Source organism: Streptomyces sp. CRN 30 (genome assembly GCF_034105845.1).
This window is the reverse complement of the sequence record NZ_JAVRHI010000492.1, coordinates 1-50,739: the sequence shown is the minus strand read 5'-3', so window position 1 is coordinate 50,739 and position 50,739 is coordinate 1. Positions and strand designations below refer to the sequence as shown.

37 protein-coding genes are annotated in these 50,739 nt (G+C 75.2%); 22 read left to right on the top strand and 15 right to left on the bottom strand.

What is annotated here, in order from left to right; genetic code table 11:
• Window positions 1-316: 316 nt before the first annotated feature.
• From UW392_RS56275 to UW392_RS56230, 10 genes are all read right to left on the bottom strand, one after another.
• The gene (locus UW392_RS56275; RefSeq protein ID WP_320783249.1) at window positions 317-1,537 is read right to left on the bottom strand and encodes a beta-ketoacyl-[acyl-carrier-protein] synthase family protein; all 1,221 of its coding nucleotides are present in this window, start codon (window positions 1,535-1,537) and stop codon (window positions 317-319) included.
• A complete protein-coding gene (locus UW392_RS56270; RefSeq protein WP_320783248.1) occupies window positions 1,537-1,767 on the bottom strand; it encodes an acyl carrier protein in 231 nt (76 codons plus the stop codon). Before UW392_RS56270 ends, UW392_RS56275 begins: the two co-directional genes overlap by 1 nt.
• A 79-nt stretch (window positions 1,768-1,846) precedes the next feature.
• On the bottom strand, window positions 1,847-2,875 hold the full coding sequence (locus UW392_RS56265; RefSeq protein ID WP_320783247.1) for a beta-ketoacyl-ACP synthase III: 1,029 nt from the start codon (window positions 2,873-2,875) through the stop codon (window positions 1,847-1,849).
• Complete coding sequence (locus tag UW392_RS56260; protein ID WP_320783246.1) at window positions 2,872-3,861, bottom strand: VlmB-like protein; 990 nt, start codon at window positions 3,859-3,861, stop codon at window positions 2,872-2,874. The genes UW392_RS56265 and UW392_RS56260 overlap by 4 nt, the downstream gene beginning before the upstream one ends.
• Window positions 3,858-4,448 carry a flavin reductase family protein gene (locus UW392_RS56255; RefSeq protein WP_320783245.1) on the bottom strand — a complete coding sequence of 197 codons (591 nt, stop codon included), beginning with the start codon at window positions 4,446-4,448 and terminating at the stop codon, window positions 3,858-3,860. Before UW392_RS56255 ends, UW392_RS56260 begins: the two co-directional genes overlap by 4 nt.
• Window positions 4,445-4,981 carry a hypothetical protein gene (locus tag UW392_RS56250; protein WP_320783244.1) on the bottom strand — a complete coding sequence of 179 codons (537 nt, stop codon included), beginning with the start codon at window positions 4,979-4,981 and terminating at the stop codon, window positions 4,445-4,447. Before UW392_RS56250 ends, UW392_RS56255 begins: the two co-directional genes overlap by 4 nt.
• Before the next feature lie 26 nt (window positions 4,982-5,007).
• Entirely contained in the window at window positions 5,008-5,496 is a 489-nt protein-coding gene (locus UW392_RS56245) for an SRPBCC family protein (protein ID WP_320783243.1), read from the bottom strand.
• Window positions 5,497-5,498: 2 nt separating this feature from the next.
• Entirely contained in the window at window positions 5,499-6,797 is a 1,299-nt protein-coding gene (locus UW392_RS56240; RefSeq protein ID WP_320783242.1) for an aspartate aminotransferase family protein, read from the bottom strand.
• A gap of 57 nt (window positions 6,798-6,854) precedes the next feature.
• Complete coding sequence (locus UW392_RS56235) at window positions 6,855-7,994, bottom strand: acyl-CoA dehydrogenase family protein (RefSeq protein WP_320783241.1); 1,140 nt, start codon at window positions 7,992-7,994, stop codon at window positions 6,855-6,857.
• 62 nt (window positions 7,995-8,056) lie between these two features.
• A complete protein-coding gene (locus UW392_RS56230; protein WP_320783240.1) occupies window positions 8,057-9,652 on the bottom strand; it encodes an aldehyde dehydrogenase family protein in 1,596 nt (531 codons plus the stop codon).
• A 260-nt stretch (window positions 9,653-9,912) separates the two neighbouring features.
• Here UW392_RS56230 and UW392_RS56225 point away from each other — a divergent pair, with 260 nt between their 5' ends.
• The 7 genes from UW392_RS56225 to UW392_RS56195 all read left to right on the top strand — a co-directional run bounded on the left by UW392_RS56225 (window position 9,913) and on the right by UW392_RS56195 (window position 18,085).
• A complete protein-coding gene (locus tag UW392_RS56225; protein ID WP_320783239.1) occupies window positions 9,913-10,914 on the top strand; it encodes a diacylglycerol/lipid kinase family protein in 1,002 nt (333 codons plus the stop codon).
• 206 nt (window positions 10,915-11,120) lie between these two features.
• Window positions 11,121-12,590 carry an MmgE/PrpD family protein gene (locus UW392_RS56220; RefSeq protein ID WP_320783238.1) on the top strand — a complete coding sequence of 490 codons (1,470 nt, stop codon included), beginning with the start codon at window positions 11,121-11,123 and terminating at the stop codon, window positions 12,588-12,590.
• A 123-nt stretch (window positions 12,591-12,713) separates the two neighbouring features.
• A complete protein-coding gene (locus UW392_RS56215) occupies window positions 12,714-12,935 on the top strand; it encodes a ferredoxin (RefSeq protein WP_320783237.1) in 222 nt (73 codons plus the stop codon).
• 68 nt (window positions 12,936-13,003) lie between these two features.
• Window positions 13,004-14,590: an ABC transporter substrate-binding protein gene (locus tag UW392_RS56210; RefSeq protein WP_320783236.1), complete on the top strand. Its 1,587-nt coding sequence runs from the start codon at window positions 13,004-13,006 to the stop codon at window positions 14,588-14,590.
• On the top strand, window positions 14,587-15,537 hold the full coding sequence (locus UW392_RS56205; RefSeq protein ID WP_320783235.1) for an ABC transporter permease: 951 nt from the start codon (window positions 14,587-14,589) through the stop codon (window positions 15,535-15,537). The genes UW392_RS56210 and UW392_RS56205 overlap by 4 nt, the downstream gene beginning before the upstream one ends.
• A complete protein-coding gene (locus UW392_RS56200; RefSeq protein WP_320783234.1) occupies window positions 15,534-16,391 on the top strand; it encodes an ABC transporter permease subunit in 858 nt (285 codons plus the stop codon). Before UW392_RS56205 ends, UW392_RS56200 begins: the two co-directional genes overlap by 4 nt.
• Complete coding sequence (locus UW392_RS56195) at window positions 16,388-18,085, top strand: ABC transporter ATP-binding protein (RefSeq protein WP_320783233.1); 1,698 nt, start codon at window positions 16,388-16,390, stop codon at window positions 18,083-18,085. Before UW392_RS56200 ends, UW392_RS56195 begins: the two co-directional genes overlap by 4 nt.
• Window positions 18,086-18,162: 77 nt before the next feature.
• Here the strand turns inward: UW392_RS56195 and UW392_RS56190 are convergent, their stop codons facing one another.
• Window positions 18,163-19,785 (bottom strand): (2,3-dihydroxybenzoyl)adenylate synthase, encoded by a 1,623-nt coding sequence (locus tag UW392_RS56190; protein WP_320783232.1) that lies wholly within the window; start codon window positions 19,783-19,785, stop codon window positions 18,163-18,165.
• Between the two features lie 198 nt (window positions 19,786-19,983).
• On the opposite strand from UW392_RS56190, the gene UW392_RS56185 reads away from it, so the two are divergent.
• The 11 genes from UW392_RS56185 to UW392_RS56135 all read left to right on the top strand — a co-directional run bounded on the left by UW392_RS56185 (window position 19,984) and on the right by UW392_RS56135 (window position 44,434).
• On the top strand, window positions 19,984-26,778 hold the full coding sequence (locus UW392_RS56185; protein WP_320783251.1) for a non-ribosomal peptide synthetase: 6,795 nt from the start codon (window positions 19,984-19,986) through the stop codon (window positions 26,776-26,778).
• Window positions 26,775-32,300 carry a non-ribosomal peptide synthetase gene (locus UW392_RS56180; protein ID WP_320783231.1) on the top strand — a complete coding sequence of 1,842 codons (5,526 nt, stop codon included), beginning with the start codon at window positions 26,775-26,777 and terminating at the stop codon, window positions 32,298-32,300. The genes UW392_RS56185 and UW392_RS56180 overlap by 4 nt, the downstream gene beginning before the upstream one ends.
• Window positions 32,297-33,448: a saccharopine dehydrogenase NADP-binding domain-containing protein gene (locus tag UW392_RS56175; protein WP_320783230.1), complete on the top strand. Its 1,152-nt coding sequence runs from the start codon at window positions 32,297-32,299 to the stop codon at window positions 33,446-33,448. The genes UW392_RS56180 and UW392_RS56175 overlap by 4 nt, the downstream gene beginning before the upstream one ends.
• Window positions 33,445-35,388 (top strand): Gfo/Idh/MocA family oxidoreductase, encoded by a 1,944-nt coding sequence (locus UW392_RS56170; protein ID WP_320783229.1) that lies wholly within the window; start codon window positions 33,445-33,447, stop codon window positions 35,386-35,388. Before UW392_RS56175 ends, UW392_RS56170 begins: the two co-directional genes overlap by 4 nt.
• Window positions 35,385-36,590 (top strand): cytochrome P450, encoded by a 1,206-nt coding sequence (locus UW392_RS56165; protein WP_320783228.1) that lies wholly within the window; start codon window positions 35,385-35,387, stop codon window positions 36,588-36,590. The genes UW392_RS56170 and UW392_RS56165 overlap by 4 nt, the downstream gene beginning before the upstream one ends.
• Entirely contained in the window at window positions 36,587-37,393 is an 807-nt protein-coding gene (locus UW392_RS56160; RefSeq protein WP_320783227.1) for a thioesterase II family protein, read from the top strand. The genes UW392_RS56165 and UW392_RS56160 overlap by 4 nt, the downstream gene beginning before the upstream one ends.
• 103 nt (window positions 37,394-37,496) lie before the next feature.
• Complete coding sequence (locus tag UW392_RS56155) at window positions 37,497-38,225, top strand: class I SAM-dependent methyltransferase (protein WP_320783250.1); 729 nt, start codon at window positions 37,497-37,499, stop codon at window positions 38,223-38,225.
• On the top strand, window positions 38,222-40,045 hold the full coding sequence (locus tag UW392_RS56150; RefSeq protein ID WP_320783226.1) for an ABC transporter ATP-binding protein: 1,824 nt from the start codon (window positions 38,222-38,224) through the stop codon (window positions 40,043-40,045). Before UW392_RS56155 ends, UW392_RS56150 begins: the two co-directional genes overlap by 4 nt.
• Entirely contained in the window at window positions 40,042-41,787 is a 1,746-nt protein-coding gene (locus UW392_RS56145; RefSeq protein ID WP_320783225.1) for an ABC transporter ATP-binding protein, read from the top strand. Before UW392_RS56150 ends, UW392_RS56145 begins: the two co-directional genes overlap by 4 nt.
• A gap of 58 nt (window positions 41,788-41,845) precedes the next feature.
• Entirely contained in the window at window positions 41,846-43,240 is a 1,395-nt protein-coding gene (locus UW392_RS56140) for a salicylate synthase (protein WP_320783224.1), read from the top strand.
• A gap of 75 nt (window positions 43,241-43,315) precedes the next feature.
• Complete coding sequence (locus UW392_RS56135) at window positions 43,316-44,434, top strand: aminotransferase class V-fold PLP-dependent enzyme (protein WP_320783223.1); 1,119 nt, start codon at window positions 43,316-43,318, stop codon at window positions 44,432-44,434.
• 55 nt (window positions 44,435-44,489) lie between these two features.
• Here the strand turns inward: UW392_RS56135 and UW392_RS56130 are convergent, their stop codons facing one another.
• Window positions 44,490-44,708, bottom strand: coding sequence for a hypothetical protein (locus UW392_RS56130; protein ID WP_320783222.1), 219 nt, complete (start codon window positions 44,706-44,708; stop codon window positions 44,490-44,492).
• 145 nt (window positions 44,709-44,853) lie between these two features.
• Window positions 44,854-45,702, bottom strand: a complete 849-nt coding sequence (locus tag UW392_RS56125; protein WP_320783221.1) for an SDR family oxidoreductase — start codon at window positions 45,700-45,702, stop codon at window positions 44,854-44,856.
• A 67-nt stretch (window positions 45,703-45,769) separates the two neighbouring features.
• On the opposite strand from UW392_RS56125, the gene UW392_RS56120 reads away from it, so the two are divergent.
• The 3 genes from UW392_RS56120 to UW392_RS56110 all read left to right on the top strand — a co-directional run bounded on the left by UW392_RS56120 (window position 45,770) and on the right by UW392_RS56110 (window position 47,543).
• Window positions 45,770-46,393, top strand: a complete 624-nt coding sequence (locus UW392_RS56120; RefSeq protein WP_320783220.1) for a TetR/AcrR family transcriptional regulator — start codon at window positions 45,770-45,772, stop codon at window positions 46,391-46,393.
• Between the two features lie 129 nt (window positions 46,394-46,522).
• Window positions 46,523-47,056, top strand: coding sequence for an EF-hand domain-containing protein (locus tag UW392_RS56115; protein ID WP_320783219.1), 534 nt, complete (start codon window positions 46,523-46,525; stop codon window positions 47,054-47,056).
• Window positions 47,057-47,264: 208 nt separating this feature from the next.
• The gene (locus UW392_RS56110) at window positions 47,265-47,543 is read left to right on the top strand and encodes a hypothetical protein (protein ID WP_320783218.1); all 279 of its coding nucleotides are present in this window, start codon (window positions 47,265-47,267) and stop codon (window positions 47,541-47,543) included.
• Between the two features lie 62 nt (window positions 47,544-47,605).
• On the opposite strand, the gene UW392_RS56105 is transcribed toward UW392_RS56110, so the two are convergent.
• Window positions 47,606-48,388, bottom strand: a complete 783-nt coding sequence (locus UW392_RS56105) for an alpha/beta hydrolase (protein WP_320783217.1) — start codon at window positions 48,386-48,388, stop codon at window positions 47,606-47,608.
• Between the two features lie 198 nt (window positions 48,389-48,586).
• Window positions 48,587-49,672: a M12 family metallopeptidase gene (locus UW392_RS56100; RefSeq protein WP_320783216.1), complete on the bottom strand. Its 1,086-nt coding sequence runs from the start codon at window positions 49,670-49,672 to the stop codon at window positions 48,587-48,589.
• A 94-nt stretch (window positions 49,673-49,766) separates the two neighbouring features.
• Between UW392_RS56100 and UW392_RS56095 the strand changes: the two genes are divergently transcribed.
• On the top strand, window positions 49,767-50,739 hold a 973-nt coding region (locus UW392_RS56095), incomplete at its 3' end, for an ATP-binding protein (protein ID WP_320783215.1).

Genomic DNA, 50,739 nt, shown 5'->3' with positions numbered 1-50,739 from the left:
GGCCCACCCGCTCCTCGGCGGCGGTCCGCCGGCGCGCGGCCGCCGCCAGGGCGTCGAGGTCGAGGTCGTGGCCGCGTCGCGCCAGCCGCCGCACCGCCTCGGGCCCGAGTTCGATGAGTTCGCGTACGTCGTGCACGGCAGTCTCCTTGCTTTCCGGTGCGGCCCCGGACGCCGGCGCGCGGACGACCCGGCCGGGACGGGGGAGGGGGGAACGGCGGGACGGGGGAGGGAGAACGGCGGGGCGGGGCGAGGGAGAGGGAACGGGCGGGGCAGCCGGCCCGGTGTCGGGCCGGCTGCCCCGGACGGAGTGCCGCGGTCAGGCGGAGGCGACGGCGATGACCGCGTTCTGCCCGCCGAAGCCGCAGGAGTCGCTCAGCGCCAGGTCGACGGGGAGCGACGTCTCCTCCGCGGCGACCTTGATGTCGATCCGCGGATCGGGGTGGGTGAGGTTGGCGGTGGGCGGCACGGTCCCCCGTTCCACCGAGAGCACCGTGAAGACCGCCTCCACGGCCCCGGCGGCGCCCAGCAGATGCCCGGTCACGCCCTTGGTGGAGGTGACCAGCGGGTCACCGGTCAGGGTCCGCTTCAGGACGGTGGCCTCGGCGAGGTCGTTCAAGGGCGTCGACGTGCCGTGCGCGTTGACGTGCCCCACGTCGGCCGGACCGGCGCCCGCGTCGCGCAGGGCGGCGCGCACGGCCGATTCGAGCCCGGCGCCCGTCGGGTCGGGAGACGTCATGTGATGGGCGTCGGCGGACGCCCCGTACCCCGTGACGCGCGCGTGGACCCGGGCGCCGCGGGCACGGGCGTCCGCCGTCCGTTCGAGGACCAGGACGCCGGCGCCCTCCCCGGCGACGAACCCGTCCCGCGCCGCGTCGAAGGGACGCGACGCGGCGGCCGGGTCGTCCTCGCGCCGGGACAGGGCGCCCATCTGCGCGAAACCGGCCATCGCCAGCGGTGTGACCAGGGCCTCGCTGCCGCCGGTCAGCACCACGTCGCAGCGGTCGAGGAGCAGCAGGTCCCGGGCGACGCCCACGGCGGTCGTGCCCGAGGCGCACGCCGTGGACACCACCAGGTCGGGGCCCCGCGCCCCGAACTCCATGGCCACCTGGCCCGCCAGCATGTTGGGCAGGTGCATGGGCAGCAGCAGCGGGGACACCTTGCCCGCCCCCGCCGACAGCAGCACCCGGTGCTGGGCCTCCACCGTGGTGGGGCCCCCGGCCCCGTTGCCCAGGACCACACCGACGCGGGCGCCGTCCCAGGTCTCCCGGTCGAGACCGGCGTCGGCCAGTGCCTCGGCCGCCGCCACCAGGGCGAACCGTACGAAGGGGTCCAGGCGCAGGGCGCGTCTGGCCCCCAGCAGGGCGTCGGCGTCGAACCCGGGGACGCGGCACGAGATCCGCACCGGGTTCGACTCCAGTACGGGGTCGAGGGCGGCCGTGGAGCGCCCGGCGAGCACCGTCGACCAGCTCGCTTCCACCCCGATGCCGGCGGGGGTGACCAGTCCGAGACCGGTGACGGCGACATCGGTGGCCGCCATCAGATCTTCGCGCCCCGCTGTTCCATGAGCGCCACCATGTCGCCGACGGTGGCCGCCTCCAGGAGTTCGTCGTCGCTGATGGTGAGGTTCAGCTCCGAGTCGAGCATGAGGGACAGCTCCACGACGGCCAGGGAGTCGAGTTCGATCTCCTCCCGGGTGGCCTCGGGCGTGACGACCTCCGGCGAGACCTTCAGCTTGTCGACGAGGATGCTCTTGAGCTGCTCGAACATGATGTTCCTCCGGTCGTGCGCGTGGCGCGCGTGATGGTCACTGATGGACGGGACGGTGGGGCACAGGACTTCGGGGTGCTCAGAGCGGATCGAGTTCGGGCCAGCACAGGGCGGTCGCGCCCCAGGCGAGCCCGCCGCCGAACGCGGTGAGCAGGACCCGCTGGCCGGCGGTCAGCCGCCCGTCCTGCGCCGCCTGGGAGAGCAGCAGCGGGAGGGACGCGCCGCCGGTGTTGCCGACGTGCTCGATGTTGGACAGCCGCCGCTCGGCCGGGATGTCCAGCCGGTCCGCGACCGCGGTGAGGATGCGGGCGTTGGCCTGGTGCGCGGCGAACCGGTCGATGCCGTCCGTCGTCCACCCGCGGCGCCGCACCGCCTCCAGGGAGGCCGCGGTCATGCGCTCGACCGCGTGCCGGTAGGTGTCCCGGCCCCGCATCCGGAAGAACCGGTCCTCCGGCCGGGCGGCGCGGCCCGAGGAGCGCTGCCGCGAGCCGCCGGCCGGTACCTCGATGAGGTCGCTGCGGGTGCCGTCGCTGCCGAGGACCTGGGGTCCCACGGCGCCGGGCTCCGTGGCGTCGCCGGCGCGCAGCACGACGGCTCCCGCCCCGTCGGCGAAGATCACCGCGGTCGTACGGTCCCCGGGGTCGACGATGGTGGTGAACGCGTCCGCCGCGATCAGCAGGACCCGGTCCGCGACGCCCGCCGCGATCAGTCCGGACGCGGCCGCCAGCCCGTACAGGAAGCCGGTGCACACCGCCGCCACGTCGAAGGCCGGTACGCCGGCCAGACCGAGGCGGGCGGCGACGGCGGGCGCGGTGGCGGGGCACGGGTGGTCCGGCGTCGTGGTGGCGAGCACCACGGCGTCGACGTCACAGCCGCCCGCGGACTTCCAAGCCCGCTGTCCCGCCTCGACCGCCAGGTCGGACGTGGCGGTTCCCGGCGCGATCACGTGGCGTGTCGCGATGCCGGTACGGCTGCGGATCCACTCGTCCGAGGTGTCGAGCCGTCGGGTCAGGTCCTCGTTGGTCACCACGTCGGGCGGCACGTAGGACCCGATGCCCGCGAGGACGGCCGCGCGTCCCGCGGCCGCCGGCCGGGACGGGGCGGTCATCCCGCGTCCCCCTCCTGGCCGCTCGCCAGCACCTCGACGGGCAGACCCATGTAGGCCATCCGGGCCTCGGCCATCTCGTCGGTCCACCGCTCGGCCATGTCGTACCGCTGCTCGGGGGTGGTGTCGAGCATCCGCACCCCCGGCCACAGTTGGTAGTCGCCGATCAGGCCGGTGTGGTCCTGCATGCCCTTCTGGAACATCTCCTCGCGCGGCAGGACGTACTCCCGGTCCGGCAGCTCGTCCCAGAGCCGGACGCCCGCGCGCAGGATCTCCAGCAGCCGCGGCCGGTACTCGGGGTGCGCGACGACGTGGTCGCGGAGGATGGTGCTGGCCACGGTCAGGTGCCGGATCTCGTCGATGGCGGTGCCCCGGGAGATCTCCCCCGTGGCGGGTGACAGCGGCGTCCACTTGCGCTCGCTCAGCTCGGCCGCCGGGGCCAGCACCCCCTCGATGACGATGGCGAAGACGGCGACCCCGCCGATGAAGTCGGACTGCCCCGTCACGATGTCGTCGGTGAACTCCCGCACCGGCTCCAGTACCCGCCGGCGGTAGTCGGCGGCCATCTCCTCCACGTCCCGCAGCAGGCTGCCCGCGGGGTGGCCCAGCTCGACCAGGTGGTTGCGGAACACCCGGGCGTGCCGGGCCTCGTCGAGCAGCTGGGTGGCGTAGAACTCCATCTCCGGTATCCCCGGCGCGATGGTGACGTACCGGCCGAGGATGCGCGTGGCCAGCTCCTCCGACAGGGCGCGGAAGCCGAACTCCAGGGTGAGGGCGTCCCGGAGCGGGCCGGGCTCCTTGAGGAAGGCGGGGACGAGGGCGTCGGCGTGGTGCCCGGTGTCGCCGCGGTCCCGGAGCGTCCCCTGGGCCACGGACGTGATCCAGTACGAGAGGTCGCACTCCGCGGGGCCGAGGGTGAGTTCCTTCGCCCCGTCGAGCAGGCCGGGGGCCTTGTCCCAGTCGGCCTCGGGGGCCACGGACTCGGTCATGCGGTGGTCTCCTTCCTGGTCTGGCTGCCCGGCCCGGGGTCCCGGACGGGGGTGAGCGGCCCGCTGAACAGCCCGCCCGCGTGGCTGAGCAGGGGTTCGCCCGCGCCGACGGCGGCGTGGGTCACATGGCCGACGAGCACCTCCTGGCCGCCCAGCGGCGCGGCGGTGAAGAGCCGGCAGGTGTAGTGGGCCAGCGCGCCGTCGAGCAGCGGCGCGTGCGCGTACGGGCCGGACTCCCACGCCAGACCGGTGAACTGCGCCGCGCCGTCGGGCCGCGAGCCGTCGGCGAAGTACCGGGCCAGGCCGGCCTGGTCGCCGGAGAGGACGTTGACCGCGTAGCGGCCCGCCGCCACCGCCAGTTCGGCGAACCGCGACCCCTGCCCGAGACAGGCACCGAGCAGCAGCGGCTCCCGCGAGACGGTGCTCACCGTGCTGACGGTGGTCCCGTGGAGGACCTCGCCGTGCCGCACGGTCAGGACGGCCACCGGGGCCGCGAGGTGGTACAGGGCCCGGCGCCGGCGCAGCCGGCCCTCCGGGGTGCGCTGTCCGGCCGCCGGCCCGGTGCGCGGGCGGAGCGCGGTGCTCATCGCGCCGCCCCCTGACGGACGCGCCGGCCGTGCGGCGCGGGGACGTGGCCCACCGGCACCGGATCGGTGGCGTGACCCACGGGCTTGGGGTGCTTGAGGCCGAGGTCGTCCAGGAGCCGCAGGTAGCCGGGCTGGCGCACCGGTTCGAAGGGCAGCGCGAACGACTTCATGAAGTTGCCGAAGACACCGCGGTCGCCGAAGAGGTGGAAGGGGATCACCAGAAGTGCCCACTCCGGTCCGATCAGCCACCACCACAGGCCCACGACCGCGGCCTGGGTGATGAGGCTGTGCATCACGTTGTAGAGCACGTAGTACGCCTTGGAGATCGGGCGGCCACCGCTGCGCCGGAAGGCGACGGCGCCGGGGATGTACCCGATCAGGTCGATGTAGAGGAACAGCGCGACGGCCGGCACCCACCTGATCTCGCCCAGGTGGGCGATGAGCAGTGCGGTGGTCACCGCCAGGCCGACGAGGTACTCGGCCCGGTGCAGGGAGTAGGTACGGGGGGTCTCGAAGGGGTTGGCCTGGTCCACGGTTCAGCTCCTGTCGGTGCGGCGTGTCACGCCGCGGCCGTCTCCGGTCGGATGTCGCTGAGGTCGGCGTCGCCGAGCACCTGGGCGCCGGGGAAGAGGCCGGTGACGGCCCACGCCGCGCTCTCCTTGATGACGCGCTCGGCGATGGGGTCGAGGATGCCCTCCAGGCTGGGGATGCCGAAGTCGAAGTCGGCCGCGAAGCCGACCGTGACGTCCGCGCCCTGCTGACGGAGGGTCCACACGCCCTCGAAGCTGTCGAAGTCGCCGTCGGTCTGCTCGAAGCGGGCTGTCAGGTCCTCGACGGAGAACTCGTCCCGCTCCGTCCAGCGCAGCAGCCCGCTGCGGAAGTGCAGCTCCCAGCTCGAAGAGCACTCGGCCGCCGGCAGCGTGCCGTGCACGGTGGTGGTGTGCACGTGGGGAGCGAGGTCGGGGTACCGCTCCCAGCGGATGATCGAGTCGAAGACGGTCCGGGCCTCCTGGGAGGGGACCAGCACCTTGATCTCTACGTGTCGCACGGTCAGTTACCGCCTTCCGGCATCGTGGTCGCGCCCCGGATCAGGTCGCGGGTGGCCTTGTCGAAGGAGTCGAGGAGGATCCGCACCTCGGCGTCGGTCAGCGTGGCCGGCGGTGTGAAGCGCACCGTCGCGCTGCCGTTCATCGAGTGGTTGGCGACGACCCCGTGGTTGAACAGCTCGATGAGCAGCTCGCCGGCGAGCCCCGCCTCGACCAGTTCGACACCGATCAGCAGACCGCGCCCGCGGACCTCCACCAACTGGTCGGGGATGTTGCGGCGGGCGATCCGGGTGATCTCCCGCAGCAGGACGGCGCCGAGGTCGACGGCGCGGGTGACGAGCCGCTCCTCCTTGATCGTCTCGATGGACGCCTGGACGGCGGCCATGAGCAGCGGCTGCCCGGAGAAGGTCGCGGTGTGGAGGAACGGGTCCTTGTCGAAGGGCCGGAACGCCTTGCGGGTGGCGACCGCGGCGGAGACGGGCAGCACACCCCCGCCCAGTGCCTTGCCGGTCAGCATCACGTCGGGCACGACCCCGTCGATGTCCGCGCCCCACCACTCGCCGAGCCGGCCGAGACCGGACTGGATCTCGTCGAGGACGAGGAAACCCTCGTACTGGCGCACCAGTTGCTCGACGCGCTTGAGGTAGCCCTTCGGCGGGATGACGACGCCGCCCTCGCCCTGGACGGGTTCGAGAATCACGCACACCTCGCCCGGGTGGGCCGCGAGTTCGGCCTCCAGGGCGTCCGCGTCGCCGAACGGCAGGTGGACGAAGCCGGGCACGAGCGGCCGGAACGGTTGCTGGTAGACGTCCTTGGCGGTGGCGGACAGCGCGCCGAGCGTCTTGCCGTGGTAGCCGCCGAGCATGGAGACGGTCCGCTTGAACCCGCCCGCCCGCGCCAGTTTGAGACCGGTCTCCACCGCCTCGGCGCCCGACAGGGCGAAGTGCACGCGGTCCAGGCCCTCGGGCATGACCGACACGAGCGCCTCGGCGGCCCGCGCCGCCGTCGGCTCCAGCAGAATCCGGGTCGCGGCGGGATGGGTGTGCAGCTGGCGCTGTACGGCCTCGACCACCCGGGGGTGGCGGGCGCCCATGATGAACACCCCGTACCCGCCGGCGTTGAGGAACCGCTCGCCGTCGCTGGTGGTCAGCCACGCTCCGGAGGAGTCGACCTCCATGTGGCTGCCGAACAGCTCGGCCAGCGTGGCCCGGCCCTTGCTGAGGTGGGCCCGGTAGAGCCGGAGGATCTCCTCCTCCGCGCCCGGCACCGCCGCGCCGGCCGGGACGTCCTGAACCACGGTCACGAGTCGTCACTCCTAAGACGTACGGAACTGAAAAGGGACACGGGGTGGGGGCGGGCGTCAGGCCAGTTCGAGGGGGCCGCCCGCGAAGTACCGCAGGAGCGGTTCGGCCGCGGCGGGACGGGCCGGCGGGTGGAAGGCGAGGAGACGCACCGAGGCGGCGATCGTCGCGCTCGGGGAGCCCTTGATGAGGTCCATGCCGCCGAGCAGCTCCAGCGCCCGGCCCGCGGCGGTCACCAGGGACTCCTGGACGGTGTAGCGGGCCACCAGGGCACCGGCCACCGCTTCCTCCCCCGCCACGCCGGCGGTCAGGCCGCGTGCGGCGCCCTCCAGCAGGTCGACGGCCGCCTCGTGGCCGATGGCGAGGGCCGCGCGTTCGGTGGGGTTGCCGCGCTCGCGGGTGATGACGTCCTCGACGAGGGAGGCGGTGGCGCCCGTGTACCCGGCGGAGATCAGCAGCACGAACCAGATGAACCCGGCCGTCTGGAGGTCGTCCAGCCGGCTCGGGTCGTCGGCGGAGGTCCGTACCACCAGCTCCTCCGGTACGAACACGTCCTCCAGGCGGACCTCGTCGCTCTCGGCGCCGGCCAGCAGCCCGCTGCCCCAGAAGGGGTGCACGCTCAGGCCGGGGGAGTCCGCCGGCACCAGGGCGACGGCCAGCTCGGGGGTGCCGTCGGCGCCGGGTACGGCGATGCTGGCGGTCAGCAGGTCCATGGAGGAGGAGAGGCTGCACGGCTTCTTCGAGCCCCGCAGGCGGTAGCCGCCCTCGGTGACCTCCGCGGTCACGGTCGGGGCGAGGACGTTCTGCTGGGTGCGTCCCTCGGCCCAGCCGGAGGCCATGAGCTTCTGCTCGGGCACGATCCGGTGCAGCAGCTCCAGCTGCGCCGGCGTCAGCCGGTCCTGGCGTTCGGCCAGCGCGTAGAGCATCGCCGCGGTGAAGTGGTGCATGGTCGTGGCGGCGGCCAGCGAGGGCGCCGCCGCGCCGAGCGCCTCCTGCACGCGGACCGCCTCCAGCGGGGTGGCCCCGGCGCCGCCGAACGCGGTGGGGATGAGCAGCCCGACGCCGCCGTGGGCGCGGAACAGGTCGACGGCCGGGTTGCCGGGCTTCTCGCGCTGGTCGAAGGGGATCTCCTCCAGGGCCTTGAGGAGCCCCGGATGGTACTGCTCGCAGACTGCGCGGGCTCGGTCGAGGGAGCGCACGGGTACCTCCGGTGGAAGAAGGAAGAACGGAGAAGGTTCGGGGCGGCGGGCCGGACGGCGGGTCAGGCGCCGAAGACCGCCTCGTAGGGGCTGACACCCTCGGCGATGCTCACGCCCTGAAGATGGGAGGTCTTGAGCATGGGGTAGTTGGCCTCGCCGAAGGCTCCGCCGGTCAGGCCGGTGCCGCCGTGCGTGGGCAGGTAGGGGACACAGCCCATGTGCGAATCGTTGATCTTCAGCAGGCCGCCGTTGCCGACCTGGCGCACGAAGGTGTCCACGACCTCCTCGGACCGTGCCCACAGCGAGTTGCGCAGACCGTAGGGGTTGGCGTTGGTGAAGTCGACGAACCGGGCGAGCAGTTCCTCGTCGGAGGCCGGCTCGGCGACGACCACGGGGATCAGCGGGAAGAACGTCTCCTCGCGGACGATGTCGAACTCCCGGGCGCGGGCCAGCCCGTCCACCCGTACGACGGTGGGCTGGAGGAACACCCCCGTGTCGGACGGCGTGCCGTCGACCTCCGTGCGGCGCCCGCCGGTGACGAGCGTCCCGCCCTGGTCCAGGGCCTGGCCGAGGAGGCGGAAGAACCGCTCGCTGCGCCGGACCGGGGAGAGCAGGACGTCCTCCTCCTCCGGGAAGCCGGGCCGGATGCGTTTGACCTGCTCCCGCAGCTCCGCCAGCAGCTCGTCGGCGACCGCGGGGTGCACCAGTACGCCGTTGGGGACCATGCAGATCTGGCCCGAGCCGTAGAACGCCTCGGTGATGGCCTCGACCGCCTTGGGCACGTCGGCGTCGGACCAGACGACGACGAGGTCGTTGCCGGCCAGTTCGAGGATCGCCTTCTTGCCGTTCTCGACACAGGTGCGCTCCAGGCGCAGGCCCTCCTGGCTGCCGCCGATGTAGAAGATGTCGTCGATCAGCGGGTCGGCGATCCAGCGGTCCATCGTCTGCTTGGGGTTGGCGCACAGGGCGTTGAGCGTGCCGGGCGGGGCGCCGAGTTCGTCCAGGATCGGAGCGACCACGTCCCGCATCAGCCACATGGTGCTGAGGGCGATGCTGCGCGGGGCGCGCATGATGACCGCGTTGCCGGACATGAGGCACAGCACGCCGAGTGCCGCGCTGGGGAGCGGGGCGTTCTGCGGGGGGTTGAAGGCGACGACGCCGTCCGGCTGGCGGCGCACGAGGAGACGGCGCGCACCGTGCCGGAACTCGGTGTGCATCTGCTCCCCGTACCAGCCGAGACTCTCCTCGCTGAAGATCTGCAGCAGGGAGCTGTACTCCCAGCGCGCGAGTTTGGCGGGGTGCGCCTCGGCGATCAGCATGTCGACGAACTCCTCCCGGCGCCGCTGGAGTTCCTCGCGGAAGCGGTGGCCGAGCCGCATGCGGCGTTCCAGGGGGAGGGCGGCCCAGCCGGGCGCGGCGGCCGCGGCGGCCTCGCTCGCGAGATCCAGGGAGTGGTCGCTCGCGATCGCGCAGCGCCCCACCACGTAGGGGTGGTGGGCCGCGTCCGACTCGGGGTCCTTCTCCAGGGTCCGCTTGAGCGTCACGCTGGTGAACACGTCCTCCAGCAGGGATCTGCCGCTCACGGTGTAGACCCAGCCGTCGCCTTCGAGGTCCTTGCCGGCGACGTAGAGCCGGTAACTGCGCAGGTCCGAGGGCATGGTTGACCTTTCCGGATCAGTCCCGGTGCTGACCGGCACACGGGATCAGGGGGAGCCGGGGACCGATCGTGGCAGCCGCCTCTGACCCGGTTCTGACACCGAGCTGATGCTGCCCCGAGGCGGCTCCGGCGCCGTCCGGGACCGCCCGGGAGTGCATTGACCGACGGTCGGTCACAGGGTTACGGTCGATGGGCGAGTCAAGATCACCTGCCGCCCGCCGGCAGGCTTCCCGCCCGTTCCCGCCCACGTGTGAGGACGCCATGCCCGACGAACGCCAGGCGCCGGCCCCGGCCGGGCCGCCGGTCGCCGCCCGCCCCCGCAGAGCGCTCATCGTCGCCAACCCGACGGCCGGCACCATGGCCCCCGGAACTCTGACGGAAGCCGCAGGCCTGTGTCGAGACCGCCTCGCCCACGTCGACGTCCACACCACCCGGCACCGGGGCGACGCCCGTGACACCGTGCGCGCGGCGCTGCGGCGGCCCCCCGCCGAGGCACCGGACCTGGTCGTCGCCATGGGCGGGGACGGCACGGTGGGGGAGGTGATCGCGGGGATGACGGACGGTCACCGGCCCGCCTCGGCCGCCCTCGCCGTCGTCCCGGCCGGCACCGGCAACTCCGGCTACCGGATGGTCTGGGGCCGGCTGCCCTGGCAGGACGCCCTCCGCGCCGCCCTCGCCGCGCCGTCGCCGGACGCGGTGGCGCGCCGCGTCGACCTGGCGCTCCTCGTCGAGACCGGCGCGCTCGTCTTCCTCGGCGCGTGCAGCGGAGTCATCGCCGAGGCCCTGGAGACCGCCCGCGGCATCCCCCTGACCGGACCCGCGCGCTACGAGCGGGCCCTCGCCGAGACGGCGCGCGCGTTCAGCCCCTATCCCGGCCGCGTCACCGTCGACGGCGCGGTCGTCCACGAGGGCGGCACCGTCTTCGCCAACGTCGGCGGGGGGCGTGTCCGGGGCGGGCAGTACCTCGTCCTGCCCCGGTCGGACCCCGACGACGGGCTGCTCGACGTCTGCGTGTTCGGCTCCCCGGCAGCGGCCACCGAGGTGGCCGGACTCACCCTGACCGGAGCCCATCTGGACCGCCAGGGCGTCGTCTACGCACGCGGCCGCACGGTGCGCGTCGAACGCCTCGACGGCCGCCCGCTCCGCTACGAGCACGACGGGGAACTCCAGCCACCCGGCCCGACCACGATGACCCTCCGGGTCCTGCCCGCGATGATCCCCGTCCGCGGCACCCCGATCCCCGAACCGGTCCCCGCGACGTGAGCACCTCGGGAGAGATACGGAGGGCTGCGCCCGAGACGGCCTCCGGGGGCGCACGCCCTGCCGGGCCCGCGACGGCTCCCGCGACGGCTCCCGGGGCGGCTCCCGGGGCGGCTTCCGCGACGGCTCGCGGGGCGGTACGCGGTGCCGTCGTGGCTTTCGGTGGTGGTTCCGGTGGGGCGGGGGGCGGGTCGGGGCGGTCGCCCGCGTTGGTCGAGCTCGCTCGGTGGGCCGCCGCGCTCCGGCCCGCCGACGTGCCCGACCGGGTGCTCTCCCTCGCCGCCAGTCAGCTGCTCTCCCAACTGGCCGCCGTCCGCGCGGGTGCCGCCGAGCCGCTGGGGGCCCGCATGGTGCGGGCCTTCGGTCCGCCGCTCCAGGACGACCCGCGCACCTCGGCGTGCGTCCTCGCGGGCCTGGGGTCCTGGCTCAACCTCGACGACACCGCGTACGCAGGACACCTGTCGCCCTCCACCGTCACCGTCCCGCTGGCCTGGGCACGCCACCTCCGCCTGGACGGGGCCGCGCTGCTCACCGCGATCGTCGCGGCCGACGAGTGCGCGGCCCGCGTCACCGCCGCCGCGACCCTGGGCCCGCTGCGCGGGCAGAGCGCCCTGCACACCCACCTCGTCGGCGCTGTCGCCGGCCGCCTGCACTGCGCGGGCGCCGACGCCGACACCTGGGCCGACGCCCTCGGACTGGCCCTCGCCCAGCCACCGTGGCCCCTCATGCGGGCCTTCCTGGCCAGCGACGCCCGCCTGTTCAGCGCCTTCGCCCCGGTCCGGACCGCCATGGACGCGTGCGACGCGGCGGCCGCCGGCTTCCACGGCCCGCCCGATCTGCTGGAGCACCCCGACGGCTTCCTCGCGCGCTTCGCCACCGTGCCCCTCCCCGACGCCGTCACCGACGGCCTCGGCGAGCGCTGGCACACCGACACCCTCTCCTTCAAGATGCACCCGGGCGGCCCCGGCGTGGACGCGGCCGTCGACTGCGCGCTCGACCTCCATCACGAACTCGCGCTCGACGGCCCCGACGGCGCGGACGCCGTCGAGGAGATCGTCGTCGAGACCTCCCTCTACACCCTCACCGCGCAGCGCCTCGCGGAACGGTACGTCCACGGTCCCGGCGCCCCGCTCGGCGCGCTCGTCCTGCACACCCCCTACACCGTCGCCACCGCCCTGCTCACCGGCGGCCTCACCGTCGCCGACTTCGCCGCCCCCGACCGCGACGAGAAGTCCCGCTGGCGGACCGCGCGACGCGTCCGGCTCGTCCACGACCCGGCCATGACCCGGGCGCTCCTCGCCTCGGAAGCGCCCTTCGGGGAGGCGATCCGCCGCGCCGGCGCCGACGCCGACGCCTGGCTCCACGGCTTCGGCGGCCCGGAGCTGGTCGCCATGGCCGCCACCGCACGGCCCGACCGGGCCCCCGCCGACTTCACCCGCGCGCACAAGGCCACCGGCGCCCGGGTGAGCGTCCGTCTCACCGACGGCCGTACGGCGGTCCGGGAGCGGATGATCCCGCACGGCGCCGCGGGCCCCCACACCCGCGGCCGTCACGCAGAGCTGACGCGCGAGAAGTTCACCGGCCTGGGCGGCCCGCACGACGTGGCGCGCGCGGTCGGGGACGTGGTCGCGATGTCCCCGGCCGCCCTCCGCGCCTGGACCGAGGCGGCCCTCGGCTGACCGATCGCCGGGGCCGGCAACCGCCACCCCTCTATTGATAATGACTGTCATTATCGAATAGAGTTCGAGTGGTTCGAGTGCCGCGTCGGCGGCCGTGTGCGCGGTGGCAGGGGAGGGGACCTCGTGGCTTCGGAAGACCGGATCTCCGGTGACGAGGAGATCGGCGCGGACCGGGAACGGTGCGTGGGGGCCGGGCAGTGCGTGCTCGCCGCGCCGGACGTCTTCGACCAGGACGACACGGACGGACGCGTACGCGTCCTCGAACCCCGGCCCCCGGCGGCCCGTTCGGGCGCCGTGCGCGAGGCCGTGCGGGCGTGCCCGTCCGGAGCGCTCTCCGTCCGGTAGCGCGTGCTGCGCCCGCACGGCCCGCCCACGTTCCCGCCGGTCAGTTCAGCATGACGTCAAGGAGAAGCATGTCCAGACAGTTCGATCGCCGTACCTTCCTGCGCCGCGGCGCGGCGGGAGCCGCGGCCCTGGCGGTGGGACCCGGGCTGCTGGCGGCGTGCTCCACCGACGACCCCGGGACCGGCCGTGACTCCGCGCCGGGCGCCTCGCCCCGCTCGGGCGGCACCCTGCGCGCCGCGTTCGTCGGCGGCGGCGCCTCGGAGACGCTCGACTTCTTCAACGGCCCCTCCGCGCTGGACCTGGTGCGGGCCCGCGCCTGGCACGGCACCCTCGGCAACCTCGACCCGGACGGCGCCGACGGCGTGCGGTACGGCGTGCTCAAGGGCATCGACATCGCCGACGACCTGTCGTCCTACACCCTGCACGTGCGCCCCGGCGTCCGCTTCACCGACGGCTCCGCGCTGACCTCCGCCGACATCCTGCACTCGCTCGGCGTCCTCGCCGCCAAGAGCACCCTGCCCGTCTACCGGCTCGCCGCCGCCAACTTCGACCTCGCCCGCGCCGAGGCCGACGGTGACCTCAAGGTCGTTCTGCCCACCCTGAAACCCATCGCCGACGGCCGCATGATCCTCTGTCAGGGCAACTTCCTCGTCGTCAAGGACGGCACCGAGCGCTTCCACGAGGCGATGCCCAGCTGCGGCCCGTTCCGGCTGACGGAGTTCACCGCCGGACAGGGCTCCGCGTTCGAACGCTACGACGACCACTACGGGCACGTGCCCCACCTGGACGGCCTCGAACTGCGGTCGATCGCCGACTCCACCGCCCGCGCCGGCGCCCTCACCGGCAGAGACGTCGACTTCGCCCACGACCTCTCACCCGTCACCGCGCGCACCCTCGGCGACGGCGGCGCGACCCGGCTCGTCCCGACCGAGAGCCCCTACCTCGTCGGGCTCTCCTTCCAGCTGAACATGGCCACCGCGCCGTTCGACGACCCCCGGGTGCGCAAGGCGTTCAAACTCGCCGTCGACCGACAGGCCATGGTCGACACGGTGTTCTACGGCAACGCCGAGATCGGCAACGACCTGCCGTCCCTGGGCTTCCCCGACTACGCCGACAGCCTGCCCCAGCGCGCCCACGACCCCGAGGAGGCCCGCAGGCTGCTCAAGGCGGCGGGCGCCGACGGAATGGAGATCCGGCTGACGACCGGCCCCGAGACACCCGGCATGACGGAGACGGCAGCCCTCTTCGCCGAGGACCTGAAGGCGGTCGGCGTCCGGGCCTCCGTGCGGGAACTGCCCGCCGGACAGCTCTACGCCGACTACCCCGCCTACGCGGCGCTGCCGCTGGCCGGCGCCTACCAGATGCCCGTCCCGGCGCTCTCGACGTACCAGATGAACACGGCGGGCGGCGCGGTGTCGGCGTTCGGCTGGGACGAGACGGCGACCGACGCCCTCGTCGCGAAGGCCCGCGCCACCGCCGACCGGACCGAGGCGGCGAAGCTGGGCACCCGGGCGCAGCGCACCCGCTGGGACGACGGCAACCAGGTGCTCCCGGTCTTCAAGCCGAACCTGAACGCCCAGGCGGCCGGGGTCCGCGGGATACGCGACGACCTCTTCGAGCAGTTCCCCGGCTTCTCCCGGGCGTCCCTGGCGTGAACCTGCTCGCGTTCGCCGGCCGCCGCCTCGCCGGGGCGGCCGTCCTGCTCGCCGTCCTGTCCGCCGCGGTCTTCGCGGCCACGGCCGTCCTCCCCGGCGACGCCGTCAGCGCGGTCGCCGGCACGGACGCCACCACGGAACAACGCGCCGACGTACGGCACGAGCTGGGGCTGGACCGGTCCGCCGCCGAGCGGTACGCCTCCTGGGCGGCCGACGCGCTGCGAGGAGACCTGGGCCGGGGCTTCGTCGGCGAGCGCCCGGTGAGCGAGGTCCTCGCCACCCGCCTCCCCGACAGTTTGCTGCTCGCGGGGCTGACGCTCGCGGTCACCGCACCCCTCGCCACCCTCCTCGGCCTGTGGACCGGGCTGCGCGGCGGCGCCGCCGACCGCCTGGTCTCGACCGGCGCGCACATCCTCGCCGCCGTACCGGAGTTCGTCGTCGCCGCGCTGCTCACCGCCGTACTGGCGGTGGGTCTCGACCTCCTCCCGCGGGTCTCCGTCATCCCCCTGGGCGGCACCCCGCTGGACGTGCCGCGCGCCCTGGTCCTGCCCGTCCTCACGCTCAGCGCGGTCGGTCTCGCGGTCGCCACCCGGCTGCTGCGGGTCTCCGTCGCGGACACGGCGGCCACCCCGTACTGCGAGGCGGCCCGGCTGAACGGGGTGCGCGGGGCACGGCTCGCGCTGCGGCACGTCCTCCCCAACGCCGCCGGCCCCGCCGTACAGGCACTCACCCTCACCACCGGGGCCCTGGTCGGCTCCGCCGTGGTGGTGGAGAACGTCTACGACTACCCGGGCATCGGACGGGAGCTGCGGCTCGCCGTCGCCGCACGGGACGTACCGATGGTGCAGGGCATCGCCACCGCCCTCGTCGCGGTGATGCTCGCGGTCCTGCTGCTGGGCGACGTCTGCGCGCGCCTGCTCGACACCACCGGGAGGAACGCCCGATGACCACCGTGGCGACCCCGCGGCGGCGCGACCGCCCGCCCGGCCCGCGCGCGCCGCGCCGCCCTAGGCCGCCGCTGCTCCTCGGCGCGGCCACGCTCCTCCTCGTCCTGCTCGCCCTGCTGGGTCCGCTCGCCGCGCCGTACAGTCCCACCGCGCGGCTGGCGGCGCCCTTCCAGCGGCCGGACGGCCACTTCCTCCTCGGCACCGACGTGCTGGGCAGGGACGTGGCGAGCCGGGTGCTGGGCGGGGGGCGGACCGTCGTGCTCACCGCGCTCGCCGGGACCGCGGCCGCCGGCGCGGTCGGGACGGCCGTCGGTGTCCTCGCGCCCATGGTCTCCCGCCGGCTGGGCGACCTGGCCGTGCGCTGCGTCGACGCCCTGGCCGTGCTTCCGGCGCTCCTGATCGGCCTCGTGCTGGCCGCCGGGTTCCCCGGCAGCGGCGCGGCCGTCGTCGCGGCCGTGGCCCTGGCCACCGCCCCCTTCTCCGCCCGGGTCCTGCGGGCCGCCGCGGACACCGTCCTGACCAGCGGCTACGTCGAGGCGGCGCGAGCCAGGGGAGACACCCGGCGGGCGGTGTTCCGGTACGACGTGCTGCCCAACATCGCCGGACCGGCCCTCGCCGACACCGCGCTGCGGCTGGTCGCGTCCCTGCACCTCACGGCCACGGCGGGCTTCCTCGGCCTCGGCGCGGGCGGTGCCTCGCCCGACTGGGGCCGCATGGTGAGCGAGAACGCGCCCGGAGCGACCCTCGCGGCCGTGCCGTTCCTCGCCCCGGCCGTGCCGCTCGTCCTGCTGTCGGTCTGCGTCGGCCTGCTGGCCGCGAGACTGGCGGACCTGGTGGGACGGGGGACCGTATGAGGACCGGTCGGACCGGCCGTCCCTCCCCGGCCGGTCCGGTCGCCGAGGTCACCGGGCTGACGGTCGCCGAGGTCACCGGGCTGACGGTCGGACCCGTGGCCGGCGGGCCGCCCGTCCTGCGGGACATCGGCCTGTCGCTGCCGCGCGGACGCGTACTGGGCGTCGTGGGCAGGTCGGGTGCGGGCAAGAGCAGCCTGGCGCACGCCCTGCTGGGACACGTCCGCCCGGGACTGGAGGTCCGGGGCGGCACCGTCCGGGTGGCCGGCCTCGACCCGTTCGACCGCGCGGGCGCCCGTCGGCTGCGGGGGCGCGTGGTGTCGTACCTGGGACAGGACCCGGCCTCCGCGCTCAACCCGGCGCTGCGGATCGGCTCGCAGATCGCGGAGGCCGTGCGGCTGCGGTCCCCTTCCGCCTTCGTCGGACGGTCGGCCGATGTCCGGGCCCGGGTGGAGGAGTTGCTGCTGTCCGTGCGGCTTCCGGCCGACCGGGCGTTCCGGCGCCGGCTGCCGGGTGGGCTCTCGGGCGGTCAGGCCCAACGCGTGGCCCTCGCCCTCGCGTTGGCGGGAGCGCCCGCCCTCCTGGTCCTGGACGAGCCGACGAGCAGCCTGGACACGGTGCTGGCCGCCGACATGCGGCGGCTGCTGGGAGAGATCCTGGCGGACGGGGGCCGTTCGGCGGTGCTGGTCGGCCACGACCCGGAGTGGGTCGCGGCCGTCGCGGACGACGTGATCCGGCTGGACACGGGCCGGTTGAGGGCGACGGGCCCACTTCGACGGGCGGCCCCGGCGAGCGCTCCCGTCGCCCCGCGCCAGAAGAACGAAGCGGTGCTTGCCGGGGAAGCGGCGCTTGCCGGGAAGGGGGTGCCTGTCGGGAAGGGGGTGCCCGTCGGGGAAGGTGTGCCCGCCGACGGTGGCCTGTTCGTACGGGGAGTGCACGCCGTGCACGGTCGGCGTCTCCCCGTTCTCCGGGACGTCTCCCTCGCCGTCCCGCCCGGCTCGTGCACCGCGGTCGTCGGTCCCTCGGGGTCCGGGAAGACCACTCTGGCCCGGTGTCTCGCGGGACTCCACCGGCCCGCGCACGGCACCGTCGAGTGGCGGGGACCCGCCGCCGGGCGCGAGACGACCGGCGCTCCGGTGCAACTCGTCGCGCAGGACGCGCGCGGTGCGCTCAACCCGCGGGAATCCGTCCGCACCGCCCTCGTACGCGCCCTCAGTGGAGTGGGACGCCGGAGTGCCGAGGACGCGGCGCGCGAGGCGGCGGAGCTGCTCGCCCTCGTAGGGCTGGAGCCGGTACTGCTGCCGCGCCGGCCGGGGGAGTTGTCCGGCGGCGAGCGGCAACGTGTCGCGCTGGCCAGGACGCTCGCCGCCCGGCCGAGTCTCCTGGTCTGCGACGAGGTCACCTCGGCCCTCGACCCGGAGACGGCCGACGCGGTCCTGGACCTGCTGGACTCGCTGCGCGGGACGCTGGGACTGACCGTCGTCCTGGTCACGCACGACCTGGCAGCCGCCGCCCGGTACGCGGACCGGGTCGTCGTCCTGGACGAGGGGCGTGTGGCCGAAGCCGGCCCGGTGGCCCGGGTGCTGGCCGATCCGGCGCACCCGACCACCCGCCGCCTGCTGGCCGCCCGCGCCGACCACCCCGTGCCCACCGTGCCCACCGTGCCCCCCGTGCCCCCCGAGCCCGAGCCGCGCTGAAGAGGACGAAGGAGGCGGGCCCGGCAGCGGGCCGACCGCGCCGGCCCGCCACCGCGCACCCGCCCCGGCCACCCGTCTCACTCCCGCGGCAGCCTCCTCAACGCCGCCTTGTCCACCTTGCCGACCGCGGTGAGCGGCAGTTCGGGGACCTGCACGACCTCGTCCGGCGTCTTGTAGCCGGCGAGCCCCCGCTCCCGCAGATGGGCGGCGATCTCCCGGGTGCCGGGAGCCGTCCCCGCGCAGACCACGAAGGCGACCGACCGCTCACCCCACCGCTCGTCCGCGACCCCGACGAGGGCCGCCGCGGTGACGGCCGGATGCGTCAGCAACTGCTCCTCCACCTCGACGGCCGGGATCTTCTCCCCGCCCCGGTTGATCTGGTCCTTGATGCGCCCCACCACCACGAGGTGTCCGGTCGGCAGCCGCCGCACCACGTCACCGGAGCGGTAGTGGCCGTCCGGGGTGAAGGCCGTACGGTTGTGCTCCTCGGCGCGGTAGTAGCCGCGCAGCGTGTAAGGGCCCCGGGTGAGCAGCTCGCCCTCCGTGCCGTCCGGTACCGGCCTGCCCGCCGCGTCCACCACGAGCACCTCGTCGTCCGGCGAGGCGGGCCGGCCCTGCGTACCGCGGACGAGTTCCTCGGGATCGTCGAGCCGCGTGAGGTTGACGAGCCCCTCGGCCATGCCGAACACCTGCTGCACGGTGGCGCCGAGCGCCGGTCCGAGCGTACGGGCCCGCTCCTGCGGCAACCGCGCCCCGCCGACCTGCACCACCGCGAGGCTGCCGAGGTCCCAGGAACCGGTGGCGGCCTCGTCCGTCCAGTGCGGGACGAGCGGCGGGGTGAGCGAGGTGAGGGTCACCCGCTCCCGCTCGACGAGGGCGAAGGCCGTCTGCGGGCTGGGGTCGGGCGCGACGACGACGGTCCCGCCGGCCATGAGCGTCCCCAGCACGCCGGGGCAGGCGAAGGCGAAGTTGAAGCCGAGGGGCAGCACGGCCAGGTAGACGGTGCGGTCGTCGAGCGCGCAGACCTCGGCGCAGGCACGGGCGTTGTAGGCGTAGTCGTCGTGGGTGCGCGGGATCAGCTTGGGCAGCCCCGTGGTGCCGCCGGACAGCAGCAGGAGGGCGATGTCCCCGGGGTCCGCCGGGTCCGTGAGGGGCGCGGACGGTGCTGTCGCCCGCAGTGTCCCGAAGGGCACGAAGCCGTCGTACGGCCCGGTGTCGCCCACCACGACGACGTGCCGCAGCGGACCGTCCGGCCCGAGCTCCGCCCGTACGCCGTTCATCAGCTCCCGGTGGTCGAACCCGGCGTGCCGGTCGGGCACCACGCAGGCCACGGCGCCGGCCAGCCGCACCAGGTGGCCGATCTCCCGGCGCCGGTGGCCGGGCATCGCGTGCACCGGCACCGCGCCCAGGCGCTGGAGCCCGAACCAGACGAGCAGGAACTCGGCGCGGTTCGGCAGCTGGAGCACCACGCGGTCGCCGCGTCCGATGCCGAGCCCGCGCAGTCCGGTGGCGACGCGGTCGGCCTCGGCGTCCAGTTCGGCGTAGGTCCACCGGCGGTCGCCGTCGACCAGGGCGACGCGCCCGCCACGTTCGGCGCCCGCCGCCCGCAGCCGGGCGCCGAACGTCACGCCCTGCCAGTGCCCGGCGGCGCGGTAGCGCGCCGACTCGGCCTCGGGCCAGGTGGGTCGGGTCTCGGTCATGGAGTTCCGCCTCTTCTCGACGACGTCACGGGGACGGGGCCGCGGGCTCTGGCGCCGGGCCGCGTCGTGTGACTACGATGTGAATGATAGAAATGATAATCATTTCTATCTTGGCGTTCTCCCCTCCCCTCCCTCCTCTCTCTCCCTCCTCTCCCGACCGGAAGGTCCACAGCAGTGAGCGATGAAACAGCCGTCGACATGGCCCGAACGGTGCGCGAGGCGGTGGCCCGCGCGCTGGACGTGGCGCCGCACGAGCTGGACGACGACCGCGACCTCTTCGAACTCGGTCTCGACTCACTGCTGTTGATGTCCCTGGTCGGCGCCTGGCGCCGCGAGGGCCGCGCGGTCACCTTCCAGGACCTCACCCACGTACCGACGGTGAACGCCTGGGCCGCGCTGCTCGGCGGCACGCCGCGCGACGCCGCCCCCGCCGCGCCACCGGCCGCCCCCGTACCGGAGGACGACGGCACCTTCCCGCTCGCGACCATGCAGCACGCCTACTGGATCGGACGGCAGGACGGGCAGCCGCTCGGCGGCGTCGCCGCGCACTTCTACGTCGAACTCGACGGCCACGACGTCGACCCGGCCCGCCTCGGCACCGCGCTGCGCGCCCTGGTCCGGCGGCACGGCATGCTGCGGGCCGTCTTCGACGACGAGGGCCGCCAGCGCTACGGCGACCACGGCCCCGGCGCGTCGCTGACCGTCCACGACCTGCGCGCGCGTACGCCCGAGGACGCCGCGTCCGCACTCGACGCGCTGCGCGAGCGCAACACCCACGCCCGCACCGACCTCACCGCGGGCGAGGTGTTCCGCGCGGCGCTCTGCCTGCTCCCGGACGGCGGGACCCGGCTCCAGATCGACCTGGACATGATGGCCGGTGACGCGCTGAGCCTGCGCGTCCTGCTCGCCGACCTCCGGCACTTCTACGCGTGTCCCGACGACCCGCCCCGCGACCTCCCCCTCGACTACCGCCGCTACCTCGCCGAGCACGGGACCCGGCGCCGGGCGGAACGCGAGCGGGACGCCGCCTGGTGGCGGGAGCGGCTGCACGAACTGCCGCGCGCTCCCCGCCTCCCCACCACCGTCGACCCGCTCACCCCGGTCGCCGCGCACGACACCGCGCTCACCCACTCCCGGCGCCTGCACCACTGGCTCGGCCCCGACGACAGGGCGGCGCTGGTCGACACCGCCCGGCGCCACGGCCTCACCCCCGCCGCCGCGCTCGCCACCGCCTTCGCCGAGACCGTCGCCGCGTGGAGCGACAGCCGCCGGTTCCTGCTCAACCTGCCGCTGTTCGACCGGGAGCTGTTCGTCCCCGAAGTCGCCGGGCTGGTCGGTGACTTCAGCAGCTCGGTGCTGCTCGACGCGGACCTCGGCACGGCCCTGCCGTTCTCCCGGCAGGCCCGCCGTCTCCAGGACCGGCTGCGGGAGGGCATCTCCCACGGCGCGTACGGCGGCGTCGAGGTGCTGCGCGACCTCGCCCGCGCCGAGGGCTCCCCGGTCCTCGCCCCCGTCGTCTACACCAGCGCGATCGGGCTCGGCGAGATCTTCGAGCAGGACGTCCAGAAGTCCTTCGGCCGACCCTCCTGGATCATCTCGCAGGGCCCGCAGGTGTACCTCGACGCGCAGGTCACCGAAGCCGACGGCGGTCTCCTCCTCAACTGGGACGTGCGCGACGGGGTGTTCGAGCCCGGCGTGCCCGACGCGGCGTTCGACGCCTACCGCCGGCTCGTCACCCGCCTCGTCACCGACCCCGGCGCCTGGGCCCGACCGGTGGACGGCCTGCTGCCGCCCGGCGTCCTCGCACGGCGCGCGGTCGCGGCCCTGCCGCCCGTCCCCGTCCCGGACCGCGCTCTCCACTCCCGTTTCTTCCGGCTGGCGGAGACCGAACCGGACCGCACGGCAATCGTCCGGACGACCACCGACACGGCGGCCACCGTCACCTACGGTCGACTCGCCGACGCCGCCCGCCGTATCGCCGCGCACCTGCGCGACCACGGCGTCCGGGAGGGCGACACCGTCGCGCTGACCCTGCCCAAGGGCGCCGGCCAGATCACCGCGGTCCTCGGCATCCTCGCCGCGGGCGCCGCCTACGCCCCCGTCGGCGTGGAACAGCCCGAAGTCCGCCGGCGCCGCATCCACTCCGTCGCCGGCGCCCGCGCCGTACTCACCGACCGGGCGCACGCGCCGCTCTGCGCGGACGTCACCTCCGTACCGGTGCTCCTCGTCGAGGACGCGGCGGACGCCCGGCCCGCGCCCGTGGCCGAACCGGACCCGGAACGGCCCGCGTACGTGCTCTTCACCTCCGGCTCCACCGGCCGGCCCAAGGGCGTCGAGGTGCCGCACCGGGCGGTCGTCAACACCGTGGAGGCGATGGCGGAACAGCTCGGGCTCACCGCCGACGACCGCACCCTCGCGCTGTCCGCACTCGACTTCGACCTCGCCGCCTGGGACATCTTCACCCCCCTGTCCCTGGGCGGCCGGGTGGTGACCGTGGACCAGGAGCACCGCCGCGACGCCCACCACTGGGCGGAGCTGGTCCGCGCGCACGGGGTGACGCTGGTGCAGTGCGTGCCCGCCCTGCTCGACCTGCTGATGGCCGCGGGCGAGGACACCGGCGGCCTCGGCACCTCCCTGCGCATGGTGCTGCTCGGCGGCGACTGGGTCGGGCTCGACCAGCCCGCCCGGCTCCGCTCCCTCGTTCCCGGCTGCCGCTTCGTGGCGCTCGGCGGCATGACGGAGGCGGCGGTCCACTCCACGGTCTTCGAGGTCGAGGAGACCGACCCGGCCTGGCGGTCCGTGCCGTACGGGGTGCCGCTGCGCAACATGCGGGCCCGGGTGGTGGACGACCGGGGCCGGGACCGCCCCGACCTCGTCCCCGGCGAACTGTGGATCGGCGGCCCCGGCGTGGCGACCGGGTACCGGGGGGACCCGGAGCGCACGGCGGAGCGCTTCGTCGACCACGACGGCGAGCGCTGGTACCGCAGCGGCGACCTCGCCCGCTACCGGCCCGACGGGGTACTGGAGTTCCTCGGCCGAGCCGACCACCAGGTGAAGATCGGCGGCCACCGCGTCGAACTCGGCGAGATCGAGTCCGCCCTGGAGGACGACCCCGCCGTGCGGCACGCGATCGCCGTCGTCCTCGACACCCCCGTACGCCACCTCGCCGCGGCCGTCTCCGCCCGCGGTGAGGCACCCGGCGAGGCCCCCGGCGAGGCCCCCGTGCCCGGTGCCGTCCGCGACCGTGCGGCGGAGCGGCTGCCCGCCTACATGGTTCCCGAGCGGATCCTGGTCCTGGACGCCCTGCCGCTGACCGCCAACGGCAAGCACGACCGGGCGGCGGTCCGCCGGGCCCTCACCGACTCCGCGGGCCGGGACGCGCCCCGGCTGTCCCCGCCGGCCGGTCCGGTGGAGACCGCCGTCGCCGCCGTCTGGGCCGAACTGCTCGGCGTGAGCGAGGTCGGCCGCGAGAGCGGCTTCTTCCTGGCGGGCGGCGACTCCCTCGTCGCGACCCGAGTGATCGGCCGGCTGCGCGGCGCGGGATTTCCCGGCGCCCGGGTCGCCGACCTCTTCGCCCGCCCCGTGCTCCGGCAGTTCTGCGCGACGCTGAGCCCCGCGCCGGCGGCCGGCGGACCCCCGCCGCACGTCCTGGTCCCGGACCCGGAGCACGCGTACGAACCGTTCCCGCTGACGGACGTACAGGCCGCCTACCACGCGGGCCGCGACCCCCGGTTCACCCTCGGTTCCGTCGGCACCTGGCACTACACGGAGTTCGACGGCACGGACGTCGACCTCGGCCGGCTGGAGCGCGCCTGGAACACCCTGGTCCGGCGGCACGGCATGCTCCGCGCCGTCGTCGAGGACGGGCACCAGCGCGTCCTGCCCGACGTGCCGCCGGTGCGCGTGGAGGTGACGGACGCCCGCGCCACCGGCACCGACGAGGCGCTCGCCGCGCTCCGCGACCGTCTCTCCCACCAGCTCCGCGACCCCGCTCGGTGGCCGCTGTTCGCCGTCGAGGCCGTGCGCTACCAGGACGGCGGCACCGCCCGGACCCGCGTCGGCATCGGCCTGGACTACCTCGTCCTCGACGCCCTCTCCCTCACCACCCTCTACGCCGAACTCAGCACCCTCTACGCCGACCCGGAGCACGGACTCCCGCCCGTCGACGTGTCGTTCCGCGACTACCTGACCCGCCGTCCCGCCGACCCCGCCTCGGCCGAGCGCGCCCGCGCCCACTGGCGGACCCGGCTGGCGGAACTGCCGCCCCCGCCCGCCCTGCCCTACGACCGGGACCCGGCCACCCTCGACACCCCCGTCTTCACCCGGCGCCGGCTCACGCTGCCCGCCGAGGAGTGGGCAGCCGTCAAGCGGACCGCGGCCCGGCACGGCCTCACCCCGTCCACCGTCCTCCTGGCGCTGTACGCGGAGATCCTGGCGGTGTGGAGCGGCACCGACGCCGTGACCGTCACGCTCACCCTCTTCAACCGGCGTGACGTACACCCCCACATCCACCGCGTCCTCGGCGACTTCACCTCCCTGTCCCTCGCGGGCCACCGGCGCGACGGCGCGTCCTGGCTCACGGCCGCCGCCGCGCTCCAACGCCGGCAGGCCGAGGACCTCGACCACGCCGACGTGCCGATCGACTGGCTGCTGCGGGAGTTCGGCCGGCGCACCGGCACCGTGGACGCCGCCGCGCCCGTGGTGTTCACCAGCGCCGTCGGAGTCGGCGACGCGACGCTCGCCGTACCGGGCACCGGCTTCCCCGGGAAGGTCTGGGGCATCTCCCAGTCCCCGCAGGTCACGCTGGACAATCAGGTCACCGAGGAGTCCGGCGCGCTGGTCGTCACCTGGGACGCGGTGGAGGAACTCTTCGCCGAGGGCGTGCTGGACGCGATGTTCGACGCCCACGCGCGGCTGCTGCGGCACCTCGTCACCGCCGACTGGGAGGCACCGCTGCCCGACCCGGTGCCCGCCGCCCAGTACGCGCGACGGGCCGCCGCCGCCCGCGCGTCCGCCCTGGACCCGGTCGCGCCCCGCCTCCTGCACGAGACCTTCTTCACCCGCGCGGCCGACCACCCCGAGCGCACCGCCCTGGTCACCACGGCGGGGGAGGAGACCACCCACGGCACCCTCGCGGAACGGGCGCTGCGCACCGCCGCCACGCTCGTCGACGCGGGCGTACGGCCGGGCGACCTGGTCGCCGTCACCCTGCCCAAGGGCCCGGAGCAGATCGCCGCGGTCCTCGGCGTCCTCGCGGCCGGCGCCGCGTACGTCCCGCTCGGCCCGGAACAGCCCGCCGCCCGCCTGGAACGGGTCCGCGCCACCGCCGGGTTCCGGATCGTCCTGGGCGACTGGCCCGGCCCGGGGCCCCGGACCCTGTCCTTCCCGGACACCCAGCGAACGGCACCGCTGCGGGCGCCGTACCGGACCCTCCCCGACGCGCTCGCCTACGCCGTCTTCACCTCCGGGTCCACCGGCGAGCCCAAGGGCGTCGAGATCACGCACGCCGCCGCCTGGAACACGGTCGCGGACATCAACGCCCGGCACGGCATCGGCCCCGAGGACCGTGTCTTCGCCCTGTCGGCCCTCGACTTCGACCTCTCCGTGTACGACGTCTTCGGGCCGCTCTCCGCGGGCGGTTCGCTGCTGATACCCACCGAGGACCAGCGCCGGGAGCCCGCCCGCTGGCCCGAGCTGCTCGACCGGTACGGCGTGACGGTCTGGAACACCGTCCCCGCCCTCCTGGACCTGCTGCTCGACGCGGACGGACCCGGCCGTGGCACGCGGGGGCTGCGCACCGCGCTGGTCTCCGGCGACTGGATCGGCCTCGACCTGCCCGCCCGCCTCGCCGACCGCACCGCGCGGCGCTGCGCCTTCGTCGCCATGGGCGGCGCGACGGAGGCCGCGATCTGGTCCAACACCCTCACCGTCACCGAGGTGGACCCCCGCTGGACGTCCGTCCCCTACGGCCGCCCCCTGACCGGGCAGCGCTACCGGGTGGTCGACGCGGACGGACGGGACTGCCCCGACTGGACCCCCGGCGAACTGTGGATCGGCGGCGCGGGCCTGGCCCGCGGCTACCTCGCCGATCCCGTCCGCACCGCCGAGAAGTTCGTCGTACGGGACGGGGAACGCTGGTACCGGACGGGCGACCTGGGCCGGTTCCGGGCCGACGGACTCCTCGAATTCCTCGGCCGCCTCGACAGCCAGCTGAAGATCGCCGGCCACCGCGTCGAGGCCGGCGAGATCGAGGCCGCGCTGGAGAGCCACCCCGCCGTCACCCGGGCCGCGGTGGTGGCGGTGGGCGAGCGCACGGCGAAACGCCTGGTGGCATTCGCCGCCGTACGACCCGACGCCGACCGCGCGTCGGCGTCCGGCGGTGGCCGTGTGTCGGTGTCCGGCGACGGCCGCGCGTCGACACCCGACGACCACCGCGCGTCGACACCCGATGACGGCCGCGTGTCGCCGCCCGGCGACGGCCGCGTGTCGCCACCCGACGACCACCGCGTGTCGCCGCCCGGCGATCACCGCGCATCGGTGTCCGGTGACCACCGCGCGTCGCTGGCCGAAGAGCTTCTCGGGCTGGTCGCGGAGGCGGTTCCCGGGTATGCCGTTCCGTCCCGTGTCCGGACGCTGGCCGCCCTGCCGCTCACCGCGAACGGCAAGGTGGACCGCGGCGCGCTGGCCGCCCTGGCCGGCCCCGGACCGGCCGCCACCGGTGCCGAACCGCCGCGCGGCGCCACCGAGGAGGCCGTCGCCGCGCTCTGGCGGGATGCCCTGACCGCACCCGCGACGGACCGCCACGCCAACTTCTTCACCGCCGGCGGCGACAGCCTCTCCGCGCTGCGCTTGCTCACGGCGGTCGAGCGCCGATTCGGAGCCGCCGTGCCCGTCCGCCGCTTCTTCGCCACCCCGACCATCGCCGCGCTCGCCGCGGACCTCACCCGAACGCTCGCGGCCGACGCGACCGACTACGAGACCGGAGAGCTGTGAACATCGCTGAACTGCTGGCCCGCTACGCCGACGACGGCGTGAAACTCTGGGTCCAGGACGGGAACCTGCGCTTCCGCGCCCCCCAGGGCCGGCTCACCGACACCCACCGGGCCGAACTGCGCACCCACAAGGACGCCATCCTGCGGCACCTGACGGCCGGGGAACCCGTACCGCGCGCCGACCCGGCCGCCCGCCACGACCCGTTCCCGCTCACCGACCTCCAGGCCGCCTACCTCGTCGGCCGCACCGACGCCTACGCCTACGGCGGTGTCGGCTGCCACGCCTATGTCGAGCTGGACTACCCCGAACTGGACGCGGACCGCGTCACCGCCGTGTGGCGGGAACTGGTCCGGCGGCACGACATGCTCCGCGCCGTCGTCCACCCCGACGGCCACCAGCGGGTCCTCGCCGACGTGCCGCCGCTCGCCGTCCCCGCCGACGACCTCACCGCGCTCCCGGCCGCCGACGCCGACACAGAGGTGGAGCGGACCCGAGCCCGGCTCTCCGCACGGCAGGCGCCCACCGACCGCTGGCCGCTCTTCGACGTCCACGTCAGCCGGACCGCCCGGCGGGCCGTGCTCCACCTCTCCTTCGACATGCTCGTCGTCGACCACGCCGGCCTGCGCATCCTGCTCGCCGAGTTCCAGCAGCGCTACGACGGCGCCGCCCTCCCCGAGCCGCCGGCCGTCACCTTCCGCGACCACGTCCTCGCCCGCCGCGCCCGCGCCGGCACCGACGGCCACGCCCGGGACCGCGCCTACTGGACCGACCGGCTCGACACCCTGCCGTCCGCCCCCGAACTGCCCCTCGCCGAACCGTGGGAGACGGCCGTGACGGGCGCGCCCGCACCCGGCGACACCGTGTCCTTCCGGCGGCTGGAGACGCTGCTGCCCGCCACCGACCTGGACCGGTTCGCCGAGCGGGCCGCGCGGCGCGGCCTCACCGTGTCCACGGCCCTGCTCACCGCGTACGCCGAGACGGTCGGCCGCTGGTCGCGGACCGACCGCTTCACCCTCAACATCCCCACCGTCGACCGGCCCGGCCCGCACCCGGACACCGGCCGCCTCGTCGGCGACTTCACCTCCCTGGAACTGCTCGCCGTCGACCTCACCGCCCCGGCCGGCTTCGCCGAGCGCACCAGGGCCGTCGGCGAGCGACTCCTCGAAGACCTCGCCCACCCGCTGTTCACCGGCTCCGAGGTGCTCGCCGAACTCTCCCGCCGGGCCGGCGCCCCGGTCCTCATGCCGGTCGTCTTCACCAGCGCCCTCGGCGGGGGCGGCACCACCGCCGGGATACCGCCCGAGGTGACGTACGCCGTGACCCGGACCCCGCAGGTGTGGCTCGACTGCCAGGTCATGCACCGGGGCGACGCGCTGAACCTGTCCTGGGACATCCGGGAGGGCGCCCTCGCCCACGGGGTGGCCGAGGCCATGTTCGACGCCTGGACGGCCCTCGTACGGCTCCTCGCCGCCGACGGCGCGCCCGGCGACGCCGCCTGGGACGCACCGGCCGAGATCCCGCTCCCCGAGGAGCAGCGGGCCCGCCGGGACGCGGTCAACGCGACCGCCGGACCGCTGCCGGACGCCCTGCTGCACGAACCCGTCCTCGCGCGGGCCGTGACCACGCCGGACGCCATCGCCGTCCGGACACCCGGCACGGCGCTCACCTACCGGCAGCTCGTCGCCCGCGCGCACGGCGTCGCCGAGCGGCTCACCGCGGCCGGGCTGCGGCCCGGGGAGCCCGTGGCCGTCTGGGCGGACAAGGGCTGGGAGCAGGTCGCCGCCGTCCTCGGCACGCTCGTCGCGGGCGGCGCGTACCTGCCCGTCGACACGGCCCAGCCGCCGGCCCGCCGGGACACGATCCTCGCCGACGCGGGCGTCCGCACGGTCCTCACGCAGTCCTGGCTCGCCGAGGCCGACGACCTCCCGGCGTCGGTGTCGGCCGTCGCCGTCGACCTCGTCCCCGAAGGGAGGCCCACCGCCGCCGTCCCCCGGCGCGACCCCGACGACCTCGCCTACGTCATCTACACCTCGGGCTCCACCGGCACCCCCAAGGGCGTGATGATCAGCCACCGCGGCGCCCTCAACACCGTCCAGGACATCAACCGCCGCCACACGGTCACCGAGCACGACCGTGTCCTCGGCATCGCGGGCCTCGGCTTCGACCTCTCCGTCTACGACCTCTTCGGCCCCCTCGCCGTCGGCGCCACCCTCGTGCTGCCCGCCGCCGACCGGCGCGGCGACCCCTCCCACTGGGCGGAACTCGTCCGCGACCTCGGCGTCACGGTGTGGAACTCCGTCCCCGGCCAGCTGCACATGCTCTGCGACTGGCTCGGTTCCGAACCCCCCGCCGGCGACAGCCCGTTGCGCCTCGCGCTCATATCCGGCGACTGGATACCGGTCGCCCTGCCCGACCAGGCCCGCGCGCTGCTGCCCGGTCTGGAGGTCGTCTCGCTCGGCGGCGCCACCGAGGGCTCCATCTGGTCCATCGCCCACCCGGTCGGCGAGGTCGACACCACCCGCCCCAGCATCCCGTACGGCACCCCCCTGACCAACCAGACCTTCGCCGTCCTCGACCGGCGGCAGCGGCCACGGCCCGAATGGGTGCCGGGGGAGCTGTACATCGGCGGGGCCGGTGTCGCCCTCGGCTACCTCGGCGACGAGGCGCGCACGGCGGAGCGGTTCCTCACCGACCCGGCCGGCGGGGGGCGGCTCTACCGCACCGGGGACCTCGGCCGGTACCTGCCCGACGGCACCATCGAGTTCCTCGGCCGTGAGGACGCCCAGATCAAGATCCGCGGCTACCGCGTCGAACTCGCCGAGGTGGAGGCCGCCGTACAGGCCCACCCGGCGGTCGCGGCGGGCGCGGTCGTCGTCGACGACTCGGCGGCGGGAGGCCGGCGGCTCGCGGCGTTCGTGGAGACGGCACGGCGGGACGACGAGGGAGTGCCGCCCGCGCACAGCGCGGCCGCGACCGGCCCCGCGCGGGCGCGCGCCGCCGCCGCCGACGCCGTGCGGAACGCGTCCGCGGGCGTCGACGGCGACCGGCTGGACGCGTTCCTGACCGCCCTCGACGACGTGGCGCTCGGCGAGATGACCCGGGTCCTCACCGACAGCGGCGTCTTCGCGGACGGCGCCGCCCGCACGGAACGGGAGGTGGGCACGGCGCTGCGGGCCACCCCCCGCCACCGGCACATCGTGCGCCGCTGGCTGCGCGCCCTGGCCGCCCGCGGCCTCCTCGTCCACCGGGACACCGACGACACCTACGCCGCTCCCGTGCCCGTCCCCGCGGCCGAACTGGAGCGCCGCCGACGGCTCGCCGCCGACCTGGAGGGCGAGATCGGCTGGAGCTCCGAACTGCTGGCCGTGACGCGCACCTGCGCCGAGCGGCTGCCCGAACTGGTCGCCGGCGACATCGGCATCCGCGACCTGCTCTTCCCCGGCGCGGCCACCGACGCCGCCGACGCCGCGTACCGGGACAACCTCGCCATCCGCCACCTCAACCACGCGGTGGTCGCCGCGCTGCGCGAGCTGGCCCAGGCCCACACCGGCGAGGAGCGGCTGCGCGTCCTGGAGGTCGGCGGCGGTGTCGGCGGCACCACCGGCGAACTGGTGCCCGTCCTCGCCGAGTACGGCGTCGACTACCTGTTCACGGATGCCTCGGCCTTCTTCCTGGGCGAGGCCCGCGAGCGGTTCGCCGACCACACCTGGGTCCGCTACGGGCGCTTCGACGTGAACGAGGACCCGCGCGCCCAGCACCTGCTCCCCAACACCTTCGACGTCGTGGTGTGCGCCAACACCCTGCACGCCGCGGCCGACGCCGACGCGGCCGTGGGCCGGCTGCGGGAACTGCTCGTCCCCGGCGGACAGCTCGTCTTCGTCGAGAACACCCGCGACGAGAACCTCCCGCTGCTGGTCTCCATGGAGTTCCTGGAGGTCGCCGGCGGTCCCTGGACCGACGTGCGCGAGCACACCGGGCAGTCCTTCCTCACCCACCCGCAGTGGCGCGAACTCCTCACCGGACACGGCGCGTCCGACGTCATCTCGCTGCCCGCGGCCGGGGACCCCCTCGCCCGCACCGGTCAGGAGGTGTTCCTCGCCACCCTGAAGGGCGACCGGCACCACGTCCCGACGGGGGAGCTGGCCCGCACGGCGGCCACCCGGCTCCCGGAGTACATGCTCCCCTCGGTCTGGCAGGTCGTCGACGCCCTGCCGCGCACCGCCAACGGCAAGACCGACCGCGCGCTCCTCACGTCCTGGCTGCCCCGGGAGAGCGCACCGGCCGTCGCCGACGAACAGCCCAGGGACGAGCTGGAGAGGAGCCTCGCCGGCCTGTGGGCCGAACTCCTCGCGGTGCCCGGCGTCACCCGCGACGACGACTTCTTCGACCTCGGCGGCGACTCGCTGCTGGTCGCCCGCATGGTGGGCCGGCTCCGCGAACGCGTCCCCCGAGCCGCCGACCTGGAGTGGGAGGTCGTCCTGCGCCACATGCTGCGCCGCCCCACGGTCGCGGGCCTCGCCGCGTTCCTGCGCGACCTGACCGGCGCCGAGGACCCCACGGCGGGAGAACCCGTCCGCACGGACCCGGTGATCCACCTGCACGGCACCCGCTCGCCCGACGAGCCCACGACCGTCCTCGTGCACGCCGGAACCGCCACGATCATGCCGTACCGGGCGCTGATCACCGAGATCAGGCGGCGCTCGCCCGGCCTCGCCGAGGTGGTGGGCGTCGAGGTCCCGGACCTCGACCGATTCCTCGCCGCCCCGCCGGACGGACTCATCGAGCAGCTCGCGGCCGACTACGCGCGGGCCCTGACGGCGGACGGCCGCACCCGCTTCCACGTCGTCGGCTACTGCCTGGGCGGCCTCATCGCCACCGAGGTGGCCCGCAACCTCGCCGAGTCCGGCGCGGAGGTCGAGAGCCTCACCGTCATCAGCAGCCACAGCCCCCGCTTCCGCCTGGACGACGAACTGCTCGCCGAGTACTCCTTCGCCGTCATGATGGGCATCGACCCCGCCGGCCTCGGCTTCCCGGCCGACCAGTACCGGGTGGCCGCCGCGGCCGACGCCGTCCTCTCGGGCAGCCCCGGAATCCTCCCCGACGGCGGACTCGCCGCGCTGGACGAGGAGTTCGAGGACGTCGCGGGCCGCTTCCGCACCCTCGCCGACGTCCCCCGCACCACCCGCATCGCCCGCATGTGCGAGGCGGTCCCCGCCTCCGCCGGGACCTACGCCCCCGACCACATGACCCGCCTCTTCCGCGCCTTCCGGCAGAGCGTCTTCGCCATCACCCGCTACACCGCCGAGCCGTACGCCGGAGACATCACCTTCCTGCGGCACGACGGCGCCTACCCCTTCCCCGGCAGCAAGGACGCCGTCACCGCCTACTGGGCCGACCTCACCCTGGGCGACCTGGACATCGTCGACATCGGCGGCGACCACTACAGCTGCCTCTCCGTCGAACACGCCCCCGGCATCCTCAAGACCCTCGCGGAGCTGACCCAGGGGGCGATCACCCGATGACCAGGCCCCTGATCGGCGTCCTCGGCGCCTCCGGAGCGGTCGGCCGGGCCGCCGTACGCGAACTCCGCGCCCTCGGGCACACCCGGCTCCGCCTCGGCGGACGCACCACCGCCGCCCTGCGCGCGGTGGCCGACGAGGACCCCGCCGGCCACGCGGGGACCGTACGGGCGGACGCCACCGACCCGGACGGCCTGCGCGCCTTCACTGACGGCTGCCACACGGTCCTCAACTGCGCCGGCCCCACCTACCGGCTCCGCGCCACCGTCGCCTCGGCCGCGCTCGCCGCCGGCGCGCACTGCGTCGACGTCGCCGGTGACGACCCGGCCGCCGAGGACCTCCTCGCGGCCGGCGACCCCGCCCACGACGGCCGCACCGTCGTCCTGTCGGCGGGCGCCCTGCCCGGCCTGTCCAGCCTGCTGCCCCGCTGGCTCGCCGGACAAGGACTCGACGGCGCCTCGGCGCTGACGGCGCACTGCGGCGGACTGGAGAGCTGCTCCCCGACGGTCGCCCGCGACCTGATGCTCTCCCTCACCTCCGGCGGGGCGTCCGGCGCCGCCTACGGCGAGGCCCTCGCCGCCGTCCGTGACGGCCGGCGCGTCCCGCGCGCCCTGCGCGCCGACGAGGACACCGCGGTCGACGGCTTCCCCGGCCGGGTGGCCGTGCAGCCCTACCTCAGCGGCGAGAGCGAACGCCTCGCCGGGGCCCTCGGCCTTGACCGGCTCGACTGGTACAACGTCCACCCCGGTCCCCGCGTCCGCGCGCTCCTCACTCTCCTGCCGGGCAGCCTCGCCGCCGGTGAGGACCCGGCGGAGCTGGCCGAGCGGCTGATCCTCGCCGCCGGCCTCGACCTCGCCGGCCGCACGCCGTACTACGTCATGGATTTCGCCCTTTCCGGCACCGCGTCCGGCCGGCCCGCCACGTCGGGACTCACCCTGCGCGCGGCCAGCAGCTACCGGCTCACCGCGGCCGTGGGCGCGCTGGCGGTGGACGCCGTACTGCGGTCCGAGGTCCCGCCCGGTGTGCACTTCGCCTGCGACGTCCTGGACCCCGGCGCCGTGGTGCGCCACCTGCGCGACACGGGCGCCGCCGAGCTGCGGCTCACCGGCGCGGCGACCGTCGCGGACCAGGTGGAAGAGGGTGTGCTGTGACCGGCCCGGCCCCCTTCCGCGTCCTCGTCTGCGGTACCAACTTCGGCCGCTTCTACGCCGAGGCGGTGCACCGGCGTCCCGGATACGAACTGGCCGGCATCCTCAGCCGGGGTTCGGCAGCGTCCCGGGCCTACGCCGGGCGGCTCGGCGTCCCGCACTTCACCGACCCGGGCGACCTGCCCGACGGCGTCGACGCGGCGTGCGTGGCGGTGAGTTCGTCGATCTCCGGCGGTCAGGGCTCGGAGCTGGCCAGGGCCCTCATGGACCGGGGCATCCACGTACTGCAGGAACACCCCGTCCACCTGACCGAGCTGACGGACAACCTCAGGCACGCCCGCCGCCGAGGTGTGCGGTACCGGCTGAACACCCACTACCCGCACGTCGCTCCGGTGCGCGCGTTCATCGACGCGGCCCGGCGGCTCGTGGCCCGGCAGCGGCCGCTCTTCGTGGACGCCGCCACGCCGGTCCACCTCATGCACCCGCTGGTGGACATCCTCGGACAGGCCCTGGGCAGCCTGCGGCCGTGGCGGTTCGCGGACCCGGCGCCGCTGCCCGACGGACCCGGGCCGCAGCCGCTGCGGTCCCTGCACGGCGTGTTCGCGGGCACGCCCCTCACCCTTCGGGTGCACCACCAACTCGACCCCGCCGACCGGGACAACCACGCCCTGCACTGGCACCGGGTCTCCGTCGGCACGGAAGGAGGAGTCCTCACCCTGGCCGACACCCACGGCCCGGTCCTGTGGAGTCCACGGCTGCACATCGGACGCGACGCCGACCGGCGCTTCGTCCTGGACGGGCCGGGCACCGGCCGTCTAGGGGCCGCCACGACGTCCGTCGTCGGCAATACGGGCACGTTCCGCACGGTCTTCTCCGACCTGTGGCCGCAGGCCGTCGGCCACGCCCTCGACGGACTGCGGGAGGCGGCGCGCGGAGGCGGCGACGCCCTGCGCGCCGGCCAGTACGACCTGGCGGTGTGCCGCGTCTGGACCGACCTCGCGGCACGGCTCGGCCCACCGGAGCTCGTACGACCGGGCACGCCGTCGCCGCTGGCGGTGAGCGACCTGTTCCCGGCACACGAACGCCCGCCGGAGGCCGCCGGTACGGTCGCCCCCTCCCGCGAGCCGGACCGTCCGCGGGACCCCGCCCCGTACAGTCCCTCCGCGGAGTTCTTCGACCTCGTCGCCGCCGGGCACACCGCGACCGCGAGCGCTCCGGCGATCGCCGAACTGCTCGCCGACGCCGATCTGAGCGCCGGGCCGGTGGTCGACATCGGCGCCGGCACCGGACTGCTCGTCGAGGCCGTGGCGCGGGCCCGGCCCGACGCGGAGATCCTCGCCTGCGAACCGGCGGTCGGCATGCGCGCCGTACTGACCAGCCGGGTCTTCAGCGACCCGGACCTGCGGTCCCGGGTCACGGTCACCGCGGACGCCGCGCCCGACCTGGACCTCCCCGACCGGATCGGCGCCGTCCTGCTCTGCGGTGTCCTCGGCCACCTCGACGCCGCCGCCCGGAGGCGGCTGTGGCGGCGGCTGAACCGGCGGCTGGCCCCCGGCGCCCCCGTGGTCGTCGAACTCATGCAGGTCGAGGCGGCGTTGACCCTCCCGGAGACCCGCCTCGCCACCGCCACCGCCGGACGGCAGCGCTACGAGTGGTCGTTCGGCGCAGTACCCGACGACGCCGACGACGCCGACGACGCCGACGACACCGGGGACGGCGCGCTGCGCCTGCGCTCCACCTGGCGCGTCTACCCGGCCGCCGACGCCACCGAGCCCGTGCGCGAGATCCACGACACCTACCGCTGGACGCCGTTCGGCCTGGCGGACGTGGTCGCCGAGTCCGGCCTGACCGCCCGCCCCCTGCCCACCCGTCCCGGCGCACCGCCGCTGGCCGTACTCACCCGCCCCGCACCCCCGACCACCACCGACGAGGACCATCGATGAGCACCGACCCGTCCGCCCCGCGCGACTTCCCGATCCGCCGCGGCTGTCCCTTCGCCGCGCCCGAGGAGTACGGCGCGCTGCGCGCCGAGGACCCGGTCGCCCGCGTCACCCTGCCGACCGGCAAGGAAGCCTGGGTGGTGAGCCGCTACGACGACGTCCGTGAACTCCTCGCGGACCCGCGCGTCAGCGCCGACATCCGCCGGCCGGGCTTCCCCGCCCTGGGGGAGGGCGAGCAGGAGGCCGGGGCCCGCTTCCGGCCGTTCATCCGCACCGACGCCCCCGAACACACCAAGTACCGGCGCATGCTCCTGCCGGTGTTCACGGTGCGCCGGGTCCGCGCGATGCGGCCCGCCGTGCAGGCCCGCGTGGACGAGATCCTCGACGCCATGCTCGCCGCGGGCGGCCCGGCCGACCTCGTCGCCGCCTACGCCAACGCCGTCTCCACCTCGGTGATCTGCGAACTGCTCGGCATCCCCCGGCAGAACCTGGAGTACTTCCGGGACGTCACCCGGATCTCCGGCTCCCGGCACAGCACCGCCGAGGAGGTCTCCGGGGCGCTCGGCGGTCTCTTCGGGCTCCTCGCCGAAGTGGTCGACCGGCGGCGCGAGGACCCCCGCGACGACCTCATCTCCCGGCTCGTCACCGACCACCTGGTCACCGGCGACGTGACGACGGACCAGCTGCTCTCCACCCTCGGCATCACGATCAACGCCGGCCGGGAGACCACCACCAGCATGATCGCCCTGAGCACGCTGCTCCTCCTGGAGAGGCCCGAGCTGGCGGCGGAACTGCGCGCCGATCCCTCGCTGATGCCCGCCGCCGTGGACGAGCTGCTGCGCGTGCTGTCCGTCGCCGACTCCATCCCGCTGCGGGTGGCGGCCGAGGACATCGAACTGTCCGGCCGTACCGTCCCCGCCGACGACGGGGTCATCGGGCTCCTCGCCGGGGCCAACCACGACCCCGAGCGGTTCGACGACCCCGGGCGGGTCGACTTCCACCGCACCGACAACCACCACGTCGCCTTCGGGTACGGCGTGCACCAGTGCGTCGGGCAGCACCTGGCGCGGCTGGAGCTGGAGGTCGCCCTCGGGACGCTGATCCGCCGCGTCCCCACGCTCCGCCTCGCCGGGGACCGGGACGAGGTCGCCTTCAAGGACGACTCGGCCACCTTCGGCCTCGAAGAGCTGATGGTGACCTGGTGACCGCCCCCTCCCCGCCGGACAGCCGGTGGATCAGACGGTGGAGCGTCGGGCCCGCCGCCCGGTACACCCTGGTCTGCCTGCCCCACGCGGGCGGCAGCGCCACCTTCTACCGGCCCTGGGCGGCGCTGCTGCCCCCCGAGGTGGAACTCCTCGCCGTCCAGTACCCGTGCCGCGAGGACCGCCTGGAGGACTCGGAGATCACCGGCATGGGTGAGCTGGTGGACGCGGTCGCGGACGCCGTGACGCCGCTGCTCGACCGGCCGTACGTTCTCTTCGGACACAGCATGGGCTCCGCCGTCGCCTGGGAGCTGGCCCGCGAGCTCGCCCGCCGCGGGGCACCGGGCCCGCGCCGCCTCTTCGCCTCGGGCCGGGCCGCCCCCGGCACGGCGGTGACCGGAGACCTGCACCGCCAGAGCGACGCCGTGCTGGACGCGGAACTCAGCCGGCTCGGCGGCACCGGCCGCGAGATCCTCGACGACCCCGGGCTGCGCGCCCTGGTCCTGACGGCCGTACGCCACGACTACCGCGTCGTCGAGACCCACCGGCCCGCCCCGGGACCCCCGCTGACCTGCCCGGTCCATGTGCTGACCGGCGACGCGGACCCCGAACTCGGCACGGCGCGCGCGGGTGACCGGGCCGGCGGCTGGGCCGGCCTCACCACCGCCCGCACCGAGGTACGGGTCTTCCCCGGCGACCACTTCTACCTCACCCCGCGCCGCCGCGAGGTGGTCGCCACCGTCCTGCGCCGACTGGACCCCTCCCTGACCACGCGCGGCGCACGCACCTGGCCGAGCACCCCGTGAGCCACCTGGCCGAGCACCCCACGAGCCACCAGGCCGTCCCCGCTCCCGCCCCCGCCCCCGCTCCCTCTCCGGGAGCCCGACGAGACCGCCCTTGGAGACCGACGTGATCGACTACTACTCGACGGCGGCCGAGTTCTACGAACTGGTCGCCACCCGGCACACCGCCAGCAGCGGCCCCCCGCTGACCCGCGTCCTCACCGGACTCGACATCTCGCACGGCCCCGTCCTGGAGATCGGCGCGGGCACCGGCCGCGTCACCGAGGTCATCGCCGCGGCGCTCCCCGACGCGGAGATCCTCGCCGCCGAACCCTCGGCCACCATGCGCGCCATGCTCACCTCCCGGGTCGCCCGCGACCCGGGGCTGCGCCGCCGCGTCACGGTGGTCGACGGCTCCGCCCAGGACCTCGACCTGCCCGAACGGCTCTCCGCCGTCGTCGTCTTCGGCGTCGCCGGACACCTCACCGCCCCCGAACGCGTGGCGCTGTGGAAGCGGCTCGCGGCCCGCCTGCCGGCCGGCGCGCCCATCGTCGTGGAGCTGATGGGCGTCTCCGCACCCCGCGTCATCCCCCCGGTGATGTCCCTGAGGGAGACCATCGGCCGCCAGACGTACGAGTGGTGGATCGGCGGCGAACCCACCGAGGGCGACGCCATGCGGTTCACCACCACCTGGAAGGTCCTGCGCGACGGGCGCACCGTGCGCGAGGTCGCCGACAGCTACGACTGGCACACCTTCGACGTGGCCCGGCTGGCCCGCGAGTCCGGGCTGACCAGCCGCCGCATCACCGAGGCGGGCGGCCGTCCCGTCCCCGAGATCGGAGTACTCGTCAAGTGACCCCGCAAGCCCCCGGCACGGGCGCCGCACCACCCCCGTCCCCGCCCCTGCCGCCGCTGCGCGCGCTCGCCGCGCCCGTACGCGGCCGGCTGGCCCTCGCCGTCGGTCTCCAGACGGTCGCGGCCCTCTCCGGAGTCGTCCCGTTCATCGCCGTCTCCCGCATCGCCGGCCACCTCACCGCGGACCCGCCCGCCACCGGCGACGACCTCTGGCCGCTCGTCGCGCTGGCCTGCGCGGCGGGGCTGCTCGCCCTGGCCTGCGGCACGGCGGCCGGTGCCCTCGCCCACCTCGCCGACAACGACCTCCAGCTCGACCTGCGCCGCCGGCTCGCCCGGCACGTCGGACGGCTGCCGCTCGGCCGGCTCACCGAGCGGGGCACCGGCGAGGTCAAGCAGGCGGTGCGGGACGACGTGAACGCCCTGCACACCCTGTTCGCCCACACCCTGCTGGACGTCGTCGCCGTACTCACCGCCCCGGTGCTCGCCCTCGTGTACCTCTTCGGCGTCGACCGGCTCCTCGCCCTGGTCAGCGCCGTACCCCTGGTCCTCGGCGTGCTGCTGTTCCGCCGGGCCATGTCCGGCGCGGCGGCGCAGATGGCCGAGTTCGGCGCCGCGCTGGGCCGGATCTCCGCCGCCGCCGTGGAGTTCGCGTCCGGCATCGCTGTTTTCAAGAGCTTCGGCCGGGGACGCAAGGCCCACGAGCGGTTCGTCGCCGCGACCGAGGGATTCGCCGCCTTCTTCGCCGGCTGGGTCCGGGCCACCCTGGTCAGCTCCACCGCCGCCGTCCTGGTGGTCGCCCCGGCCGTCGTCCTGCTGCTGCTGTCCGCGGTGGGCGCGGTCTCCGTCGTGGGCGGCCGGATCACCGGCGCGGAACTGGTCCCCTTCCTGCTCCTCGGCCCCGCCGTCGCCGCCCCCATGGGCGTCGTCGGCCCCCGCGTCCAGCAGATCCGGGCCGGCCAGGCCGCCGCCGTCCGCATCACGGAACTGCTGCGCGCCCCCACCCTCCCCGAGCCCGCGGACCCCGTCCTGCCCGACGGCCACCACATCGCCCTGCGCGGCGTCTCCTTCTCCTACGACGGACGCACCGACGTCCTCGACGGCATCGACCTCGACCTCGCCCCGGGCACGGTCACCGCGCTGGTCGGGCCCTCCGGTTCGGGCAAGTCCACCCTCGCCTCGCTGCTGCCCCGCTTCCACGACGTCACGGCGGGCAGCGTCACCCTCGGCGGCGCCGACCTGCGGGACATCCCGGCGACGGAGCTGTACCGCAGGGTCGGCTTCGTCCTCCAGGACGTGAAGCTGCTGCGCGCGAGCGTCACCGACAACATCCGCCTCGGCCGCCCCGACGCCACGGACGAGGAGGTCGAGCGGTGCGCCCGCGCCGCCCGAGTCCACGACCGCGTCATGGAACTGCCCGACGGCTACGCCACCGAACTCGGTGCGGCCGTCACCCTCTCCGGCGGCGAGGCCCAACGCCTCTCCATCGCCAGGGCGCTGCTCGCCGACGCGCCGGTCCTCGTCCTCGACGAGGCGACCGCCTACGCCGACCCGCACTCCGAGGCCCTCATCCAGGACGCGCTGGCCGCCCTCACACAGGGCCGCACCCTCCTCGTCATCGCCCACCGGCTCGACACGGTCCGCTCGGCCGACCGGATCGTGGTCCTGGCCGACGGCCGCATCACCGAACAGGGAAGCCACGACGCCCTGCTGGCCGCCGACGGCCGCTACGCCGCCCTGTGGAAGGCCCGGCGTACCGCACCGGGGGACCCCGCCCGGTCCTCGGCACCGGCCGGTCCCGCCCGAGAGGGGAGCCCCCGATGATCCGTCAGCTCTACCGTGTCCTGGGGCCGGAAGGCTCCCGCCCGCTGAACCGGCTGCTCGCCCTCCAGTCCGGCGCGGCCGTCCTCCAGGGCGTCTCCTTCGCCCTGCTCGTGCCCGTCATCGAGGCCCTGCTCGGTCCCGCCCCCGACGACGTGTGGCCGTGGCTGGCCGCCCTCGCGGGCAGCTCGCTCCTCCACGCCGTGCTCCAGGCCGCGGCCGTCGCCGGCGGCTTCACGGTCGGCTCCCGGCTCTCCCGGGTGCTGCACCGCCGGATGGCCGACCAGGCGCTGCGGCTGCCGATCGGCTGGTTCACCGCGGGGCGGACGGCCGAGTTCAGCCGCCTCGCCGGACAGGACGTCATCCAGGTGATGAGCACACCGGCCCACCTGCTGCGCCCCTTCCTCACCTCCTTCCTGACCCCGGCGACCCTCGTCGTCGCCACCTTCTTCTTCGACGTCCGCACGGCACTCGTCCTGCTGGCCTGCGCACCCGTCCTGTACGCCGTGCAGGCCGCGAGCGGCGCGGTGCTGCGCCGGCTCGACCTCGGGCGCGACGCCGCGATCGGCGAGGCGGCGGACCGGGTCCTGGAGTACGCGCGCAACCAGCCCGTCCTGCGGGCCTTCGGCCGGACCGCGGACGGGTACGGCGCGCTGGACGACGCGCTGGCGGCCGAGGCCCGCGCGGACCGCCGGCTCATCGCGCGCGGCCTGCCCGGCCTGGTCTCCTTCTCCTTCGCCACCCGGCTCGTCTTCGCCCTGCTGCTCGCGCTCGGCGTCTCCTGGCAGCTCGACGGGTCGCTCACCGTCCCCACCCTGCTGGCCCTCCTGGTGCTGCTGGTCCGCCTGATCGACAGCGTGTCGTCGGCCGCCGAGGCCGGCGCCGGCCTGCGCATCGCCCGCAACACGCTGCGCCGCCTCGGCGCCGTCCTCGACGAACCGCCGTTCCCCGAACCCCGGCACCCCGAGACACCGCGGGGCGCCGACGTCGAGTTCGCGGGGGTGAGCTTCGCCTACGACGGCGCGACGGCCGGCCGCCCGGTCCTGCGGGACGTCTCCTTCCGCCTGCCCGAACGCAGCATGACGGCGCTGGTCGGCCCCTCCGGCGCGGGCAAGACCACCGTCGCCGCGCTGCTCGCCCGGTTCCGCGACCCGACCGCGGGCACCGTCCGCGTCGGCGGCGTCGACGTCCGGGACATCGGCGCGGACGCGCTGGCGGCCCACGTCTCCCTGGTCTTCCAGGACGTCTACCTCTTCGACGGGACGATCGAGGAGAACGTACGGATCGCCGCACCGGACGCCGCCCCCGGCGAACTGGCCGAAGCCGCCGCCCTGTCCGGCCTCGACCGGGTCGTCGAGGAACTGCCCGACGGCTGGGCGACCCGGGTGGGGGAGTCCGGCGCCCGGCTCTCCGGCGGGCAGCGCCAGCGCGTCTCCATCGCCCGCGCCCTGCTCAAGGACGCCCCGGTCCTCGTCCTCGACGAGGCCACCGCCGCGCTCGACCAGGAGAACGAGGCCGAGTTCGCCGGGGCCGTGCGCGCGCTGGCCGACCGCAAGACGCTGCTGGTCGTCGCGCACCGGCTGAGCACCGTCGTCGACGCCGACCAGATTCTCGTCCTGGAGGACGGCGCCGTCACCGAACGCGGCACCCACGCGGAACTGGTCACCGCGGGCGGCACGTACGCCTCCTTCTGGGAGAGCCGCACCCGGGCCCACGGCCGGCGGCCGGCGGCGACCCGCCCATGACCCGCCGCCCGGCGGCGGCTGTCCCCCGTACCCAGCGGAAACGGAAAGGCACCACACGATGAGCACCGGTCCCCGGACCTGGACGGCATGGGCGGAACACATCCCCCCGCTCACCCACGCGAGCGAGCGGGCACCCGCCCCCGACCCCGCCGCCACCGCGACCCACCTCGCCCGCGCCGGACTCGCCGACCAGTACATGGTCTACGAGGCGGAGGGCGGCGTCCGGCACTTCGCGGCCGGCTCCGCCGTGAGCGTCACCGCGCACGCCACCGGCATCACCGCGCGGGCCGCCGGCCGGACCTGGACCTCGCGCACCGGCGGGGCGCCTCTGACGGCGTTCGCCGCGGCCCTGTCCGCGCTCGCCGCCGGGGGCGGCGCGGAGCGCGCCTTCTACGGCTGGGCGGCCTTCGAACTCGCCCACCTCCTGCACGCCGACCCCGCGACCACCGGCGAACAGCCCCTGCTGCACGTCATGGTCCCGTCCGTCGAGGTGACTCTCACCGGGCACCGCACCGTGGTCCGCGCGGTGGACGCGGCGTGGCTGCGCAAGACCGCCGACCTGCTCGCCGAGCCACCGGCGCGGGAGGACGACGCCGGAGGGCCGGCGCCGGACGACACCGAGCGGCTCCTCGCGACGGGCGCCGGCGCCTACGGCGAGGCGGTGGCCCGGACGGTCGCGGACATCCGCGCGGGGCTGCTGGAGAAGGCCGTGGTGTCCCGGAGCATCCCGCTGCCCGCCGTGGACCGCGTGGACTTCCCCGCCACCTACCTCGCGGGCCGCCGCGCCAACACCCCGGCCCGCTCCTACCTGATGGACCTCGGCGGGTACCGGGCGGCGGGGTTCAGCCCCGAGACCGTCCTGGAGGTCGGCGGCGACGGGCGCGTGAGCACCCAGCCGCTCGCCGGCACCCGGGCCCGGGGGGCCGATCCGGCGGAGAACGCGCGCAGGCGCGCGGAGCTGCTCACCGACCCCAAGGAGATCCACGAACACGCCGTGTCCGTGCGGCTGGCCTGGGAGGAGACGGCGGCCGTGTGCCGGCCCGGCTCGGTCGCGGTGGAGGAGTTCATGGCGGTCCGGCCGCGCGGCTCGGTGCAGCACCTCGCCTCCCGGGTGACGGGCCGGCTCGGCTCCACGGCGGGACCGTGGGACGCGTTCGCCTCGCTCTTCCCCGCGATCACCGCCACCGGTGTCCCCAAGCCCGCCGCCCTGCGCGCGCTGGCCCGCCACGAGGACGGCCCCCGGGGCCTGTACGGCGGTGCGGTCTTCCGGGGGACGACCGGCGGCGCCCTCGACGCCGCCCTCGTCCTGCGCACCCTCATCGGCACCCGGGACGGGACGTGGCTGCGCGCGGGCGCCGGGGTCACCGCCCACTCGTCACCGGAGCGGGAGACCGAGGAGACGTGCGAGAAGCTGCGCAGCGTGGCGCCGTACCTGAGGTACGCCGGGGACTGAGGGGACATCCCGGTTCCCGGGCGCGTAGCGTGCCCGGGGAGACTCCCGCACCGCACACCCGAGGACAGACACCCCGTGCTCACCCCTTACGCCGCCCACTTCGACACCCCCGCCGGCTACCTGGACTTCGCGCGGTTCGGGCCGCCGTCGCGGGACGCGGTGGCCGCCGGCGTCCGCGCCGTGGAGGCGTCGGCGCGGGCGGACCACACCACCGTGGACGATCTGATGCGGGCGGAGGACGCGGCGCGGGACGCGGCCGGGCGGCTGGCGGGCGCCGACCCGGCCCACACCGTCCTGCTGCCCAACGCCTCGACCGGGCTGTTCCACGCGGCGCTCGGACTGCGCGAGGGGACCGTGCTCGCGTCCGGCGGTGACTTCCCGTCGAACCAGTACCCGTGGCGCCGGGCGGCTGACCTGGGCCGGGCCGTGCCGCGCTGGCTGGCGCCGGTGGAGGGCGGCGGGGTGACGCCGGAACTGGTCCGGGCGGCGCTGACGGACGACGTCGTGGCCCTGTCGGTGAGCGCCGTGGACTTCCGTACGGGGTTCAGGGCGGACCTGGCCGGGCTGCGGGACGCCATCGGTCCCGGCCGGCTGCTGATCGTGGACGCCATCCAGGCGTTCGGGGCGGCCGCCCTGGACTGGCAGGCGGCCGACGTGGTGGTGGCCGGCGGCCAGAAGTGGCTGCGGGCCGGCTGGTCGACCGGTTTCGCGACCCTCTCCGACCGGGCACTGGAGACGCTGGAACCGGTGCTCACCGGGTGGACGGGCGTGACGGACGCGGGTGTCTTCGACGGCGTCGCGCACCCGCCCGCGCCGGACGCCCGCCGCTGGTCGATCACCAACCTGAGCCCGGTGACCGCGGCGTCCTTCGCCGCCGCGCTGCGCCTGGTGGAGCACCACGGCCTCGCGGCGATCGAGGACGCGATCGCCGCGCGGATCGCGGAACTCACCGAGGCGGTGCAGAAGTACGGCGCGTCGGTCCTGTCGCCCGCCGACCCGGCGCGGCGCGCGGGCATCCTCTCCTTCACCGTGCCGGGACACGAACCGGCGGCGGTGGCACGGGCGTTGCACGCCGAAGGCGTCACACCCACGGTGCGCGCGGACTCCCTGCGGCTGTCGCCGCACGCCTCGACGCCGCCGGAGGCGGTGGAGCGGGTGGCGGCGGCCCTCGCCTCCGTGACCCGGGGACGGTGAGAGCGGCGCGGACCGGACCGCCGGGCGTGGCGGTCCGGTCCGCGCGCCGTCGTCGCTACTTCGCGCCGTCGAGCGCCGCGAGCGCCTGCGCCCAGCGGACGTACTTCAGGTCGGCCAGGTCCGCGACGGTCCGCACGCCGAACGCCTCCTGAAGCAGTTCGCCGTCCCGGTCGGAGACCCCCTTCAGCGCGGCCACGGGGGCGGCCAGGATCTCGGGCAGGTCCTTCTCGGCCCACGCCTTGTCCAGCACCTTGTCCAGGTCGATCGAAGCCATGTGTCGTCTCCCGCGTGCGGCAGCGGCCCGTCCGTCGTCCGGGCCTGTTTCTACAGTCGCGTAGAAGCTTAAGGATCTCCCGGGGCTCTTCGGGCGGCCTCCCGCACAACGGCCGAAAGACGCCCCTGACCTGGCCGAACCCCGCTCACTCGGCCGCCGCGGCATCCGCCCCGGGGGTGAGGAGGCCGCTGTGCAGGGCGGCGACCACCCCGCCGTCGACGAGCAGATCGGTGCCCGTGACGAACCCGGCGCCGGGGCCCAGGAGGAACGCGGCGGCCTCGGCGATGTCGTCCGGCGTGCCCACCCGGCCGGTCCCGGACGCGGCGATCATGGCCCGCATCGTCCGGCCGCTCTCGCCGTCGAGCTCCCGCTGCCCCATGGGAGTGGCGATGACGCCGGGGCTGATCGAGTTGATCCGGGCCCCGCGCTCGCCCCAGGAGGCGGCGGCCGCCCGCACCCGCAGCCGGTTGCCGTACTTGGCGAGCCCGTACGCGCCCTTGCCGAGGAGTTCGGGGTCGGTGAACGGCAGGTCCAGCAGCGCGTCGGCGGGCGTGTGCGCGAGTGCCCGCTCCTGCTCCGCGTCGAGCGGTGCCGGGAGCAGGTGGCCGGCCATGCTGGCGATCACGACCCCGGCACCGCCCTCCGCGACGACCCGCCCGAACTCCTCCAGCACCAGCGCGGTCCCGAGCAGGTCCACCCGCAGTACCGCCGCGGCGGGTGCCTGCACGGGGGAGAGGCCGGCGGTGTGCACGACCCGCGTGACGCGCCCGAGCCGCGCCGCCGCGCCGGCGAGGGCGGCGACCGAGGAGCGCGAGGACACGTCCACCGCCTGCTCGGTGACATCGTGGCCCTGGCCCCGCAGCAGGCCGGCCGCGGCGGCGAGCGTTCCCGCGTCGAAGTCGGCGAGCAGCACCTTCCGGCCCGGTCCCTGGCGGCGGGCGATGGCCTGCCCCATGCCGCCCACCCCGATGACGACGACCACGTCTGCGCCCATGGGGCACCTCCTGAATCACTTACGTTACGACTCGTAACGTAAGTCTACGGCTCCTAGAATGACCGCCATGAACGAGGTACGGCGGCCGGGACGCCCGAGGGACGCCGGCCGGGACGAGGCCATCCTCGACGCCGCCCGGCGGGTCCTGCTGCGCGACGGCTACGCCGGTCTGTCGATGGAGAAGGTCGCCGCCGAGGCGGGGGTCGGCAAACCCACCGTCTACCGCCGCTGGTCCGCCAAGGCGGCCCTCGTCGGCGACGCCGTGCTGCACAGCTTCGTCGCCGCGGTACCCGGCGTGCGGGCCCCCGCGCGGGACACCGAAGGCGGCGCCGCCGGGCAGCTGACCGCCTGGTTCCGCGCCTACGCCGACGCGGTCACCGACCCGCGCCACGCGGCCCTGGTCCTCGCCCTGACCGCCGCGGCCGCCGAGAGCCCGCATGACGCGGAGAGCCTCTACGAGCACCACACCCGCGCCCAGCACGAGGCCGTCGTGGCCTGCCTGCGCGCGGGGGCGGCGAACGGCGAGTTCCGCACCGGCGCCGACCTCGAAGCCGTCGCCGACGCCCTCATGGGCTCCGTCCTCTATCAGCTCCTCACCCGCACGGGTGCCGCCGCGCCCGGCCGCGCGCAGGCGCTCCTGGACGTCCTGCTGGCCGGACTGCGCACTCCGCAGGCACCTTTCTGCCGGTGATCTCAAGCCGTTTCCGGCTGCTTCATACGTTTTGCTGACGAGCGGGCCCCTGTCCGGGCGTGTCGCGCACCCGGGCGCGGATCATCGGGAACGTCTTGGCCGATCACCGACCACAGGAAGGCATCTCCCTTGCGCACTGAGGCACTTGAGCGCGTCAAACTCGTCTTCGAGCTTCTCGACGCCGACGGCAACGGCTTCATCGAGGCCGATGACTTCGCCTTGATGGCCGGCCGCGTCAACCAGGTCGCGTCCGACTCCACCGACGCCGCGCGGCAGTCGATGGCGGCGGCCTTCCAGCGGTACTGGACCGCCCTGTCCACCGGACTCGACGCCGACGGCGACGGCCGGATCAGCTTCGAGGAGTACACCGCCTGCGTGCTGTCGCCCGAGCGGTTCGACGGCGCGATCGCCGAGTTCGCCGACGCGCTCGGCGCCCTCGGCGACCCGCACGGCGAAGGCCTCGTCGAACGGCCCCGCTTCCTCGACCTGATGACGGCCATCGGCTTCGCCGTCCCGCGGATCAACGCCCTCTTCGACGCCTACCGGCCCGACGAGCGGGACCGGGTCCACGCCGCGACCTGGGTGGAGAGCATCAAGGAGTACTACGCCCCCGACAAGGCCGGCACCGCCGCCGACCTGCTCGTCGGCCCCGTGGCGGTCTGACACACCGGGCCGGGGCGGCCGCCTCCTTGCCGTCCCGGCCGTGCGCCTGTACTTCCGCCGTCTCGGCCGTGTGCCTGTACTCCCGTTGTCCCGGGCGCACGTCCGTTTTCCCGCCGCCTTGGTCGTGCGCCCGTTTCCCCGCTGTCCCGAGCGCACGCCCGTTTCCCCGCCGCCTTGCCCGTGCGGCCGTAGTCCCGCCGTCCTGGGCGTGCGCCCGTACCCCCGCCACCTCGGCCGCACGCCCGTACCCCGGCGCCCCGGTGTGCCGGCCGGGACCGGATACCCGCGGACCGAGGCCACCTACGACGGCGGCCGGTCCTGGCACCGGGCGGCCACCAGGGGCGCCGGCGCCAACACCTTCGAGGTGACGCTCCGGCACCCCGTCCGGGACCGCGCCGCCGACGGCGTCGGAGTGCGGATCAGCGCCTCCGACACCAAGGGCGACACCGTCCGGCAGACCCTGCCGACGGCGTACCGGCCGCGCTGAGCCCGCCGCCTCCGGGCGACGCACCGACGCACCGACGCGCCGGCCGGCGGTACGGGCCGGGGTCACCCCCGGCCCGTACCGTCCCCGCCGAGGAACCCCACCAGCCGCTCCGTGAACGCCGGATCGCGCAGCGCCCCCACATGGTCGCCCTCGACCAGACGCAGCACCGCCCCCGGGACGGCCGCCGCGAGCACCTCAGGGCGGGCCGCCAGCGGGTCCTCACGGCCGGCCAGGACGAGGGTGGGAGCCGTGATCCGGTCCAGGCCGATGGGTTCGGCGTGCGCCGCGGCGGCCTGGGCGGCGAGCGCGATCCGGTCGCCGCCGGCCGCGTCGACGAACGCCCGGAACGCCGCCGCCGTCGGGTCCGTCACCGTCCCCGGGTCGTCGGTGGTGAGCGCGTGCCGCAGCGCCGGCCCGTCCAGCACCCGGGAGTCCACACCGCCGCACTCCGGTACCCCGCACCCGACGCCGCCGACGACCAGCCGGCGTACGCGCCGGTCCCGGACCGCGGTGAGGAGTGCGACGACCGCCCCCATCGAGTAGCCGACCAGGTCGACGCGGTCCGCGCCGAGCAGGTCGAGAAGGGCCGTCACGTCCCGGGCCATCCGCGCCTCGCCGTAGGACGCCGGGTCGTGCGGCTTGCCGGAGGCACCGTGCCCGCGGGCGTCGACCGTGACGACCCGCCGCCCGGCACCGGTCAGCGCCGCGACGATCCCCGGCACCTCCCAGTTGGTCGCGCCCGAGGCGATGAAACCGTGGTGCAGCAGCACCGGGGGCAGCGCCGCGTCCCCCTCCCAGACCTTGTACGCGATCTCTGTGCCGTCGTCCGCGCGGAACACCGCCATGCGCGTCTGCCTCTCCTCGGGCGAGCTGTCCGCCGACGGTCTCACGACGGCCCACGCCGGGTCCGCCGACCCCCGTACGGCGGACCCGGCGTCATGCGGCCGGACCGCGTCTCCCTCCCCCGAAGGCGACGCGATCCGGCCGCTCCCCCGGCGCCGGTATGTGGCGCTCCCCATCCGGTCCCCGGCGGCCTCGTGCTGTCACCAGCACATGACCGCCGTCTCGCCCGAACCCCAGGAGGAGTACAGGCGGACCCGGACGACATAGCGGCGGCCCTTGACCAGCCGGGCCGCCAGCCTGGCGTTGTACGGCGTGCCGCCGTCGTCGCGGCCCGCGAGGAAGCGCGGCTCGCCCTCCCGCTCCTCGAAGACCACGACGACGGCGTCGCCCTCCCCGAAGACCCCCACGGTGTAGTCGCGGGTCTCCGGCGGCTCGATGACGAGGTCGGCCTGCTCGCCCGGACCGAGGCCGAGCGGCACCGACCGGAACGGCACCAGCTCCAGGAGCCCGCCGGGCCCCGTCGGCGGATACCAGCGCAGCACGAACTCCTTGTCCGCCGCCGAGAGCGTGCCCGGCGGATGCAGCCCGCCGCGGTACTGCTCCGGCTCCAGGACCAGCCCGGACGGGAACGGATACTCCATGATCGACTGCGGGTCCCAGACGGTGCCGTTGGCCTCGTCGGATTCGAGCTTGCGCAGCACGTTGAAGTACGTCCGGTCCCGGCTCCAGTGGTTCGGCGGACCGGCCAGCTCCGCGTAGACGGCCTCGTCGTCCCAGTGGATCCCCGCGAACGGGCTCTGGTGCTCGTGCAGCATCCCCAGTGCGTGACCGATCTCGTGCAGGACCGTGCAGCGGTCCCCCGAAGCGGCCAGCTCCCAGCCGAAGTTCATCGTGCGTTCGGTCAGGCCGATCCGCAGCGCGTCCTTGCCCACCGCCGACCACGAGCCGTCGCCCGCCTGGAAGCCGATCCGCAGCTCGGCCTCCGAGCGGTCGCCGACCTCGGTGAAGGCGATACCGATACCGAGGTCCTGCCACTCGCGGAAGCAGGCCCGCACCACGTCCCGCTGCTCCTCGCCGCCCACCCACGACACCCGGCGCGTCCGGCCCGTGCCCGGGACCGTGATGACGGAGGCGTCGGAGTCGCCGTCGAAGAAGCAGTAGTGCAGAACGGTGCCGTTGACCCACATCCGCCGCCCGCAAGCGAGCGCGCCGAGCCGCTCGGCGGCCAGCCCCGGCGGATACGCGGGGGCGGGCTGCTGCGCGAGCGAGCAGTAGCGAGCGGTCATGCGATCAGGGTGCCGTCCCGGGGGACCGGGCGCCTGAGTCGAGGGCTACTCAAGTACCCCTGTATCAGGAGTGAGTCACCGGGGTCTCCTTGGTGTGACGACCTTCGACACGACGACCACGGAGCGGGGGACGGCCCCCGGCCCCTGGCCCTTCACCGGACGCGAGGACGAACTGGAGCTGGTGCGCCGGTCGGTGACCGCGGGCCGGCCCGGACTGGTGATCACCGGCCCGGCCGGGCGCGGCAAGACCCGGCTGGCCGCCGAGGCGCTCCGGAACGCGGACCACGTCCGTGTCACCGGCACTCCCGAGTCCCGGCACCTGCCGTTCGCGGCCTTCGCGCACCTGCTGCCCGAACCCGTCACGCTGCACCGCGCGCTCCAACTGCTCGCGGGCGTACGGCTGCTCGTCGTCGACGACGCCCACCTCCTCGACGACGCCTCCGCCGCCCTCGTCCACCAGCTCGCCGTGCACGGCCGCACCCGCCTCCTGGCCGTCGTCACGGACGGCACGGCCCCGCCCGAGGCGGTCGCCCGGCTGTGGACCGGTGAACTGCTGCCCCGCCTCGCCCTCGACGCCCTCTCCCGCGAGGACACCGCCGACCTGCTCACGGCCGCCGTCGGCACGGCTCCCGAGCCGCTCACCGCCGGCCGGCTGCACCGCCTGTGCCGGGGCGACCTGCGGCTGCTGCGCGATCTGCTCGGCGCGGTGCGCGCGCGGGGGGCGGTCGGTACGGTGCCGGGCACGGGGGAGTGGTCCTGGCGCGGACCCGTCCCGGTGACCGAGACCCTGCGCGAGCGCACCGCCCCCGTACTCGGCCGCCTGACCCGCGACGAACGGGAGACCCTGGAGCGGCTCGCGTTCGCCGAGCCCCTGCCGCTGGACCTCGACGCGGACCCGGCCGGACTCGACCTGGACGTCCTGGAGCGACTGGAGAGCGACGGCCTCCTCCGGGTCGGTGACGACGGCGCGGCCCGTCTCGTCCACCCGCTGCACGGACCGGTGCTGCGCGCCACGGCCGGCCGGCTGCGGGCCCGGCGGCTGACCCGCGTCCCCGGCGGCTGCGGCC

Coding starts and splice junctions, on each gene's coding strand:
- UW392_RS56175 (WP_320783230.1), top strand. CDS start 32,297: ATGACCAGGCCCCTGATCGGCGTCCTCGGCGCCTCCGGAGCGGTCGGC.
- UW392_RS56210 (WP_320783236.1), top strand. CDS start 13,004: ATGTCCAGACAGTTCGATCGCCGTACCTTCCTGCGCCGCGGCGCGGCG.
- UW392_RS56195 (WP_320783233.1), top strand. CDS start 16,388: ATGAGGACCGGTCGGACCGGCCGTCCCTCCCCGGCCGGTCCGGTCGCC.
- UW392_RS56165 (WP_320783228.1), top strand. CDS start 35,385: ATGAGCACCGACCCGTCCGCCCCGCGCGACTTCCCGATCCGCCGCGGC.
- UW392_RS56120 (WP_320783220.1), top strand. CDS start 45,770: ATGAACGAGGTACGGCGGCCGGGACGCCCGAGGGACGCCGGCCGGGAC.
- UW392_RS56140 (WP_320783224.1), top strand. CDS start 41,846: ATGAGCACCGGTCCCCGGACCTGGACGGCATGGGCGGAACACATCCCC.
- UW392_RS56225 (WP_320783239.1), top strand. CDS start 9,913: ATGCCCGACGAACGCCAGGCGCCGGCCCCGGCCGGGCCGCCGGTCGCC.
- UW392_RS56275 (WP_320783249.1), bottom strand. CDS start 1,537: ATGGCGGCCACCGATGTCGCCGTCACCGGTCTCGGACTGGTCACCCCC.
- UW392_RS56190 (WP_320783232.1), bottom strand. CDS start 19,785: ATGACCGAGACCCGACCCACCTGGCCCGAGGCCGAGTCGGCGCGCTAC.
- UW392_RS56105 (WP_320783217.1), bottom strand. CDS start 48,388: ATGGCGGTGTTCCGCGCGGACGACGGCACAGAGATCGCGTACAAGGTC.
- UW392_RS56230 (WP_320783240.1), bottom strand. CDS start 9,652: ATGCCCTCGGACCTGCGCAGTTACCGGCTCTACGTCGCCGGCAAGGAC.
- UW392_RS56200 (WP_320783234.1), top strand. CDS start 15,534: ATGACCACCGTGGCGACCCCGCGGCGGCGCGACCGCCCGCCCGGCCCG.
- UW392_RS56265 (WP_320783247.1), bottom strand. CDS start 2,875: ATGACCGCCCCGTCCCGGCCGGCGGCCGCGGGACGCGCGGCCGTCCTC.
- UW392_RS56185 (WP_320783251.1), top strand. CDS start 19,984: ATGGCCCGAACGGTGCGCGAGGCGGTGGCCCGCGCGCTGGACGTGGCG.
- UW392_RS56130 (WP_320783222.1), bottom strand. CDS start 44,708: ATGGCTTCGATCGACCTGGACAAGGTGCTGGACAAGGCGTGGGCCGAG.
- UW392_RS56270 (WP_320783248.1), bottom strand. CDS start 1,767: ATGTTCGAGCAGCTCAAGAGCATCCTCGTCGACAAGCTGAAGGTCTCG.
- UW392_RS56100 (WP_320783216.1), bottom strand. CDS start 49,672: ATGACCGCTCGCTACTGCTCGCTCGCGCAGCAGCCCGCCCCCGCGTAT.
- UW392_RS56255 (WP_320783245.1), bottom strand. CDS start 4,448: ATGAGCACCGCGCTCCGCCCGCGCACCGGGCCGGCGGCCGGACAGCGC.
- UW392_RS56145 (WP_320783225.1), top strand. CDS start 40,042: ATGATCCGTCAGCTCTACCGTGTCCTGGGGCCGGAAGGCTCCCGCCCG.
- UW392_RS56260 (WP_320783246.1), bottom strand. CDS start 3,861: ATGACCGAGTCCGTGGCCCCCGAGGCCGACTGGGACAAGGCCCCCGGC.
- UW392_RS56125 (WP_320783221.1), bottom strand. CDS start 45,702: ATGGGCGCAGACGTGGTCGTCGTCATCGGGGTGGGCGGCATGGGGCAG.